Origin of the sequence: Shewanella hanedai (assembly GCF_007197645.1) — a bacterium.
GTDB classification, from domain to species: Bacteria; Pseudomonadota; Gammaproteobacteria; order Enterobacterales; family Shewanellaceae; genus Shewanella; species Shewanella hanedai.
Genome location: NZ_VKGK01000010.1, coordinates 115,344 through 173,014 on the forward strand (window position 1 = coordinate 115,344; position 57,671 = coordinate 173,014).

A 57,671-nucleotide genomic window follows, 5' to 3' on the forward strand; every position below is an offset into this window, starting at 1 on the left:
CTCTCCCTCCCTAAAACATTGATTAACATATAATCTCATGTTCACGTGGACAAACTTAAAACATTAAATTAACATCTTAACAACAAGGAAGTTCAACTACACATTAAATCGAAGAATACTTGACTGTAAATGAGTAGACATACAAGGGAACGTATCGTGAATAATCAAGAGCTAACTTCAGTTATCCCCCCTTATCAAATCTTTAAGAAACTGATTGGTCAAACCATCAATATTGAAGATACTGATGGTAACGCCATTGAGCTCAAAATCGATGAAGTTATCTCAGGCTCCGCCCACAGTGAAAACTACGAAAGCTTTACCACCCGTCTAAAAGATTCCTTACCCAACAGGATACCGCAGGGTTGCTATACTTTCAGCCATCCAACCATTGGCAAGCAATGGCTTTTTTGCTCTGCGACATCATCAACCCAATATGAAATTGTCATTAATAGGGAAGTAGAGACTCAGTGATGAGCTCATTGCTCATAACGGTTTCTGAGCGCCACTCCATTAACAGATATACCTCGTCAGTCACCGTTTTTAATGTAAAGCCTAAACGTTCATATAAGCGTCTAGCGGGATTATTGCGCTCAACGTGTATGGTCACCGATAAACCTGAATCTCTAGCTTGTGCAAACAAGGTTTTAAACAACTCAGTTGCAATGCCTAAACCACGAAACTCTGGTAACAAAGAGATATCAACGATACGGAGCTCTCGACGTTCATCAAGCCAGTAGTCAACAAACAAGCGACCAACAGCTCTGTTTTGAGAATAGATAATATCGAAATATTCAGTGTTGTAATGCTGGCAATAGTAACGGTACTGGGCACTGAACTGCTTAGATAAAAAAGAATTTAATTGCGACTCAGGCCAGTCAGCCGCAGCAAACTCATCTCGGCGAATACGGGTATAGAGACGTAATAAAAAGGGCAAGTCGACTTCACTATGATGTTTGAGAACCAGTGAAGAGAGTTGTAAATCGCTCATGTTAGGACATTTTATGCAGTAAATGATGAGTACCAAACATACGCAAAGGAATGAAAAAAACAAGCTTAGGAGAGTAACAATGTCAGAACCTTTTATCGGTGAAATCAAAATGGTGGCCTTTAATTATGCCCCTGTAGGTTTTGCAAAATGCGATGGAGCCCTTCTTCCAATTTCACAGAATCAAGCCATGTATGCACTGTTAGGCACTGAGTTTGGTGGTGATGGACGTACCACTTTTGGTTTGCCTGATCTGCGCGGACGTACACCTATGCATCAAGGTCATGGCCCGGGCTTAACCCCTAGAGCAATGGGACAATTTTCAGGTTCAGAAAGCAATACTTTACAGCTTACACAAATGCCTAGTCATACCCATGACGCCGAATTAAAAGCCGTTGCTAGTGAAGGTACCTCAGCAGTACCTGACAACAATATGTATATGGCCAAATCCAGTAACGGTCTTGCGTCGGTCAATAGCTACAGTAACGCAACACCTGACACAACAATTAGCCCCCACCAAACCAGCGCTACAGGTGGACACTCATCAATTAACAATTTACAGCCCTACCAAGTGGTGAACTTTATCATTGCAACGCAAGGGCTATTCCCATCACGTTCATAATGCATCCACTTGTTCAATACGCTGTAATCGGTCGGTACAAATGAATGTGCCGACCTAACACTTAATAATAAAGGACAGAGACATGAAATTCGGCATTTTTCTTTTTATCATAGGCACTCTAGCCATGCCTCTGTCGGCCAGCACCTTAAACTTCGAATCAGGAGTCAGCGGTAATGGCACACAAACGATCACCGCCATAGTAGATGGAATTACTTTTACCGCCGTAAGTAATGATGATACTTGGTTGATTGCCGACAACTCAGGTAATGCAGGCACAACTGCCAACGTCGCCGCAGTAAATTACTCCACCGGTGCTAGCTTAATTACCCTATCTTTTTCCAGCCCTGTCAACTTGACCAGCATACATACCAGTGATATTTCACTCACAATTAATAGTCTTACTTTTACTCCCACTGATGGCAGCGGTAATAGCGCTTTTACAGATAACAATTCCTCTACCCCTTGGGGAGGTAACTCAACAGGAAATACTGTTAGTTTTTCCAGCTGGAGCAACCCTACCAGTTCATTTACCATCAGTGGCAGTACCAGTGCCGGAAATTTAATGGCGCTAATTATGGACAACATTATTTTCACCGTGGCCCCCACCAATAACGCTCCCACCACAGCTAGCTTCAACGGTGACAGCTTTACCTATACTGAAGGTGATGGCGGCCAGATACTCGATCAAGGCACCCAAACCACTGTTAGCGATGCTGATGGCGGCGACTTCGATGCGGGTAATCTCACACTAACGATTACCTCGGGTGAAGATGCTGCTGAAGATATTCTTTCTATTGATACCAGCGGCGCTATCTCATTAGCAGGAACGACAGCGAGCAGCAATGTATCAATTACCGGCCCTGGCGTTATCGGCACCTTAGGCAATAATATTGCTGCGGGTAACAACTTTGTCATTAACTTAAATGCTTCTGCAACACCAGCACACGTGCAAACCTTAGTGCGAGCACTCACCTATGAGAACAGCGATACAGACAACCCCACTACAGGTGCTCGCAATGTGCGCTTAACCATTAATGATGGCGATGGCGGCACCTCAAGCAACGCTGATATAACCGTTACAGTAGCCGCAACGAACGACAACCCTAATTTGACCAACCTGGCAAGCGATAACCTTAATTACAGTGAGGGTGCTGGGCAGCAAAATATCGACATAGGCGCCAATGCGACTGTTACCGATGTGGATTCAATTAACTTCGACACCGGTAATTTAACCGTCACAATCCCCACCAATAAAGATGCTAGCGAAGATATTCTCGGTTTCGATAATACCGTCACAACAACAGGTCTTGCTAGCGCGAGTATCACTATCAGCGCGACAAATATTGGCACACTCACCAATGCTATTTCTGAAGCAAACGATCTCATCATCACCTTCAATGCCAATGCGACACCAAGCTTAGCACAAGCACTTATTCGGGCTATTACCTATCAAAATAGTGACAATGTAGCGCCAACTGAATCAACCCGAACCGTTCGATTCGCGCTCACAGATGGCGATGGCGGTAGCAGTGGAAATATTGATACTACTGTGGTCGTTAGCGCCGTTAACGACCTGCCTGTTGGCAGCAATAATACTCTCACTCCCAATGAAGGTGGCGTACTCACTATTACCACCTCAGACTTTGGTTACAGTGACGTCGAAGGTAACGCACTAAGCTACATCACCATAACCGCTGCACCTGTCAACGGCAGCTTATGGATAGATGTTGATAGCAGTGGCACCATCAATAATGCTGAATCGGCGCTCACTTCCAACGATACCGTCACTAAAGCAAACTTAGATGCTAACGTATTAAAGTACAGCCCTAGTGGGTCAACAAGTGCTAGTTTTACTTTTACCGTCAATGATGGCGTTGCTGACTCAGCAAGCAATTACACCATCACACTCACCGTTAATGCCCAGCCGACCGTCACCATCAATCAAGCCAGCGGCCAGAGTGATCCCACCAATAATGCCACTGTAGTCTTCGATGTCTTGTTTAATGAATCAATCACTGGTTTTGATGTATCAGACATCAGTTTAACGGGTGATGTGACCGCAAGTGTGACGTCTGTTTCAGCCTCCTCTGGCACCAGTTTTACTGTTTCAACCAATATCAGTGCTAATGAAGGCGATATTATTGCCCAAGTGCTAGCCGGTGGCGTGACCGACGCGTCCAGTGCTACTAACCAAGCCAGTACTAGCACCGACAATACAATAAAATACGATATCAGTGCGCCAACAAGCCCAAGTAGCTTAGATCTTATCATCGGTTCAGATTCAGGCAGCAGTGATAGCGATAATCTGACTTCTGATGCAACACCGGAGATCTCAGGCTCTGGAGAAACTGGGGCAACCATTACGTTATTCAGTGATGCAGATAACAGCGGCACCCTCAATGGCAGTGAAACCTCAGTCACAACAAGCGTTAGTACTGGCACATGGTCGGTGTCAATGCCGATGATAGCCAGTACAAGCCACGGGTTAAAAGCATTTCAAACCGATCCTGCAGGTAACGCCTCACCTGTGAGTACCACTCTCACCATAGAGATAGATACCAATGCTCCCAGCGGACATAGTGTGGTGATTGATCAAGACCCGGTAAATAGCAGCAATCAAGATTCGGTCAGCTTTACCTTTACTGGAGGCGAGATAAGCAGTAATTTTTCATACACATTAAGCAGCTCTGGCGGCGGAACACCTTTGATCGGCACAGGTACGCTATCAACAGCAACCGATACCATAAACAATATTGATGTCAGCAGCTTAACAGATGGAACATTAACCTTTAGCACGATTTTAACCGATACAGCAGGTAACAGTGCAACGGCAGTAAATGATACCAGTGTTAAAGACAGCACTGCGCCAAACGGACACAGTGTCAGCATAGATCAAGCGCTTATTTTAGCATCTAACGATGATGCATTGAGTTTCACCTTTTCAAGTGCTGAAACAGGAGCAAGTTTCGCTTACACTGTGAGTTCCAGTGGTGGAGGCACCATTAATGGCACAGGCACTTTATCCTCGGTCAACGACACCGTCTCTAACGTCGATGTCACCTCACTCGGTGACGGAACTTTAACGCTATCAGTGATTGTAACCGACATTAACAGCAACCCAGCAACTGCTGTGGTTGATACTGTAAGCAAGGATGCCTTAGGCCCTGTTGTACAATCAGTAACCTTAAATACCGGCAATGTAAAAGCTGGCGACATCATCACAGTAACAGTTCAGTTTGACGATACGCTTGTACTTTCTGGATCGAACTCCACTGCCACGCTTACCATTGGAGGCACCACCCGAACCGCGGTTTATACCAGTGGACACAATGCATCCAGCTTAGTCTTTAGTTATACGGTTGTGAACGGCGATAACGACAGTGATGGCGTCACAGTGACATCTGCTCAGGGCAATTCTGATACAGCTAAAGATGCAAATGGCAACGATGCCGACTTTAGCTTTACCGCCTTTACTGAAGCAAGTTTACTCGTCGACACACAAGCTCCGGTATCAGCAACACCGCTTCAGACTTCGCAAGCAGTCAATGCCGACACACTAACCTTATCTCAAGCTGATTATCCTGAAGATGCAATCACGGTAACCGCTCTTTCCGATGCTGACGGTAATGGCATTGCTGACAGCAATACTCCTTTAACAAGCAGTACATCGAGCTCTGGATCATGGTCTCTAAGCGTTAACCTTTCTCAAGATTCGGATAACTACTTTATCTTGCGCACCAGTGATTTAGCTGGAAACACAACGGATACTGCCATAGGGAATTACCTTGAAGACTCTATCTCCCCGGATAATGTCATCATCCAGACGCCAATTACTCATGTATATCAGTCCACCAATGCCATCACGATTCAAGGTAGCCAAAGTGAAAATGGGATATCGGTCGGTATCTATGAAGATATTGATAATAACGGCGTTGCCGACAACAATACTGCCATCTCATCAACCACTGTTGCAGCAAACAGCTGGAGCATCAGCCTCACTTTAGCCGATAACACAAACACTAATTATGTGGTTATCGCTAAAGATGATGCAGGAAACAGCGCCCAGGCTGTGGACCTTGTGACTCTGACTCACGACAATATCAACCCTGTCGCAGACATCACTAAAATAACAAGTGTAGATACCACGCCAACCCTAAATGGAACAATCTCTGATACGGGTGGTTTAGCGAGTCTTTCTTTTACTCTTGAAGATAGTAATAACACGATATTTGGGCCTTTCGATGCCGACAGTTTTAGTGATATTAATAGCGGTAACTGGCTTGATAATGAACTAGCAAGCACATTAACCGATGGCAGCTATGACGCACATCTAACTCCCATCGACTTGGCTGGTAATACGCAGAGCATAACAATATCAGATGCAGTCACTATCGATACACTTGCCCCCACTGGATACAATGTTGAAATTGAGCAGAACAGAATCGATGCTGGCAATGAATCCGCCCTTAGCTTTATCATCACAGGTGGTAATAACGGTGAGAGTTTTACCTACCAGATAAGTGATGGCAGCAACTCAGTAACCGGAAGCGGCAGTATTAGTAGCGATCCGCAGACCGTGAGCGGTGTTAATGTCAGTAGCCTAAATGAAGGCACACTCACCCTAACCCTTTCATTAACGGATGTAGCAGGAAATCAAGGAGCTGATGCCACTGATAGCCTAAGTAAAACTTATAATCTTGCTCCGGTTATCTCTCAAGGCAGTCTAATCACCATCACCATGAGTGAAGATGCTAACCCTACTCCATTTAGCCTCAACTTAAGCGCATCAGATCCTGATGCCGACTCGCTAAACTGGCAAATATCATCAACAACAAGCCAGGGCGTCGCTTCAATTCTGGAAACAGGAAATAATGCCAGTGTTAGCTACGTCCCGACTGCGGATTTCAATGGTAATGACAACCTAACAGTTCAAGTCAGCGACGGAATATTAACGTCTTCAATTACAGTTAATATCATCATCACAGCGATTAACGATACTCCAAATATTTCTGGCTCCCCTTCCAATACAATCGAGGAAGATACTCAATTTAATTTTACGCCTGCGGCTAGTGATATAGATAGCACTCTGCTTACCTTCAATATTAGCGGGCGACCTTCATGGGCAAGTTTTAATCCATCTACAGGTACTTTAAGCGGTACTCCAACTAATGAAGATGTCGGTAACTTTGATGGCATCATTATCAGTGTAAGGGACGATCTAGGAGCAACAAGCAACCTACCAACTTTTAGTATTACAGTGACCAACGTCAATGATGCGCCAGTTATCAGTGGCACACCAGCAAGCTCAGTCGATGAAGATAGCCTTTATAGCTTCACGCCAACGCTACTTGATGCCGACAGCAATGACACTCATAGCTTTTCGGTCAGTAACAAACCGAACTGGGCAAGCTTTAACGGCAGCAACGGGACACTGTCTGGTACTCCTGCCAATGAAGATGTTGGCATAAGCAGTAATATCGTTATCAGTGTTACCGACAGTGCCATCGCATCAGCAAGCTTGCCGGCCTTTAGCATAGAAGTGAGTAATATTAATGATATTCCCACTCTCAACAGTACCCAGTTAGAGGCATTAGAGGACACTGAATTACTGTTTAATCTGGACGCCAATGATGATGACGGCGACGCGTTAACCATTAGTCTGATTAACCAGCCTCAACAAGGCACCCTCGACACGAGTGGCTCACAGTGGGTTTATAAAGCCAATGAAAACTTTCACGGTGATGACAACTTCACAGTCACTATTAACGATGAACAAACCAGCTCAGATCCCATAGAAGTGAACATCAAAATACTGCCTGTAAACGATGCGCCCAACGCACAGAATGATACCTTTGAACTCGACTATACCCCGAGCGGAGAATACCGATTATCGGTATTGGCAAACGACCAAGATGTCGATGAAGATACGTTATCTCTCGTCAGTGCAGAATCGAGCTTAGGGACAGTAGAAATAGATAATGAAGCACTATTACTTACCTTAAGCTCAGGTGTCACGGGCGATATACACTTAAGCTACTTCATCGTTGATCCTGATGGCGAAAACAGCCAAGCTGAAGTGAACCTTCAAATAACCCCTAATGATGAGGCACTTCCCACACTCACCGTTCCCGAAGCTGTGAGTGTCCAAGCTGAAGGCTTATTCACCCGAGTTGATTTAGGTGTCGCTAAAGCATTTGACAGCAAAGGCGAGCCTCTGCCTGTCAGTCTTAAATATGGACAACCTTTATTTCAGCCAGGTCGTCATACTGTCTACTGGGAAACCACTGACAGTAAAGGCAATACTAAAGTGGCAAGTCAGCAAGTCGATGTTTACCCCTTAGTTAACTTCCATAAGGATCAATTGGTTGTAGAAGGTACATCAGCATCAGTCACCCTCTCTTTGAATGGTGACTCACCACTGTACCCCGTTGTCATCGACTTTGTCCTTGAAGGGGATGCACAAGCAGATGAAGACTATCGTCTGGTAAGCCAGCAAGCAGTCATCACATCAGGACGGGAAATCACTCTAGAAATAGAGATCCTTGAAGATGGGATTGATGAACCCGATGAGAAGTTAGAGCTGGTTCTCGATGAGGCCGTCAATAGCGGTTATAAACCCAGTCATCTTCTGCATATCGTCAACCGTAATATTGCGCCAGAGATATCACTGGAGGTCACTCAAAGTGGTGAACAGAGCGTCATGCTCTCTAAAGATGGTGGAGAGATAAGTATTACTGCAAAATATTCGGATATTAACCAGGATGACCAGCTTAGTATCAGCTGGGCATTTAACGATATTCAAATCCAAGATTTAGACCCGTCAACCGACGTAATACGTTTCGATCCTACCGAGGTTGAACTCGGCTCTTACCAAATCAAAGTAGAAGTATCTGACGGGCTATTAACGACTCAGATTCAGGGCAACCTAAACCTAGTGTCAAGCTTACCCACACTCGATAGCTCTGACAGTGACGGCGACATGATCCCAGATAACATTGAAGGGTTCGGTGACGATGATCTCGATGGTGTTGCTAACTTCATGGATGCACTACCAAGTTGCAATGTTCAGCCTGAAAATGAAAACGATCAAGTTCAATACCTTATTGAAGGAGAAGCTGGAGTATGTATTAAGGTAGGCAGTATCGCCACTGGCGGGGAGCAAAATACCCTACTCCTTGATAAAAGCGATGCATTACCAGTAGACAGTGAATTTCGTTTTACCAGTGGCGTATTTGATTTTGTCGCCAGTGGACTGCCTGTTCAAGGCAATCAATACCGAATTGTTCTACCTTTAACTATGTCGATCCCCGCTAATGCCGTTTATCGCAAATACAGTCAAGCACAAGGTTGGTACGATTTTGTTGAGGATGATTCAAACCATATCCACAGTGCAATTGGAGAATCAGGTTACTGCCCATCCCCAGGGGAAAGCAGTTGGCAAACAGGATTAATTGAAGGCGCTTGGTGCATACAACTCACTATCGTCGACGGGGGGTCTAATGATGACGATGGTGAAGCTAACTTCCACATCACTGATCCAGGTGGTGTCGCCATCACCAATACCAGTAATCGAGCACCTTATGCTGAAGATGACTCTATTGAGCTTATCGAGTCCAGCTTATTACTGTTAGACCCAACATTAAACGACAGCGATCCTGAAGGTGATGATATTCAGTTACAAAGTGTTCAAGGCCGATTAGGAACAGCTAGCATTAACAATGAAGGGCAGCTTCAATATCAAGCAGCAACAGGTTATTTAGGGGAGGACCAAGTGCTTTATACCATTACTGATGGAGAAGGTAATAGTGCAACGGCCACCGTTCACATTTCGGTGAAAGCAAACAAAGCGCCTGTTGTACAAAACGACCGCGCATCAACCAATGATAGAACCGCTATTCTTGTCGATGTGTTGTCCAATGACAGTGACGAGCAAACATTGACGCTTACTTATGTCAATGCAGAGTTTGGGCTGGCCAGTATTACCTCCGACAATCAGGTTCAATACACACCACAATTAGGCTATGAAGGAGAAGATCTGGTGATCTATCGTATTAAAGACCAACTCGGTTCAGAAGTCGAAGGTACACTCACAGTGACAGTTGATGCCTACCAAAAAATTGAAGTGAACAATGACAGTAGTGGCGGTTCAATGGGCTGGATAAGTGGGGCTCTTCTACTGCTATTGGGGATAATAAGGAAAAAAAATAGCCTAGTCACTTTGCTAACAACAAGCCTACTGTATTGCACTACAGTCCATGCACAATGGAGTATCGATGTCCAAAGCGGCTATAGCCAAACATCGAGCGACATTGACATATCACAACTTGAAGACCTCGGCTTGCAGGTCAGTCAATTCGCAAACGATAACAGTGATAGGAGTTGGGGACTAGGAATAGGATATGAAGTTGTTCCAAACTGGCAAATCAACTTAGGCTATCAAGATCTGGGCAACTATGGGTTTAGCCTTGATGGCATGGCATTGAATCCAACCCCCTCTGTTGAGTTAGCCTCCACATTGGGACCTCGTTCGGCAAGTGGAATCGATCTTGGGCTCACTTATCACTGGGAGTTAAGCGATTCATTAGGTTTAAAGTTGGGAGGCGGGGTATGGTACTGGCGAAGTGATTTTACCAGCATCATAAATCAAGTGCAGGTAAACCGTGATGAAAACGGCGGTGACTGGTTTAGTGATCTGTCTCTTTACTGGAGAATTAGCCCCCAATGGCAGATAGATCTGGGATGGCAGCACTTCATTATTGATAAAGATGATATCAACAACGGCTTTGCACGTATCAATTTTATGTTCTAGCCACTATCAATTCCATTCATCGTTTTCAGAAACGACCATAATCATCCTAAAGGCACTTAACGATAGTGCCTTTTTCATTTCTAAAATCACTGACTGTCTCCGAATAACAAATGGGCGTTAACTTGCCTATCGAGGTTATTTACTCATCAAAACGAACGGTTCAAAGCACTCATCAACCCAGATTTATAAAGAATAACTGCTAATTTTTAATCAAAAGTTAAACAAAATCACCTCACATCAAGGTAATTTCAATTTATTCCATCGATACAACCACCCCCTTATTTTTACCTGCTGCGTCCTAAATAGGAGTGAAAGTGATAGATATCCTTTAGCTTTTTTATAAACATCAGTTTAAAACGAACTCGAAAGCCTCTTGATTACTGGCTTTATCAAAAAAATAACTATTGCTACCTCTGGTCTAATCAGTTAACAATAATGAAACAAGGTTACTTTTCATACAAGATTGATGTAAGTCAACAAGAGAGTAGCCACCAACAAGACAAATCTGGGGAACTTCATGAAAACATGGCTCACTGTTATTTCACTCCTTTTAATTAGCTTATTTTACCCTGCTCAATCCGACGCTGCGGCGACTAAATACCCTGTTGTACTGGTTCATGGCTTTATGGGCTTTGATGATGCATTAGGGATAGATTACTTTTACGGTATTCCTCAAGCTTTAAGAAGCCAAGGTGTACAGGTTTTTGTCGCGAGAGTATCACCTATTAACTCTTCTGAAGTCAGAGGAGAACAACTCAGACTTTATGTGCAATCTGTACTAGCATATACTGGCGCTCAAAAAGTTAACTTAATTGGCCACAGCCATGGTGGACCAACAGCTCGTTATGTTGCCAGTGTCAGCCCTGAGATGGTTGCGACTGTCACCTCTGTTGGCGGCGTAAATTGGGGCAGCAGCTTCGCAGATTTTCTTAGAGGCGCAATCCCAGTCAACTCTTGGGTAGAGTGGTCAGTTAATATTGCATTTAATACCCTATCTCGAATCGTCACCGGCGTATCTGGTGGTGGCAGATTTCCAGCAGACACGCTAGCTTCGACAGAGTCACTCACTACTCAAGGCTCTATCAGGTTCAATCAAAAGTACCCTGAAGGTATACCGAGCCAATACTGTGGTTACGGTTCTGCAAGAGCGAGCAATGGAGTCAATTACTACTCGTGGTCTGGCACTAGTCAGCGCACCAATTTTTGGGACGTGAGTGATGCCGCATTAAGTGTCACCAGTTGGGTATTTAGCGAGCCTAATGATGGTCTGGTTTCACGCTGTAGTTCACACTTAGGAAAAGTGATACGCGACAACTATAATATGAATCACTTGGATGAGATAAATCAATTATTTGGTTTAGTCAGCTGGCGCGAAACTAATCCAAAAACCTTATACAAAGCACATATTAACCGCCTTGCAAACCGTGGGTTTTAATGCCAAATAAAAACAGCAATAACAGCCCCCTCTCTGCAGCACGTATTTTGCTTTTAAGCTCAATATTGGCCTTAGTGGTGGGGGGGCTTATCTATTTCAATGCTCAACATGGCTCCTCCGAAGACGATACTCAATACAGCGGAAACGAGATTCCTCAAACTCAACAGTTAGTTGCTGTAGATATAACAACTCCCGTCGCGACAGGATTTTCACAGCTCATTGTGAATCAACAGCTGAGATGGGATTTTGATGATCTCATTTTGACTCATCAAGAAACCGGTCAAACGATAACCTCCCTGCTACTCACGCTGTCGAAGCAACGTAATTTAGCCCCTGATGCCCATCATTATTTAATCGATCTCTTTAATCGATATCGAGACTACAAAATAGCCTTGATTGAAGTAAAAAAGATGGGGCCAAACATGCTTAATGAAATCGATATTGAAGATACACTCGCGTTTATAGAGCAAGCTCATCAAAGCCAATTTGATTACTTCACTCAAATTGAGATAGATGCGTTTTTTAGTGACGAGAACACCTACGATATTCAGGCTATTGAGAGAATGGCTATCCTACAAGATAGTTCACTTTCTAGTGAACAAAAACAGATGTTAATAGCTCATCAAATAAGCCAAATGGATACCGAAGAGAGAGAGGTTTATGAACCCAGTCTGCAAGTGTTTAATATTGTCGATAATCTTGAAGGTAAGAGCAGCCAGCTCAACGAATTCACACCAGAGGTGATTGAACGAATTGAACAGCTAAAAAAGGATGAGCAACGCTGGAAAACAAAAGTAACCGATTTTCTGGCTTTTCAAGTTCAAAGTCACAATGAACAAGCCGATGATGATTTCGCACAAAAAGCGGTAGAGACCTATCGAAATCAACACTTTAAAGCCAATGAACTTAAACGGCTTCAAGTGTACATTAACAATCCAAAACTGTTAAATACTGACTAGTCGATTCAGTTCAGAACAAAGAACAAACATATACTCTCTGTTCTGAACTGACTTTGATAAGACTAAATAGCAGGAATTGCCATCATCATAGTCGCGATAAAACTATCAAACCCTTGCTGACGCTCGGCTCCATCTTTTTCGAAATCAGTAAAACCTTGACCCAATGCACGCCAAACGGGTTGTGGGAGTTTGGGATTAAACAATGCCACCAGCACAGACCCTTTCTCGTACTTATCCATGTCGACACCTAGCGTAGATAAGCCCGGTACCAAGCCTGCTTTATTTAGGATCTCACTGTCACTCATATCAGATCCCAATGCCAAACCAAACCCCACGAGAAAAGCTGGAGAATCTTGATTTGACACTAGTCGATACCCCTTAGCTTCCATCACCTTTTGCAGGGAGATCTGCATGTTTTTAGTCACGGTATCACTATCAACACGCTCATCAGCAATCACTTTAGCCAAAGTAGGATGCCAAACAAAATTTCGAGTCTGGTCTGATAAAAAACTAAGGTCACCGGTAGCCACCATCGTCGTACGCTGTGGATTCTGTTCAATAACTTCTGTGACAGTGCAAGCACTTAATGTAGAGATGAGTAGTAAAGCGCAAATTCTTTTTATCATATGATTACTTTTAGCTTCCATGTTGTTATCAATCAATACTCAAACGACTTCAATATATCTTAATTGAAACAAGATTAACCTAAGCTGACTCATTAGTCATTCATCCAAATCCCTTAAAAACAAAATATACATTCCACTAATGTTCCTATTAGAATGCGACTCTGTTTGTTGATTTTGGAATTTAATGGAACTCATTTTAGCTATCGCCCTTTTTGCCTTCTCATCGGGAATAACACCAGGGCCAAACAATGTCATGTTAATGACATCAGGGGTTAACTTTGGCGTCAGAAAAAGCCTGCCTCACCTATTCGGGATCTGTATCGGCTTTCCTTGTATGGTATTAGCTATCGGACTAGGACTGAGCGCGTTATTTCAAACTTACCCACATTTGCATACTGTCATAAAATACATTGGCATTGCCTATCTTCTCTACCTCTCGTGGTTAATTGCAACCAGCAGCAGTAAGATGGAAGGGAAACAAAAAAGAGCGCCTTTAAGCTTTATTCAGGCAGCAGCATTTCAATGGGTTAATCCTAAGGGATGGATCATGGCCATTGGCGCTGTTGCCACCTTCACCAATGTTCAGCAACCACTGACGCCACAAGTATTCACCATCACCACGGTATTTTTCTGTGTCGCGTTTCCCTGCGCTATGATCTGGCTAGGTTTTGGTGTCGCATTAAAGCGCTTACTCAAAAATGTGCGACAACAAAAGATCTTCAACATCACGATGGCACTCTTGCTTGTTGCATCCATCATCCCTATGATCGCGCCCTAAGTAAGGAACATTCAGCCTTACCAGTAAAAGCTAAATAGAAAGAGGCAAGCTAGCATGACAGAGCACGACACTGAACTTCAATTAATCGCGGATCATACGCAAAACTGGGTCGAGCGCATGATAATGAAGTACAACATATGCCCCTTTGCACGACGTGAAGTTGAGCGTCGAAGCATTCGCTATGCCGTTATTGATGAATCTAAAATGCACAATGTTCTCGAAGCCTTAATCAAAGAGTGTCAGCATTTAGATGAGAACCCCGAGATTGAAACCACGCTCTTTATTGTTCCACGGGGATTTGAAGGGTTTTATCCCTATTTGGATTTAGTTGATATCGCCAATGATCTTTTGATAGAGCAAGATTATGAAGGCGTCTATCAGCTAGCCAGTTTCCATCCTGATTACTGTTTCGATGGCGAACCGATGGATGACCCTGCAAACTATACTAATCGCTCTCCGTATCCAACATTGCACATTATTCGCGAAGTGAGTATGGAACTAGCCTTGGCTAACTATAACGATCCTGAGTCTATTCCTGAGCGTAATATCGCTTTTGCTCAGAAAAAAGGCAGTGATTTTTTTGCTAAAGTGTTGGCTGGCTGCATGGGAAAAACATAGCACTAATTCAAACACCATTGAAAACCCGTAGCCTATCTTTATATATACCCAAACTACCTGAATTCTGCATTTCCAAGTAGCTTGGGTATAGGCTACGTGTATATAAACTGCAGGACATTTAATGACTGTAGACAAAACCACCATAAAGATATTTTGTAGCCTCCGCCCCCAACACCAACACCTTATCTCCTTTTGAGAGTCGGCCATTGTTGACCAGTTTGGCAAAGCTTACCCATATTGCAGCTGACCCCTGATTACCAAAATATTTGGCGTCATTAATAATACGTTCAGGCTCAACGCCGAGAGCCTCAGCAAGCATAATATCGATATGACCGTTTGCCTGATGAGGTAAAATATAGGCAAAGTCATCTAATTGATAACCTCTGGATAATACTGCTTGCAGACCCAATTCAAATAACTGACTGCCATTGGCACGCACCGCTTCTGTATTATGATGAAAGCGAGTCATCTCTCCCTTACCGACATCCATTGAACCAGAATCAAGATAAAACCCCGGCTCTTTTCCCTCACCGATTTGTCCCAAATAAATATCGGTTAATCGTCCCTCTTCGCCTTGAGCTGGGCCTAATATCACCGCACCAGCACCATCGCCCATCTGCACATAATTCACTAACTGCTCAGTGGTTAAAAATGACTTAGCAATCTCAAAATAGACCGAGCCAGTTTCTGTGCCCACTATGGCAACTGGCGCATCGTCGGTGGCACAAAATGCCGATGCTATCTGCAGTGCATTAGCAAAACCCGTACAGGCTTGTCTGAGCTCTAGGTAAGGCCCTTGAAAACTGAGCCTGTCGGCTAACCAAGCCGCATTGGGAGGCACTTGAGTGTGGGGAGTACACGTGTGACTAATCAGATACTCTAATTCATTGATATCAAGCTTTGCCTGAGTTAACACCTGATTAAGCACTTCAACGCCCAAATCGATACTCGTAGGAGAAGGCTGACTCCTTGCCTGTGACAGGTCCCGAACGAGATGACGACTTTCAACACCTAAACGCTTTGCAATCGCTCTGGCCTTACGTTTAGCCAATGCGCCACAATGTTCACCCAGCGCGGTTAATAAAATCTCATTTGAAACCCGTTCATTAGGCAATACAAAAGCTGATGACAACAGTGAGAGCTCATTTTTGGCAAATTTTACGCCCATTTATCCTCCAGTTTATTAAAGAGTTGTGTTAACTCAATCCCTAAAGCTTCAAAATGCGCTGACTGGGAGGAGAGTAATGTATAAAGCTTTGGAAGGACCATCTCATGTTCGGCAATAAACATCGTCCTATCTGCACCTAAATATTGAGCGTGGTGCTTAGCCACATATACATGCTTGGCTTCATCTTTTTTAATCAGTCCACATAAGAATGCAAAAGGATGACCTTTTCCAAGTTTTGAATGTTCAAACTCATGCATGATCTGAGTGACACAAGTATCGAGAATAGCGATTCGAACAAAGTGCTCACAGTAAGAGTTAACTCTTCCAAGCTGAAGATAAAAACGCTTGGCTTGCCGCTGTATGTTAATCGTTTGTTCCACAATAGGCAGTTCAGACTGCACCTGCTGCAGGGCAAGATCATGTACCAACTCTTCAGCTTCCACCTCTTTTAAACTGAGTATTGCCGAAGAAGCCTCTTCATCGGATGCACAAAGACGCTGGATTTCATTGTTAAACACCAATTGTGCCGACTGCTCGCCACAAAGAAGCAGTGGGATCAGATGTGCCAGGCTCTCCCTCTCCTCTTCACTGTAGTAAATAGCACTGTTATACCTGTTCGCCATCCAGTTTCTTATCCTTTGACTATTAGCCCCAGAACAATCAAGGATGCTACTCACACTTGGCTCAAGAGGACTGGCAAAACAACGGTTTAACGAAATATCATTCATGCCATCCTCCGATAATTACTTTAAACAGAATTGGCAGTAGCAGGAGATCAAAAATAAATGCGAAAGCGACAATCAGCATAGAGAGAAAGCTAAGTTCAATGATAGGCAAAAAATCCGAAGCTAATCCCAATGAAAAACCAATAAAAAGCAGTAAGCTGGTAAAAGTAACCGCCGGCATTACGCTCAGTAACGTTCGAGGAAGCTCATCTAAACGGTTAGGTCCATTTTCATTCACTTTTAATAAAAGATGAAGCGAATCATCAATAATAATACCCAACATCATCCCCATCACAATCGTGCTGCCTAAACTCAGACCTCCTCCTAACCACTGCCATAAACCAAAAACCCAAATAAGCGGTAATAGGTTCATAGAGAGCGCTAATAACCCCAACTTAAATGAACTTTTAAGCAGGCTTACTATTAGCAATAAAAACAACAAAGCCCCGCCGAATGAGTACAGCATAGTGCGAGCATTAGACAGGCTTAAATGGGCAAAAATAAGGCTTTGGCTCATCCCTTGCCCTATTGATATCTCGCTGACATTCTGACTGTTCCATTCGGCCACTTTTGTCTCAAATGTGATCAACTCAGCTGCCGTCATGGGGATGAGGTCCACTGTCACGACAGAAGCATTTCCCTCTTGATTTATCAAATGCTTTACCGGTGAGTCCATCACTTCAGGATCATGAATTAACAGCGTTAAGCGACTCACTCCAACTCCATAAAGTCGAATCCAGTCGACAATAGAACTTACTTGTAATACTTCCTTCTGCGCCCTTAAAAAACGACTAAATTGATTAACCTTACTCACATACTCTTGCTGAGCAATACCAGCCTCAGTACCAGTGTCAATAACATAATAGAGCTGATTGATGCCGCTAAAATGTTGCTCCATCTTCGACTTTGACTGGCTAAAGAGATTAGATTCAGGAAAGTAGTTCATTGCATCATCGTCAAACTTAAGCCCTGAGACACTGAAAATTGCCCACAAGGAGATCACTGTTCCCAAGCCTAAAATGCTGCTCTTGTAACGCCAACTCAACTGTTGAACACGAGAGAGTAATCTTGTATTCACTTTTAGCGACAGTGCGACTATGTGCGCGCGTTTCGCAAAAGAGACTAATACCGTCAAATTGACCAGAAAATTCACAATAACGGCAAAGGCCACCAACTTACCGAAATCTTGAATCGGGGGAGAAGGGCTCAATGCCAACAGAGCGAACCCCATTGCGGTGGTCACAGTTCCCCAAAAAAGGGGTTTAATATTAGTGCTTAAAGAGTGAACTAACGCCTCAGACTCACACAGCCCCTCATTAATGGCATTGCGCCAACCAAAATAAAGATGCACGGCATAGGCAACACATAAACTGACCACCACGACAGGGATAAATCCGCTGACAGCAGCTAAAGTGAAACTTCCCCACCCTGCCAAACCAAGCGTGAGCGTTAACGTGATGAGTGATGATGCGCCAATCCCGAATAACCACATACGCTCTCTAATCACGAGCAAAAGCATCAAACTAAAGATAAGCGCTAACCCCGGTATAAACCATAACAGATCATGTTTTAACACCGTCGCGTATTGCCAATTAAGCGTTAACGATCCTGAATAGTAAGTATGAAATTCATTGTTCGAATCCATTTCAAATTCATCGACATAGCTTTTAAGATCCGAAAGCGTGCTTAGCAGCGCTTTAGCTCCATGAATGGCTTCAGGTTTAAAGGTCAACGACAGCAGAACAGCTCGGGAGTCAGATGAGATAAACTCCATCTGTTTAGGTTTACTCTTATAGGAAAGTGTTGAAGCAGACGCAAGCTCACGCTGACCATATCCATGTACCTTTTCTACTGTCGGTAACGCCAGTAATCCCGACTTAAATCGAGAGAGTTGGACATCTTCTTGAGGAAACGTTTCCCCATTCTTGGCCTCCAACAAAAATACAAGTTCATCTTGCCTAAAGAACTCTCTCTGAAAATGTTTAAACGCGTTATAGAGAGGATCATCTTTTGCAAAATATGCACTGTAATCGGCATCTAAAGCTAACTTGCTGAATCCCAAGGAGGCGATTAGAGACAAGGAAAGCCACAATATCACGCTTATCACTTCAATTTTTCGCGTAACCAACATTGAAACCAACAAGTTACTTCCTCTCAATTAAAGCCAAAATTTAAGCGTTATTAGCTCAATAGACCTCATTAGTGGCAATTTACATTCACAAATATCTAAATAAAGGGTGAAATTAACTAAGTTAGCATTCAAATAACTGCAATGTACACAGCAAAGTAAGCTTACTAGCCACTTAGTTTTTAACTGTAAATTCAATTTAGTACATATTAAATAATACTTCCTACCACAATATTCTTTTATTCAAGTTGGCTTGAATAAAAGCAACTTAGACACTAATTTTAATGGAGAGTATTTATTTATAGGTTCCCCATGAAAACTTTTCAAACTCAATGGCATAATGATGATTGGACTCAAAGTGAGAACATTCCTGAGCTAGACGGTGAGCAAACGCTTATCTTACTGTTTGGTGAAATCGATAAACTCCCTGAAGCCATTGAAAAAATGCGTCATTTAGCTCCTCATGCCAATATCACTGGTTGCTCTACTGCAGGAGAAATCCAAGGTCAGCAAGTACATGAAAATGGCTTAATCGCCACTATTATCGCGTTTGAAAAGACACAAATTAAGCTAATACGCGCAGTGGAGGAAGCTGATACAGATTCGCGTGAGTTAGGGCTATCCTTAGCTAAACAGCTGAATGAAACAGCTGAACTCTGCCATGTTTTCATTCTCAGTGACGGATTAGAGTTTAATGCTAGCCACCTAGTAGAGGGAATGACCCAAGAACTTGGACTAGACATTCAAGTCACCGGTGGGCTGGCAGGCGATAGCCAGAATTTCATTAAGACTCATCTGTTGTTCGAAAATGAAGTCTGTTCATCTGCAGTCGTCGCCATCGGTTTCTATGGTAATCAACTTGAGGTCAGCTGTGGAACGCGAGGCGGGTGGTGTTCATTTGGCATCGAGAGAAGAATCACCAAAGCAGACAATAACACCTTACTTGAACTCGACAATGAAAATGCATTAGCGGTCTACAAAAGCTATCTAGGAGAACTTGCGGAACAGCTTCCTGCCAGCGGGCTTAGATTTCCGCTAGAGATCAGTGAGCCCAATAAAATCACCAAAGTGGTTCGCACTTTGCTCGCCGTGGATGAAGATACAGGTGCTATTACATTTGCTGGGAATATCCCAAATGGCGCCACAGCCCAACTGATGCGATCAAATGTGGAATCACTTATCGACGGCTCCTTAGAAGCAGGTAAAATCTGCCGCCATAATATCTCCCACAATCCTCAAGTCGCAATATTAGTTAGCTGTGTAGGAAGAAAGCTAGTGCTAAAACAACTTGTTGAAGATGAAATTGAGGTACTTAGTGAAGAGTTCGGTGAACAAACCTTACTCTGTGGGTTTTACTCCTATGGTGAAATAGCCCCCTATGACAGACACTGCCTCGCAGAACTGCATAATCAGACCATGACCATCACAGCCTTTGCGGAAATTTAATCTATGCATAGAATGCTAAAGCGGCAACTGAAAAAGGCTTATCCGAATGGATTACCTGACAACGTTGAGTTTAGTCATTTTATCGAGCTCATAGAGCAAGCTTATACCTCAATGAGTGAAGAACTGAGTATCACGGAACGCTCACTGGATTTAAGTTGTGAAGAGTTACAACAGCGCCATGATACCCTAAGTAAGATCCTCGATGCCCTTCCCGATATGAGTATGTGGATAGACCAAGATGGTATGATCCGTGACATTCGGGTTGGCTGCTTTAATCCACCTCTCGTTTCTAAAGAAGATGAACATGCCTCTATTACCTCATTAGAATTTTATAAAAATTCAGTGCCTTTACAACACTTTTTAACCGGCCACGAAAAGGTAGGTAGCAAGCGTGGTGAGCTCGAATTGAGTTGTGAGACTTTCACCTATTATGTAGAAGCAAGATTGACTTCAGTCAGTAAACATCGTTGGTTACTGGTCATTAGGGATATCTCACTAAGACGTAAATTGATTGAGATGCAGACCCAAAGGCTCGATCAGATAAAGCGAACTCAAAAGCAGCTCCAAGGTTTGATCAATGCGGCACCGACGGGCATTTTAATCACGGATGAAAGCACAAAGTTGGTCATGGTCAATAATTATATCTGCCAGAAACTGTCCCTATCCTCCGATGAGTTGTTAGGCCGAAATCCATTAAGCTTTATCGCAAAGAAATACCGACTAGAATATCTATCTGAGATACAAAAACACATTAGTTATGACGATACAGTTTTAGACTCTCGGCTGGATCTGACCATGAGCTTACCCAGTAATGAGACCATGCAAGTGGAGATGGCTTTTAGTACGTTACTGTTTGAAGACAAAAAATTAGTGATCACAGCTATCACCGACATCAGTGAGCGGAAGCGATTGGAAGATCAATTAAGAGTATTGGCCTCTACAGATCCTTTAACTGGTGCTTACAACAGACGTAGCTTTCATGAGCTTAGCCATAAAGCAATGTCGACCTGCTCTCGTGAGCAACAAGCTTTCTCCATATTACTGCTCGATTTAGATTTTTTTAAACGCGTCAATGATAACTATGGCCATAGCGCAGGAGACGAGGTCTTAATCACCACAGTCAAAACCATTAACGATTGCATCCGAGAAGCGGATATTTTGGGCCGTCATGGTGGAGAAGAGTTTGTCATCGCACTGCCAAATACTGATAGCAAGAGAGCAAAAGAAATTGCCAACAGGATCCGCCAGTGCATTGAAGAGATGCGAGTCCATGCAGAAGGCAACATCATAGCCCTCACCGCAAGTATCGGTTTGGTTACTAAAACAGAAAGCTGCGATTTTGAGAAACTAATCAACCAAGCCGACTGTTACCTTTATTTTGCAAAAGATAATGGCCGTAATCAGGTTGTCGATGAACAAACCTACCTCTCACAAAACTAAGCCATTCCTCGAAAATCCAAGACCAAACAAGCTCACAGAATCGTCATTTAAACCGGACTGACAACAAACCATTTGTGTAATGCAGAGCATTAAGTAATGATGAATTATTAGTGCAAGAATGAGCAGGTAAAAGACAAAGATGGCGAGTAAATATTATGTGATTTGGGTGGGACGTAAACCCGGTATCTACACCTCTTGGGATGAAGCGAAACAACAGGTCGATAAATACCCTAAGGCGCAGTACAAATCATTCAAGACGAAAGCTGAAGCACAAGCCGCATTCTCCAAAGGGACCAGTGCAGCCCCAAACAGCAAGAAACCTGCATCCACATATAGCAAGAAACCAGCCTCTCAATCCGCTAAAACTCATGCAGAAACGGTTTCAGACAGTCAGTATGACGTCGAAATATACACTGACGGTGGCTGCGAACCAAACCCAGGTAAAGCAGGCTCTGGTGTCGCCATGTATAAAAATGGGGTTCTAACAGAGCTTTGGTATGGCCTTTACAACAGCTTTGGTACCAATAACTCGGCAGAATTGAATGCACTGCATCAAGCCCTGTTAATTGCGAAGCAAGCTTTAGCCAATAAACAAACTGTCCATATTCGCAGTGATTCTCAATACTCCATAAACTGCATCACTAACTGGGCTTATAGCTGGAAGCAAAAAGGCTGGAAGCGTAAAGTTGCCGGTGATATTAAGAATCTGGAGGTCATTCAAGCCTCACATGCCCTGTATGAAGAGCTAAAAGATGAACTCAAAATATCCCATGTTGCCGCCCATATTGGCATCGAGGGAAATGAGCTTGCTGACAGAATGTCTATCTATGCTATCGATAAGAAAGACACGGCATTTTGCCGTTACCCAGATCCTATCGACTTAGCGTCAATATTAAGCCTAAGAACAGGTTAGGTATTTTCTAATGTAAGGCACTAATAAATGGTTTAGTGTCTTATGTCATTTTTATTTGCTCTTCCTCCCCCTTTATCAACTAAATTTAAAGTGCTAAAGCATAACTATGCCAAACCCACTCTCTATGAGACAATCCGCGCCATGAAAGTATACGCCCATGTCCATAAAGCCCCTATCCGTGTTTTCCGCATCAGCAAGCGACGTTTTTGGTTACGTTTAAAACGTGATCTTCTACTTTTGAAAGAGGCGTTAGCACAGGAGAAATTGGAGACCAAAGAGATGTTGGTCACCTATAAGCGTTACACTAAAAAACAGGCTAACCGGGAAGAACTAAAGGAAGCGAATAAACAATTTGGTGATCTGCTAAAAGGGTTAGGACTAGGGATGTTTGCCATACTGCCTTTTGCCCCTTTGACGATTCCACTGATTGTAAAACTCGGCAAAATTGTCGGTGTTGATGTGCTCCCCAGCTCGTTTAATAACATGGGTGAAAAGCGACAACGTAAAACTGCGCGCTATCCCGATGACGAGAAATAGTGTTTCCCAAAGTTGCTTAACTGCCACTCTTCTCAAGCAAAGGGGATAACCACTTTCACCTGCATTAAAACCTTGTTACCCTAGTGTTTTCTTTCTCAAATAATGATAACTAGCAGCGAGAACTAGCCCCACATGACTGACTTATTGATTTCAGGTGTTTCAGGCACCCCACTTTCTATTCTCCACACTGACTCTTTCGATGCCTGGTTAACCAACCAAGCCCCACAAACCAAAAACTGGCTAGCAACGACACAATTCAATGGGAAAGGGATGAGTCTGATCCCCGACGCTAATGGTGAGCTGTCTCAAGCGATTTTTGTAACAAATGAGCCTGATTCATATTGGGTTTGTGGCGATCTCGTCAACCAACTTCCAGCAGGCCAATATCACATAAAAGCGACAGAGGAACAGATCAAGGTCGCCGCGTTCAGTTGGGGACTTGGTGCTTACAAATTTGACCGCTATAAGAAAAGTGACAAGCAATACCCGACTCTTGTCATCGATAACCAAGAGATTGTTGAACAAGCTAAAAAACTCGTTCGCTCCGTCTCTATGGTGCGTGACTTAGTGAATACACCCGCAGCTGACATGATGCCACAGCATTTAGGTGACACCATGGAAGCACTGGCTGATGAGTTTGGGGCCAAGGTCACTCAAATTGTGGGTGATGAGCTACTTGAGCAAAACTACCCCACGATCCATATGGTCGGGCGGGCGAGTGAAAACCTACCCCGTCTTATCGACCTGACTTGGGGCGATGAATCAGCACCAAAAGTGACCTTGGTTGGTAAAGGTGTTTGTTTCGACTCAGGCGGGCTCGATCTAAAACCTGGCGCTGGCATGCGTTTCATGAAAAAAGACATGGGCGGCGCAGCTCACGTTATCGGTCTTGCTCATCAGATAATGGCAAGTAATCTACCTATCCGCTTACGTGTGCTCGTACCTGCAGTTGAAAATGCGGTTTCTGCCAATGCATTCCGTCCAGGTGATGTGATTAAAACCCGTAAAGGGATCACCGTTGAAATAGACAATACCGATGCAGAAGGTCGACTCGTGCTTTGTGATGCGCTGGCTGAAGCTAACAATGACAAACCAGAACTGGTCATTGACTTTGCCACGCTAACAGGTGCGATGCGCATAGCGTTAGGTACAGAGCTACCAGGGTTTTTCAGTAATGATGATCAAGTTGCGATAGACATGACTCAATCGGGTCTTAATGTTCAAGATCCTATCTGGCGCATGCCACTGCATAAACCTTACATGGAACTAACAGGCAGTGATATTGCTGATTTAGCAAACTGTGGCAAAACCCCTTTTGGCGGCGCCATTACAGCAGCGCTTTACCTTGAAGCCTTTGTCGATAAAGATATCAGCTGGAGTCATTTCGACGTCATGGCTTGGAATAATCGTAAACTGCCAGGTCGTCCTGTGGGTGGGGAAGCATTTGGTATTCGCGCGGTATTTGACTACTTACAGACGCGTTTCGAAAAGTAACCTCAAAAGCCAGATACAAAAAAGCGAGCTAAACAGCTCGCTTTTTTATTATCTAACTGGAGCGCTAACTCCAATTTAGAACCGCTTAAGCATCAACGCCTTTGCTTCTTAGGAACTCATCATAAGTACCTTTGAAATCGTTGATCCCATCAGCAGTGATCTCTAAGATGCGAGTCGCGATAGACGATACGAATGCACGGTCATGACTGACAAACATCAAGGTACCTTCGTACTTCTCAAGCGCGTTGTTCAATGACTCGATTGATTCCATGTCCATATGGTTGGTTGGCTCATCGAGTAGCAAGATGTTCGGCTTTTGCATGATAAGCTTACCGAAAAGCATACGACCCTTCTCACCACCAGAAAGCACTTTAACCGACTTCTTGATGTCATCAGAACCAAACAGCATACGACCTAAATAACCACGAACTGACTGGTCATCATCTTCAGGCTTACGCCATTGGCTCATCCACTCGAACAAGGTCATGTCGTTTTCGAAATCTGACTCATGATCCTGTGCATAATAACCGATCGAAGAATTTTCAGACCATTGAATCGTGCCGCTGTCTTGTGGAATGTCATGCACTAAAGTACGCAGTAAGGTTGTTTTACCCACACCGTTTTGACCCAGTATCGCAATACGCTCACCGACTTCAGCCATCAGGTTGATGTCTTTGAATAACGGAGTGGCATCGAAACCTTTAGTCAAGTTTTCAACCACTAAGGCATTACGGAACAGTTTCTTCTCTTGTTCGAATCGAATGAACGGATTCACACGGCTAGAGGCTTTGATATCATCAAGCTTAATCTTGTCGATAAGCTTAGCACGTGAAGTCGCTTGCTTAGCTTTAGATGCGTTAGCAGAAAAACGTGCAACGAAGCCCTGAAGTTCAGCGATTTGCGCCTTCTTCTTCACGTTATCTGACATCAAGCGCTCACGAGATTGCTGAGCAGCCATCATGTATTCGTCATAGTTACCAGGGAATACACGTAACTCACCGTAATCCAAGTCAGCCATGTGAGTACATACTGAGTTTAAGAAATATCTATCGTGAGAGATAATGATCATGGTGCTGTTACGCTGGTTCAACATCTCTTGTAACCAACGAATCGTATCGATGTCCAAGTTGTTGGTAGGCTCATCGAGAAGCAGCACATCTGGATCAGAAAATAGTGCCTGTGCCAAAAGAACACGTAGCTTAAAGCCCGGTGCAATTTCACCCATTAAGCCAAAATGCTGTTCAACACCGATACCAACACCCATGAGTAATTCACCAGCACGAGATTCGGCGGTATATCCGTCCATCTCAGCAAATTCCATCTCAAGATCGGCAACTTTAATTCCGTCTTCTTCTGTCATTTCAGGCAGAGAGTAGATACGGTCACGTTCCTGCTTCACTTTCCAAAGCTCAGCGTGGCCCATGATAACAGTATCAACAACGTTGAACTCTTCGTAACCAAACTGGTTCTGACTCAGTTTACCTAGACGCTCATTGACGTCTAAAGAAACATTACCACCACTAGGTTCAAGATCGCCGGCAAGTATCTTCATAAAGGTTGACTTACCACAGCCGTTTGCGCCGATAAGACCGTAACGGTTACCGCCGCCAAATTTGACTGAGATATTTTCAAACAGTGGCTTAGCGCCGAACTGCATGGTGATGTTAGCTGTAGTAATCAAGTATAAAATTCCGAATTTAGTTATGCGATACGCGGCTATTTCAAAGGCCGAACCTGGGTAAAGCTTGCGTAAAAACAAGCTCACGATACAAGTATGAATAGCCCACGTTAGATTAGGCAAAATCAAGCGCGAAATTATAGAGGAAGAGGACTAAATTATCAACTAATCTAGCCCTCTTATCCTGCAAGGTTTATTTTCAGCGAATGTTTTACAAAGCCTATCGTTCATTAGCCAAATGCGTTGTTCTAAAGCTGTTCAGAACTCAATTTCACATACCTTAATCGGTTGGCATTGCTTACCACGGTAAGTGAAGACAACGCCATTGCAGCACCTGCAATCACTGGACTTAATAACAAACCAGTAAATGGGAACAGCACGCCAGCCGCAATCGGAATACCTAAGGTGTTATAAATAAAAGCACCGAAAAGATTCTGTTTAATATTGCGCATACTGGCACTAGCCAGAGTAAACGTATCGACTAATACGGACAATCGTCCTGAGAGAAAAGTAAGATCGGCACTCTCTATCGCCACTTCAGTGCCATCGCCCATGGCGATGCCGACATCGGCACTCACTAAGGCAGGGGCATCATTGATGCCGTCCCCAACCATGGCCACGACTTCACCTTCAGCTTGCAGCGCAATGATGTGCTGCTGCTTTTGCTCAGGTAACACCTCTGCTATCACCTCTTTAATCCCAACCTGATCAGCAACCGCTCTGGCTGTATGAAGATTATCGCCACTGAGCAACACCACGCGTTTACCCGACTTAATCAAGGCTGACATAGCCACCTTTGCATCAGCTTTAATCGGATCCGTTATAGCCATAATCATGCTTAACTCACCATTTTGAGCCACATAAACAGGCGTTTTTCCTTGCTCAGCGAGTTCACCCACTTCGACTTCACGCATCGCTAAACCAGTTACGCCCTGACTTTTCATCAATTCACGGTTTCCCACCGCCAACGTAGCACCATCAACGATGCCAACGATCCCTCTTCCTTGAACATTGCTGAAAGATTCAGGTTCAACGAGAGTCAGCTTTCTGATCTTGGCTTCTTCCAATACGGCACTTGCCAATGGATGTTCTGAATGAAGCTCCAAGCTCGCCACTCGAGTAAGCAGTTGCTCAAGCGTTTGATCAGCTTTAGCTCCTTCGACATCACTAGGCGCAGTCAGTAATATATCGGTCACTGAGGGTCGACCTAAGGTGATAGTCCCTGTTTTATCAAGCACGACACAAGTGACCTTGCTGGCCATTTGCAGCGCTTCACCGTTTTTAATCAACACGCCCATCTGTGCAGCTCGTCCCACGGACACCATGATAGACATGGGCGTGGCTAATCCTAACGCACAAGGGCAAGCAATAATGAGCACACTGGTTAACACGATTAACGCGTGTGACAGTTGCGGCGCAGGGCCTAACAAGTACCAAATAACCGCTGCCGTAATAGCAATAAGCACCACTACCGGCACAAAATACGCCGATATTTTATCGGTCAAACGTCCAATAGGCAGTTTAGACGTCTGTGCCTGTTGCACTAAATCAATGATTTTAGCGAGTCGAGTATCACTTAATCCTGCCGTCACTTTATAAATGATACTGCCATTACCGTTCACAGTTCCGGCGCTGAGTCGGTCCCCCGCGACTTTTATCACTGGCAAAGGTTCACCGGTCAACATAGACTCATTGATATTAGAACTTCCCTCTACTACCTCACCATCAAGGGCTACTCGTCCTCCTGGCTTTAAGCGTAATCTGTCACCTAGTTTAATCTCTGCTATCTCAACCTCTTGATCGCCCGTGTCTGTGATTTTAGTGGCAGTGGTTGACTGTAACCCAACCAAGCGTTGTACTGCCTCACTGGTTTTTCCTTTTGCTCTCAGCTCTAACGCATGGCCCAAGTTGATTAACCCTAGAATCATCACACTAGCTTCAAAATAGACATGACGCGCCTCTGGCGGAAAAGCCTCGGGCATCAAGACCACCAGCATAGAATATAACCAAGCAGAGGTCGTACCTAGTACGATCAAGGTATCCATATTGGCGCCACCAACTTTAAGTGCACGCCACATTCCTTTATAAAAATGTCCGCCAGTCGTCACAAGCAATAACAGAGTGATCGCGCCCATTCCCCCCCAAGCCAACTGCTGTGCGGGACTATTCACCATCATCTCACCGCCTAACAATCCCCAGATCATCATAGGAATACCTAGACCTAGACCAAACAGCGATTGGATGATTCGAGTACGATACTCTTTTGCTTCTTCTTCAGCTTTTGTTTGCGCTGCGCGCTTAGCATCATGAATTTGCGAACTCTCGTAACCAACACTCGCAACGGTTTTTATCGCGATCTCGGCTGATATATCTCCCTGCACTAACACCTGTTTATCGGCCAAATTCACTCTTGCCGAGATAGCACTCTTTCCCTGATTTAATGCCGTAAATGCGCCTTCTATTTTTGCGACACAACTCGCACAATTCATCTTGGGAACATATAAAGTGATGCTGTTCATAAGGTTGACTCCAAATCTTCACAAATTCTTGCGTTGGTATACACTGTTCAACCAGCATAAAGCCTCCCCTTATGGGAGAGTCAATGGTATTGTTTGGCGATAAACAGAAAGTGGATAATACATCATGAAAATAGGTGAAGTTGCAAAACTAACGGGCTTATCGGTCAAAAGTATTCGTTACTACCATGACATCAATCTTGTCCATGGAGTGAAAGGAGAAAATGGTTACCGTGAGTACGATACACCTCAGGTCAACTCGCTTAAATTTATTCACCACTGTCGAGAACTGGGATTCTCACTGGATGACTGCCGCTCTCTATTAGATTTAAAGCTAGATAACTTAAGAGATGCTGAAGAGGTTAAAGCCCTAGCAAGGGAGCATCTACAAGAAATCAGTCAAAGAATAATTAAACTGCAGACCTTAGAGACTCAACTGTCACAACTCGTTAAAGATTGTCGTGGAGGTGCTCAACCCGACTGCGCGATTTTAACCGGCTTGAGTTGTAGCACCACGACGAATTAGTATTCTTGGGCAGCCTTTTTTAAGTGCTTAGCATTCTCCAACTTAAGCTTAGGAATATCTCCTGCGGGAGTGAAGCCAAAAACAGAACCATAAAATGACAGTTCAGCTTCCAGTGCCTTGGCCAAATTTTTTGGGTTCCTGAGTTTATAATCCTCACCATCGAAAGAGAGATAAGCGGTGGGTACCCCATTATTTTTAAGCGCAGTAAAGATACGCTTAGATTGCTCATCTGATACCACAGGATCATCGCTGCCCCTAATCAATAATAGCGGCTCTGTCAGTCCTGATAAATGATGAATGGGGGAACGCTCTCTTAGTTCATCTTCATCATTTTCACCAATAAGTTGCTCAACATAATGGGATTCAAATTTATGAAGTTTTTTATTTAGCATCTCAATATCACTGATGCCAGAATAGCTCACCCCCGCTTTAAAGGTGTTGTAAAAAGCTAAGGCTGACAATACCGTTAACCCACCAGCACTGTAACCTCTTATCGCTAATTGAGTGCCATCCACCCAACCTCTGTTGGCCAGATAACCTGCCGATCTTACCGCATCTTCAACATCAGATTGACCCCAGTGTCCATAAATACTGCGGCGATATTCACGACCAAAACCTGAACTACCACGATAATTGAGATCAAACACCGCAAAACCCCGACTGGTCCAATACTGTATATCCCGTCTAAAAGCTAAACTGGCCTTTGATGTCGGCCCACTATGTAACATGACCAATAAGGGAGGACGAGTATCTCTAGGTGCAATAAAATCTGGATTTTTTGGCCCATAAAAATACCCATAAACCAGTTCACCATTACTTGAACCTAAACTAATGCTCTCAGCTCTAGAGATAAAGTTGGGATTAAATGTCGATAACTCAGGTGAATAGATAAGCTCAGTACCGCGACCTTTAACACAATATATCCCCTTTTCAGGGGTTATCTTATCCCCCACAAAATAGATCCCATCTTCACCTGCAATTAACTGAGATATTTCACCAAAATCAACGGCAATGGGCTCAGTCGTGCCAGTATCGAGATAAATACGGATCAAAGACACTTCACCGTTACGCTGATAACTGGCGATAATGGTATTGTCGGACTCAAAGGCGTAATTATGGCTACCGAGCGTCCAATCAGGCACCGCAAACTCTGCATCGATATCTAAGACGTGCTCAATCTTTCCATCCTTACCAACTCGATAAAGATTCCACCAATTATTAAAATCCGCCACAAAGTAGAGGTGTCCACTAGGACTGAACTGTGGCTGAGTGATGGAACCTTCAAGCTCAGTAACAATACGTTTGGGATTATGGAGGCCGCCTTTAGGATCCAACGTACCCAGCCAAAGCTCTGTATTATCCCAAGGCATATTGGGATGCTGCCAAGCAATCCAGGCTAATTGTGAATGATCGGGAGATACTTGAGGAGAAGAATAGAAATCATCACCGGAAATTAATACCTCACCTTCGCCGGCAAAATTCAAATTCAATGCGACTAAACTGGAAATCGCTTCTCCCTCACCACGATGGTCTTCTCTGATACAGATGATCCGAGAACCTTTGGGATAAGCAGCACAATCTGCATGACGGGTATTGGGAGCGGTAAGTGGAACAGGTGCTTGATTTGGGGCAATTCGATAGAGTAGTTGATCATCCTCTTTAGACACAAACAAGCTTTGGCCTATGCCAAGGAAAGGAGAGCCGCCGTATTCATTAACTTTAGATCGCACATCAAACTCGGCCTTAATCATATCAGTAACCTTACGATCACCATCAATGCGCTTTATCCCTACCTTGCCACCAAGATCTGCTTCAGATTGAATGAAATAAATCCCGCCATTTACACTTTGTAATTCACCAAAGTCGTTAGCGAGGGCCGACACATCATTGGCAGCGATAGGCGATGCCCAGCTACCATAAACGGCGATCTGGCGACCGCTTTTCTTGTCGACTTCCTTTTCAGGTGAAGGCTGTCCGCACCCAGTCAAAAGCAATGATATGACCCCACAAATGAGGGAATTCATAAACAAAGGAATTTTCATCACACTCCTCACTCTGTGAACTCAAACGTCATGGCACGATAAGAAATCATCATTTATTCCGATAAAACCGACCTTTAAACCAATCAATGACGGACATCTGTTTATGGGTAGGTAAACCAAAATAAATACATACCCAAGGAGACAATAGACCATACCATGGGATAGCAGATGTACCACGGCCACTCAGCATAAGGTAAAAAAAGCCACCATAGATAACGACAACACCTGACACTCCAACAGATAACAGCATGTACTTCGTTATTTTTTCTAACCACAGCATCGAATTCTTGGATCCTTATACCTATATGAATATGTGATCATTATCACCTAAATTGAGAGTAATACCAATCAGTATAAAGATATTGGGCGGATAACAAAAAACGAGCCTTGGCTCGTTTTATACTTTACAGTCAAAAGCTTTGCGCACCTTTAAATGCGGATACCACCATCAATTTCAAACACACGACCGTTAACATAGTCGTTTTCGATAATAAATTTAACTGTTGATGAGATCTCACTCGGCTGACCCAGTCTGCCAACCGGTACCATCTTCTCCATACGCTCAAGCGCTTCAGGCTTCATGGCTGCAGTCATCTCAGTTTCAATCACACCGGGTGCTACTGCTGCACTGCGAATATTGTAACGAGCTAACTCTTTTGCCCAACCGACAGACATCGCCGCTACGCCGGCTTTTGACGCTGAATAGTTAGTTTGACCAACATTACCTGCTTTGGCTAAACTGGAAATGTTAATTATCACCCCTTCCTGACCTGATTCAATCATGGCTGCCGCTGCTTCACGACCACACAAGAAAGAACCCGTTAGGTTGACATTAATCACCGCTTGAAACTGCTCATATGACATACGTCCAGTGACTTTACCCTCTTTGGCTTTCACTAACATGCCATCGAATAAGATCCCTGCGTTGTTAATCAAGACATTGACCTTACCAAAGTCTTCCATGATGAAGCCAAAACCTGCCATCACATCTTCTTCATCGGTAATATCGAAAGCGTAACCTTGGACTTCAGTTCTATCACCGATATCGGCACAAGCACGCTCAAGCTTCTCTTGATCCACATCGATAAGCGCCAATTTAGCGCCCGAGTCAGCCAAGTCCATCGCCATAGCCAAACCCAGCCCGCCAGCACCACCAGTGATGACAACAACCTTATCTTTTAAATCCATCGAGTTACCCTTTATTTTTAATCTGTTGAGAATTAGTAAACTGTTCAAAAATACTTGAAAAATCTCGTGTCCCATTACCCTGTCTAGCATGGTTCACGTATAAACTGCGTGCTAACGCCCCCATTGGGGTGCTTGAATTTGACACGAGTGCGGCCTCTTGAGAAAGGCCGAGATCTTTGACCATCAAATCCACCATAAATCCGCCTTGATAGTCATTAGACGAGGGTACATTTGGCATCACATCCGGACAGGGATTGTACTTGTCTAATGTCCAGTTGCCGCCACTGCTCACCTTCATGATTTCAGATAACACCTTAGGATCTAGCCCATGGTCGATCCCCATCTGCAACGACTCGCTGGTTGCAACCATCAAGACTGACAGCAGCATATTATTGCATATTTTAGCCACCTGACCTGCACCGGCTGCGCCTGCATGTAAAATATTCGCCCCCATATGACCTAAAATCGGTTTTGCCAGCTCAAAAGCCCCGTTTTCGCCGCCACAAATGAAGGTCAAGGTCCCCGCCGCAGCCCCCGCAGTTCCGCCAGAAACGGGTGCATCAACAAAACTCAACCCCTTTTCGGCTGCTGATTTAGCCACTTGCTGCGCACTTTGGGCATCGATGGTTGAGCAATCTATCAATAAAGTGCCGTCAGCAACGACATCAATCAGCCCTTTGTTGTTATCATCACCAAGGTAAAGCGAACGCACATGCTTACCAGCCGGCAGCATAGTGATCACCACATCTGCCCCAGCTGCTGCGCCACAAGCACTGCTTGATGAAAGCGCGCCTAAGTCTGTCAGAGACTTCATCGCTTGTGGTACAAGATCAAACACCCGTACCGTTAATCCAGCGTTAACCAAATTGGCAGCCATTGGGGCGCCCATATGCCCTAAGCCGATAAATGCAACACTTGTCATCTCATGCTCCTTCATTCTGAATGCGGTTATTTACATAGTTTCTAGAGGGTGATGTTGCTCTTTCCAAGGTGATGTGAGCATCTTCTCAATCAAGTTTTCAGGCACTTCTTCAACGCTTGCATAGCGCCAATGTGGCGTTCTGTCTTTATCAATCAGTAACGCCCTAACGCCTTCAGAAAAATCACCAACGGCGCAGCAATTCACGCTCAGACCAAGCTCAAACTTAAACACATCAACCAAACTTAACTCTGTGCCTAATTTGGCTTGTCGATAAATAAGGTGCCAACTAATAGGACTACCAGATAGAAAAGTCTTCATCGGACGAGCTAACCAGCTCTCACTAAAATCACTTATTTGCACGCGTCTAACAATCTCATTTAACGAGCCTGTCATCAGCTCTGAGATCTCCTCTTGCTGTGATGCTAAGTGAGAGTCTGGCATATCAATCATCACTTTTAACTCTAACTGATCAAGTTCATGTGAGAGCAGTCCATGATTAGCATTAGCATCATCACTCCATGATAGTGTCGCCAAATGATCTAACATCGGCTCCTTATCATCACTATTAAGATAATGGTTACCAATCCCAACAAATCTCGCATCACCGGCGTTCATGTTGTAGGCCGTTAAGCCAAGGAACAAGCCAGTATCGCCAGGCATACGATTTAAAAAATAGCTGCCGCCAACATCAGGATAAAGTCCAATGGTGACCTCAGGCATCGCGATACGAGAATACTCTGTTAAGATCCTATGGCTCGCGCCTGCCATCAAGCCAAGACCGCCCCCCATTACAATGCCATCACCCCATACCATCACGGGTTTACCAAAACTGTGCAGCAGGTAATCGAGACGATACTCGTTTTCAAAAAACTCAACGGCATCCGAGGTTAGCTCGCCAGGTGTCTTGACCGAAGCATGATAGATGGCGCGAACATCACCGCCAGCGCAGAAGGCTTTTTCACCAGCACCATCAAGCATAATCAGTGCGATGTCATTGTCACTCTTCCATGCTGTTAGCTGCGCCGTCATCGCGTGCACCATCTCAAGATTAAGCGAATTAAGCGCCTTCTCAACATTGAGTGTCACCACACCTATCTGTTTACCGGATACCGTACCTAAGGTCTGAAATACAACACTGTTATTGCTCGTAACGGGCTTATCTGTTTGAATCGTCATTGAACATCCATCCTGTTAACAATCAGCTATTTACGCGTTTTTCCACTTAGCACTGCGTTTATCCAGAAAAGCGTTCACTCCTTCGGTTTGATCTTCGGTATCAAATAGATCCACAAACATCTCACGCTCTAGAGGTAAAGCTTTCGATCTTGGCATGATTCGCCCGGCCTGGATAAGTTGCTTACACACAGCAACACTGCTCGGGCTTTGCTTAGCCACTTTTTCTGCCAACGCAATCGCAGCGTCAAGTGACTGACCCGTCTCAACGACCTCTTCAACTAATCCTAAGGTTTCAGCCTTTTCAGCTTTGAGTCGCTCCCCACATAAGATCATCCGTTTTGCCCAACCTTCTCCCACCAACGCTGTCAGGTTTTGTGTTCCTCCAGCGCAAGGTAGCAGGCCAACTGAAGCTTCAGGCAGTGCCATCACAGCTTGCGCTTCTGCAATGCGAATGTCACACGCTAAGGCAACCTCTAAACCACCTCCCATGGCATAACCATTAATTGCTGCTATCGAAACACCGCGAAATTCACTCAGTGCCTCAAATGCTTCACCGAAGCATTTAGCCATTGAAGCCGCAACGGCTTTATCACCGTCGGCAAAAAGCTTAAGGTCTGCACCCGCAGAGAAAAACTTGTCTCCTTCTCCGGTGATCACTAAGGCATAAATATCTTTATTATCATTAAGCTCAAGTACCTTAGTTTTCAGTGCTTGCAAGCTTTCATCTGTCCACGTATTCGCAGGCGGATTACTCATAGTCAGTATTGCGGTGTGGCCTTCAATACGTTCAATTATTCCAGTCATCAATTCGTTCCTTGTAAACTTAATATTGTCTAGAATACTCACTTATCTATTTATTCAAGGTTATCTTTTAACAATCAGAATCTTGAAAAATCCACGAAGTGGTGTAAATAGAGATGCGCAGCAGATCTATTATTAGAGAATCGCTCCCACGTCTTCATTCAATAAGCGGCGGGCGATGATCAAGCGCATGATCTCATTGGTGCCCTCTAAAATCTGGTGCACTCGCACATCACGTACGTGGCGCTCTAACGGGTACTCACGAATATAACCATAACCGCCATGAAGCTGCAGCGCCGCATCACATACCTGAAACCCGACATCGGTCGCAAAACGTTTTGCCATAGCACAATAGGCTGTCGCCTCAGGATCTTGCTCATCAAGTTTAAATGCCGCTAGGCGAACCAACTGCCTTGCAGCCACTAACTCGGTCGCCATATCGGCTAACTTAAACTGCAGTGCTTGAAACGCCGCAATTGGCTTACCAAACTGCTTACGCTCTGTCATATATTGTGTGGCACGTTCAAGGGCGGCTTGAGCGGTTCCGATAGAGCAAGTTGCAATGTTAATGCGGCCACCATCGAGCCCCTTCATGGCAAAAGTAAAACCTTGCCCCTCTTCACCGAGCAAGTTAGCAACGGGCACACGCACCTCTGTAAAGGTGATTTCACGTGTTGGCTGGGCATTCCACCCCATCTTATCTTCCGCCTTACCGTAGGTGACACCTTTTGCATCAGCGGGAACCGCAATGGCAGAGATCCCCTTAGGCCCCTCTTCGCCCGTGCGACACATCACCACCAACAACTCAGTGGCACCAGCACCAGAGATAAACATCTTGGCACCAGAGATAACATACTCATCGCCCTCCCTTACTGCTTTGGTTTTAAGCGAGGCCGCATCACTGCCCGCGCCCGCTTCCGTTAAGCAGTAAGACGCTAGCATCTGCCCTGTTGTTAGGGGCTCTGACCATTCACTTCTCAGCGATTCCGAACCAAAACTGGTGACCATCCAGGTGGCCATGTTATGGATCGTCAACATCGCAGTGGTGGCGGTACAGCCCATGGAAAGCTGCTCAAAAATAATCGATGAATCGAGACGACTCAGCCCCATGCCACCTTCACTTTCTGGCGAATAGAGAGAACAGAAACCTAACTCTCCTGCTCGTTGAATCACCTCTTTGGGAAAATAATGCTCTTCATCCCATTTAGCGGCAAACGGGGCTAACTCTTCGCGGCAAAACTGCTGAGCTAAATCGGCAAACTGACGCTGGTCTTCATTCAGATTAAAATCCATCTGAGATCTCCTTTGACACGATATTGGTCATCTTGTTGAGATTGATGCCCGTTTTTTATTTTGTGTCGAGTGTGAATAAGGTAAGTGTGTTCTATCTATTCAGGCTGTTTAACCGCACGAATCACCTGCACGATTAAACAGACTGTTTACTTGTCTTTAAAAGCTTATTTCAAGTCTATGGTCATATTAGGTGCTGCGTGCTCAACATCGGATATTTGAGATTCAAACCAGCGAGCTGTAATGGTCTTGGTTTCCGTATAGAAACGCACTGCTTGCTTACCATAGGCATGTTGATCGCCATAGAAGCTGCCTTTCCAACCAGTAAAGGAGAAAAATGGCAACGGCACAGGAATAGGCACATTGATCCCCACCTGACCCACTTCGATTTCATGTTGATACTTACGCGCAACGGCGCCACTGGCTGTGAAAATAGAAGTTCCATTTCCGTATGGGCTGTTATTGACCACTTCAATCGCTTCTTCCAAGGTGTCGGCTTCCATACAACAAAGCACAGGTCCGAAAATCTCCTCTTTATAGATGCTCATCTCAGTTGTGACCTTGGTGAACATGGTCGGTCCAACCCAGTTGCCAGACTCATAGCCCGCTACGGTAAAGCCTGAGCCATCGAGTACGCACTCAGCGCCTTCCGCTTTTCCTTGCTCAATGAGTGACAAAACACGTGCTTTCGCTGCTGGGCTAATTACAGGGCCATAGCCTGCCTCTTTGTCATCCCAAAGGCCTGGTTTAACCTTAGCTATCGCGTCTCTAAGCTCTGGGATCCACTCTTTAGCCGCACCGACAAAAATCGCCACCGACAACGCCATACAACGTTGACCCGCCGCGCCAACAGAAGCACCAACCAAGTTATTAATCACTTGCTGCTTATTAGAATCAGGCATGATGACACAGTGATTTTTAGCACCGGCAAACGCCTGCACTCGCTTTAAGTTATCGGTACCGGTTTTATAAATATATTGACCAACACCAACAGAGCCGACAAAAGAGATCGCTTTGATATCTTTATGGTTAAGCAACACATCCACAGCAACCTTGTCACCGTGGACAAGCTGAAGTACGCCTTTAGGTGCACCGGCTTCTTCAAACAGTTCCACCAGACGTTGTGGCGTCATAGGATCTTGCTCTGAAGGCTTAAGTACAAAGGTGTTACCGCAGGCAATTGACAACGGGAACATCCACAATGGGATCATCGCAGGAAAATTAAACGGGGTGATCCCCGCACACACGCCAAGGGGCTGTGTGTAACTGTAGGTATCGATGCTGCGAGCTACGTTTTCAACGGTTTCACCCATCATCAAGGTCGCAATATTACAAGCGTGTTCAGCGACTTCAATACCGCGCCACACATCGCCTTTTGCATCATCAAACGTCTTGCCTGTCTCTTGCGCCAGAATCGTTGCAAGCTCATCATGGTGCGCCTTAAGCAGATGTTGATACTTAAACATCACACGGGCACGTTCAGATACAGGCACCTCTTTCCAACTTTTAAACGCCTGCTTAGCACTGGCTACCGCGGTTTCAACCTCTGAAACTGTTGCGGCATTGACCACAGCAATGGCTTGGTTATTCGCCGGATTGGTCACCGAAATTTTCTGCTGTCCCTGGCCTTCAATAAACTGACCATCGATATAGTGCTTCACCTGAGTTGTCATATTGCTTCCCATTAAACTTGTAGGTACTGAAGTTAAGATACAATTTAAATCTCTATCGCCATTGCAGTTGCTTCACCACCACCGATACACAGTGACGCCACACCACGCTTTAGACCACGCGCATGAAGTGCATGAATTAACGTCACCAATAAACGGGCGCCTGAACACCCTATCGGATGACCAATGGCGCACGCACCACCGTTAACATTTACTTTATCCGCATCAAGAGAAAGCTCAGAAATAGCCAACATGGTCACCATGGCAAAGGCTTCATTGATCTCAAACAGATCGACGTCATCCTTACTCCAGTTCACTTTTTCAAACAGCTTTTTCATCGCGCCAACCGGCGCGGTAGTGAACATTTCAGGCTCCTGAGCGTGAGTCGTATGGCCTTTAATCGTGGCTAAAATAGGCAAACCAAGTACGTTAGCCTGCTGAGCCGTCATTAACATCAGGGCTGCTGCACCGTCAGAGATAGAACTAGAGTTCGCCGCTGTAATGGTGCCATCTTTAGTAAAGGCTGGACGCAGTGTTGGGATCTTATCCGGACGTGCATTACCAGGTTGCTCATCAATCTCAACCAGCGTATCGCCTCGACGACTTTCAACCGTCACGGGTGATATCTCATTATCAAATGCACCAGTTTCAATCGCCTTATTGGCTTTTTCAAGCGAGCTCAAAGAGAAAGCATCCATCTGTTCGCGGGTCAGTTTAAAATCATCTGCTGTCTTTTGAGCGAATGTGCCCATCGCGCCACCAGTGTAGGCATCTTCAAGCCCATCGAGGAACATATGGTCCATCACTTTTCCGTGACCCATCCGCATTCCGCCGCGTGCTTTATCTAATAAATAAGGTGCCTGACTCATGCTCTCCATTCCACCCGCGATAACGATGTCAGCGCTGCCAGCTTTAATCAGATCATGGGCTAACATGACGGTTTTCATGCCTGAGCCACAAACTTTATTCACTGTCGTCGCACCAACAGAAAGAGGCAAACCTGCGCCTAATGTCGCTTGACGAGCTGGCGCCTGACCCACACCCGCCGGAAGTACACAACCCATCAATACTTCGTCTACTGCATCGGCAGAAACACCAGTTTGTGCCATCAAACCTTTAATGGCAGTTGCAGCTAATTTAGGAGAGGGAACAGTCGACAAGGCGCCCTGAAAGCCTCCCATAGGCGTTCTTTTAGCGGCTACAATCACGATCTCTTGGCTTAATTGCTCTGTACTCATTTTCCACTCCGTCTTTGTTATCTTATTTCAGCAAAACCTTGGTTTTCGCTTAAAATATTAAGTTGTCATATCACTTAAGTATTAACATACCATCACCATGACGTTTACGCTAACGTAAAGCAAGCGACATTACGCAAACATCTACCAAAGTATTAGCCTACAGTTGTCACTCAAAATTTACAGCGTTAGAGAAGTAAATAGATGAAAAAAGCGCCTAGATAGGCGCTTTGAAGTGTTATTGAATCATTTTTATTGCGGCATGACTGTTTAACGATAAATTTTAATCGCGCCAACCGTGCTGTCATAGCTCCGGTTAATGGCTCGTATTTTTAGCCCGTAACTTGTCACATTTCGACCTGTATCATGGATGTCACTGTCGATATACGTTTACAGTCATAGAGTGCTGTATTTACAACTGACTTGGTGGTTATCGGCTTTTTGATGTCCCTAACCATAGCGACTAGCTTTCGCTAATACCGATCATATCATCGAGATTGTATGGCGTTAGCTGATAAACGTAGTAGTTAAGCCAATTACTGACCAGCAAACTACCGTGACCGTGCCAGCGCGCGACCGCCTCACACTCAGGGTTATCATCTCTAAAGTAATTCAGTGGTACATCAGGCTCAAGGCCTTGCTCGAGATCTCGGAAATACTCATCTTTGAGCGTCATCTTTTGATATTCTGGATGACCCATTACAAACAAGTTACGATTATTGGTGCTCAATACCATATAGGCACCAGCGGTATCGGATTGGGTGAGAACTTCGAGTGACGGGTGCGCTTTTAGCTCATCCACATCCATCTCAGCAAAACGTGAGTGAGGGGCAAGAAATTCATCATCAAAACCTCTTAGCAGAGGAAAGTGTTGACTGGTACGGCTATGAACAAACACGCCTGAACGCTTCTTGTTTAATAATTTTCTGTTTAAACCGTATAAGTGGAATAGAGCCGCATGGGCAGCCCAACACAAAAATAGCACCGAGGTGACATGTTGCTGTGACCAATCGATAATATCGCGAATGTTGTCCCAGTAACTGACATCTTCAAATTCAACCTGCCCTAACGGGGCACCTGTGATAATCAAGCCATCATAATTTTTTTGTCGTACAGCCTCAAAATCACGATAGAAGTTATTCATGTGGTCGATAGAAGTATGCTTTGACTCCTTATCGTGGATCCTGAGCAGATCCACATCCACTTGCAGCGGCGTATTTCCCAACAGTCTGAGTAACTGGGTTTCCGTTTCAATTTTATTCGGCATCAAATTCAAGATAAGCACTTTCATTGGGCGAATATCTTGATTAGCCGCCCGAGTTTCGGACATAACGAAAATATTTTCAGATTCTAAAATCTCTGCTGCTGGCAGATCATCGGGAATTTTAACCGGCATACCGCGCCTCTTCCTTGTAAATGAATTAACTCTTAACGAATTAACCCCATCAATCTAAGTTCAAGGCGCGTTTTAACATTGAAGCGTTAATTAACGACCGACCTTCTGAACCAAAACCGACATAGGCTCACTCGACTCTAAATCTATCTTGTATGCTTGCGTGTTGATAAACATCAATTGGCCATTCAGGCTAATGCGAGCACCAACGGCATACGTGTGCCCTTTTTCAAATTGATCACGATTAATGATAAATTGAAACGGTGCAGGCGTAGTAACATCGCCTCTCTCTATTTCAGCAATCACGACCGCAGGGGCATCCATTAAAGACACGTCTTTGACCTGCACTGTCAACATCGCTTCTGGTGGCAGAGCCATGCGCTCTTTAAACCAAACCTCTCCTTGGATCTCAACTCCAGCATTTGGGGTTGCACAACCAGATAACACGCCAACCGAAATAAGCCCAACTGCCATCATTAAAGGTGAAACTGACTTTAACCACTTTTTCATACATTATTACTCCCAATCATACATCAAGATGTCTAGATGTCTATATGTCTACGTTTTAAAATTCAATATAAATGTTAGCTTGATCTATAAAGCTATTTAACTTGCGTAGTTTACTCCGCACTTACTGCGCTTGCACCTTGTCCTTATTAAGATATCTCCCTATCATAAGCTACCCTTTACAAGTCGAATAGCCTAATGACACAAGCCACAGCCATTATCGTGGGTGCCAACTCACTTCTGAGTCGTGAGATAGCAAAACAACTCTCAGAACAAGGTGTTGAACTTGCACTGCTTGCACAAGATCCTGACTCACTCAAGAACTTCTGTGACAGTTTGCCAAACCCGGTACACCTGTTTCCGTTAAATATTTCAGAGCCTTCCGCAATCATCTCAACCATTGAAAGCGTGTGGCAATCCATCGGCGGTGCTCACCTAGTCTTGGTTAATACTGGACAGAACAGCTATAACTCAGCGCTTCCATGGTTACCAGAACAAGATATCATCACGGTTAATGTCCAAGGCTTTGCTGCTATCTGCAATACCAGCTTTCGCTTGTTCAAAGAGCAAGGTTATGGCCAACTTGCTGCCATCAACTCCATCGCAGGTCTACGCGGCGGTCCAAGCGTGGCCTACCACGCTTCTAAAGCGTTCGCGAGCAACTACCTTGACGGCCTGAGTATGCATGCTCAACGATTAAAGCTGCCAATCACCATCACAGATCTGCAGTTAGGTTTACTTGATAAAGCTGCCATGCAGAAAAGCAGAATATGGTTGTCACCGCCAAGTGAGGTTGCCCGTCAAATTATTAAAGCGATGAAAGCAGGTAAACGCCGAGTTTACGTCACCAAGCGTTGGCGTCTGGTGGCTTGGTTAACGAAACTATTGCCGGAATTTGTTTATAACACACGTCACTGGCGCACTAAGGCTGAACGTCTGGCTGCAAAAGCTGAAGGGAAGAAGTAGCGACGAGTTTCGAAAAGACTAAAACTAAAAAGGAGCCTTCGGCTCCTTTTTAGTTAACGAATTACTATTAACACTTCAATTTAGAAAATATAACCAATGCTCACCATATAAACCCATGGGTCAATATCAGTTTCAACTTTTACGGCATCAGCGCCTAAGTTAAAGTTAACGTCTGTGCTTATCTGTGCATACCAAACTGACGCATTCACTAGCCAGTTTTTATTCACTTGATAATCAATCCCCACCTGAGCCGCAACCCCCCAAGAATTCGAAAGGCTCAGATCTGAAAGACCTGCATCTTTAGCACCTTGATTAAATTCATTATCGAAGAAGTTGGTGAAGTTAACACCCGCACCAATATAGGGACGAAGCTTAGAGTCAGATGAGCCAAAGTAGTACTGAGCAACTAAGGTGGGTGGTAACTGCTTAGTCTCTGCTATCTTTCCGAGCGCACCTAATGAGATATCGTGACTAAAAGGCGTAGCCGCTAATAGTTCAATACCAATGTTATCAGTCAACATATAACCAAAATTCAACCCAAGCTGCGTATTATTGCTTACTTCAAACTCAGCGATATTAGCAACAACAGGGCTAGACTCGTTTGGTGCAACCATAACCGCACCTGCACGTACAATAATATCACCGGCTTGATGAGCAGATACTGAGGCGGTAAAACCAGCAGAAAGAAGGACAGCAGCGACTAAACCAGACACGATATTTTTTTTCATCATACAACTCCATCAACACAACATGAAATGTCGTTATTATTATCAAATCCCTTACATTTGCACGCATCCTGCCAGATTTTTAGTGGTAATTTATTGATCCACATCAAGTTAAGTGGTAGACACCCAATTAGATATAGCGTTAATCGATCTTGATCATGAAAATAAAACACATATTGATATTGCAGCTTTAAAAGATGTGAGCAGTGCACACTTCGATCATTAATCAACCTGCCAAGTGGGATCTCATCAGTAACAGGTTGCCAACCTTAATCTTGTCCAATATTTCAAAGCAGTCAACGGAACTAGCTTTATATGGTTGTTATCGACCGTACATCATCCAGCGAACTTTGGTATTTTTTAAATTTAGAATAAGCTGTTAAGTATTAGACAAAAGTACATGAAATTAATCGGAGTAAACTAGAGATAAGAAGACGTGTCAGCGCCCCCCCTTAATAAGCGATCGAAAATAATATCAAGCATTCTTATATTTAACTATTTATTGGTTAAAGCAATAATTTACTGTAGAGGTGAATTGCTTACTTGCAATATATCAATAGTATATTATTACATATAATAAATATATAATTAATGACTATTAATCATATATCCAACAGCAAGAATTAATTAAATTAAGTAGATAATACGCTATTCACTTTGCACTCATAATTAAATATAAACACCCCATAAAAACCCATCAGCCAATAATTATAACCCACAAGCACAGTAAATCATCAGATCAATAAAATATAAGGACGTTATTTTAAAAAATTAACAAATAAATTAAATCAATCTGGTAACAAGTTTTATTGCAAAGAGATAACTTATAAAGGAGGCGCTAATTATGAATAAGCTCAATAAGCACCTCCTTATCAATCATGAAAAAGCAAAGCCTAAATAATGAGATACTCAAATAAGCATATCCGTTACCAGGTTCACCTCTAAAAACTCCAAAATAAACCAACGACCTAATTCTTCACATTCATTAATGGACAAAAACAACCATAACGACAAAGCAACCCAAAATGACCCACCGTAAAAATAGAACTATTGCAATTAAAAACAAAGGCTTAATATTTTTTAAACGTCTATTTTTAATTAAAAAACACGCACCTCCTTCACAGAAATAATGATAGGAAATTTAGCTAGCCCTAGCTATTAAACAATAAATCATGATTTTTAAAATTGTAATCATCTCAATAATTTGATCAATGAAGCATTTTAATGAATATATTTAATTTATATTCTCCGACCTTAAAACAATACTTAAAATAAAGCCAACTAGAGCTGAGTTTAATAAAGTCACTAACCCGTGGCTAATAATAAGGAACGCGAAACGCTATGACTGTCACCACCTATCAACCCGGTGAGATCCAGGGGCTGATTGAGATACAGGCATCTAAATGTAAAGGTTGTGATGCTTGCCTTAAATTTTGCCCTACTAATGCTATTGAAGGCGCCTCAGGGGCGGTACATTCAATTAACAAAGAAAAATGCTTGAGTTGTGGCCAGTGTTTAATCAACTGCCCTTTTGGGGCGATTACTGAAACGCATTCAGCCCTTAAAACCGTGATTGAAAAGCTCGCGAATAAAGACGTTAAAGTCGTAGGGATTATCGCACCCGCAGTGCGTGTTGCTATAGGAGAAGAGTTTGGTTTAAGTGCTGGTGAGTTAGTAACGGGTAAGTTATACGGTGCAATGAATCAAGCTGGTTTCAAGATTTTTGATTGTAATTTTGCTGCAGACCTTACCATTATGGAGGAAGGCAGTGAGTTCATTCATCGCTTACATGCAAACGTGCAGGAAAAATCTAATGCAGGAGCGTTACCTCAATTCACTTCTTGCTGTCCAGGCTGGGTGCGTTATCTTGAAACAAACTACCCAAGCTTACTCCCACATCTTTCCACAGCTAAATCCCCTCAGCAAATGGCGGGCACCGTAGCCAAAACCTACGGCGCAAAAGTTTATAACATGCAACCAGAAAACATTTTCACTGTTGCTGTAATGCCCTGTACCTCCAAAAAGCTAGAAGCATCTCGTCCAGAGTTCAATTCAGCCTGGAAATACCATCAAGATCAAGGGGCTAATGTACCTAGCTATCAAGATGTTGATGCCGTACTAACCACACGAGAAATGGCGCAATTACTTCATCTGCTTGATATCGATCTAGCAAATACAGCTGAATTTGAAGGCGATAGCTTATTCTCTGAATACACTGGCGCAGGCACTATTTTCGGCACAACTGGTGGCGTAATGGAAGCTGCACTTCGTACGGCGCACAAAGTGTTAACCGGGGAGGAAATGGCCAAACTTGAATTTGAACCTGTACGAGGTTTAGCAGGTGTAAAAGCGGCATCGGTAACCTTATTTGATAAAGAACTATCTCAGAATGTCACCCTTAATGTCGCTGTTGTCCATGATATGGGTAATAACGTCGAACCTATATTACGTGATGTCATGGCAGGTATCTCACCATACCATTTCATTGAAGTAATGAACTGCGCTGGTGGTTGTGTCAACGGCGGCGGTCAGCCTATTGACGGGAATGGATCATCTTGGATTGGCAATATCTAAAATAAGGAACATCACCATGAATAACAAAAAGCATGTTTTTGCTGAAGATAGCTTTTTTATCTCTCGTCGTAAGTTTATGGCAATCGGCAGTGCTTTTATCGCTGTAATAGCGATTCCTGTTGGCTGGTTTGGCAATAAAATAATCAAACGAAACGACTACATCAAAGCCCGTAGTGCAGGTTTATATAAAGACGATACCATCGCTAAGTTGCGTGTAAGCCATGCTAATCCAGCGGTTGAAAAATACTATAAAGAGTTTGGTGGTCAACCTCTAGGGCATATGTCCCATGAGCTTCTGCACACCAATTTTGTAGATCGCACCAAGCTGAACTCTTAAGGGAAATATGACAATGCATCATAACCAGCATGACATTAGACCTATTCAAAAACACCCACTAAACGTAAGAGTGTTTCACTATATTTTATTACTGAGCTTTTTACCCTTAGCAGTTACAGGGCTTCTACTTTTCTTCAAGCCCTTATCTCAAAGTGGTATGCAACTAACCTACGACATTCACATTATTGCTGGTGTTGTTATGGGGTTAGATGCACTCGCTTTCACTTTGATGGCTTTTGATCGCGTAGTGCTATTTATCGCACGCGTCTTTAGTTTATCTGAGCGCGATGTGAAATGGTTCATGGTTTTAGGCGGTTATCCACAGAAATTTTTATTGGGTAAAAAAGTACCTGTACCACCAATGAACAAGTACAACTCAGGTCAAAAACTATTTGGCGTCTGCGTGCTCATCGGCGGCACTCTATTAATACTATCAGGGTTAGTCATATGGTTAGCACCACATGTCGCACCACGCGATCTAGTATGGATACTGGGCCAAATCCATTTAGTTTCAGGCTTAATTCTAACGGCATTCTTACCCGTGCATTTATTTCTAGCCGTCTATCGATTTGATGACTTCAAAGCAATGATGGTCCACGGTAATGTGCCTTATCACGATGCCGCTGAATACACGCCGTTATGGGTTGAGCAAGAAATCGTTCCTGTGACAGCAAATCAACAACGCAATAAGTAAGCAGATTCCATCTACCTTTCAATGAAAATTCAGCAGCTGCTCTTTGGTAACTGCTGTTTTTGATTACCATACCAACTAGAGTTTTATCTATTATGACCACACAAGAACATTCTATTTCCATTGCTAGCTACGATGCTAAAAAGAGCTTTATCGATGAACAGGCTATTTGGGCTGCAATTAACAATGCTGCCAGCCCTTCTGCAGAACAAGTGCGTCAAGTCTTAGATAAAGCCCGGCAATGCCAAGGTCTTAGCATTGAAGAAACAGCTTTGTTATTACAGAACCAAAATAAACAATTAGATGACGAATTATTTACAGTGGCCAGAGAGATCAAAAATACCATTTACGGTAATCGTATCGTATTGTTTGCACCACTTTACGTCTCTAATCATTGTGCCAATAGCTGTAGCTATTGCGGCTTTAACGCTGATAATCATGCACTGAAGCGTAAGACATTGAAGCAAGAAGAAATTCGAAAAGAAGTGTCTATTTTAGAAGCCATGGGACATAAACGGATTCTAGCCGTATATGGCGAACACCCTCGTAATAATGTTAATGCGATTGTTGATAGCATCCGTACCATGTATAGCGTTAAAGATGACAAAGGTGGTGAAATCCGCCGAATTAACGTGAATTGTGCACCAATGAGTGTGAGTGATTTCAAAATTCTAAAAACTGCAGAAATTGGAACTTACCAGTGTTTCCAGGAAACATATCACCAAGCTACATACGAAAGTGTTCACCTAAAAGGTAAGAAAAAAGACTATCTATATCGTCTTTATGCAATGCACAGAGCAATGGAAGCCAACATTGATGATGTTGGTATTGGTGCCTTATTCGGCTTATATGATCACCGTTTTGAGTTACTAGCGATGTTAACTCATGTCGCCCAGTTAGAAACAATTTGTGGCATAGGACCCCATACCATTTCATTCCCTCGGATAGAACCCGCTCATGGATCCGAACTCAGTGAAAAACCACCCTATGAAGTCGATGACGCATGCTTTAAGCGCTTAGTCGCTATTACTCGTTTAGCAGTCCCCTATACAGGCCTAATCATGAGTACCCGTGAAAGTGCAGGCTTAAGAAAAGAATTATTAGAACTTGGTGTATCACAGATCAGTGCAGGTAGCCGTACGGCACCTGGTGGCTACCAAGATGAGTCGCAAGAACAGTTTGATGCTGAGCAATTTAGCCTTGGCGATCACCGTTCAATGGATGAGATTATTTACGAACTCGTTACAGAGTCGAATGCTATCCCATCCTTTTGTACCGGCTGTTACCGTAAAGGCCGCACTGGTGATCATTTTATCGGTTTGGCCAAAAAACAATTTATCGGTAAATTTTGCCAACCCAATGCACTGATAACTTTTAAAGAATACTTAAATGATTATGCAGGGCCTAAAACCCAAGCAGTAGGTACCGCATTAATTGAACGGGAGTTAACAGCAATGAGCCCTGCTAGAGAACGTAATGTCCGTAATTGTTTAGCTAAAACCGAAGCTGGTGAGCGAGATATCTACCTTTAATCTAGCCTCTAAGCTGATTAACTTAATACTTTACTAAAGATAAGTGACTCAATGTCAATTAATGCGATACGCCCTTCGGCAGGCCTGGATACCCAGGCACTAATAACGGCAATAAAAAGTGCAAATACACTCGTTTTGCATGCTGCAGTTTATAGCAATTTTATCCATTCTGAAGTTGGAAAATTTATCCGTACGAAGTTGGTTGATGGTAGTTTGCAACATCTCGAGATTATCGAATTACAACCCAACAGACATTGGCGAGACGAGTTTATCTCAATCTTACGACCTCAAATGACTAGAAAATCAGTGCTTTCCATGTTCTCAAACTCTAACCGATGGAGTAAAAGTCTCGCCTTTGAGTTTCCACAGCAAGTGAACCAAGTTTTCACTCAAACTCTACCATTACAACCTATTTTAATTATTGGTGACACATTATTTGTCGGTCAATACGCTCATAGCAGTTTAACCTCAGCTCAAGGAATGTGGATACAGATTGAGTGTTTGTCACTAGGGCTTAAATCCGGAGATCTGCAAACTTGGTATCAGCACGGCCTACCATCAGATCTATCTGGAGATTGGCCGTTAGCTATAAGTCGTTATGTGGAGGAATGTCGTCAATCTAAGCTATTGAGTATACATAAAACCCGTTCGATGACTCCAATCATTAAAGAAGAACATCAATGATTTGTACTAGTCACTCATTCCAGCCCGTTGATTTTAGCGAGAAACAGATTATTGAACTACTCAACGGAACACAAGATCCTTGGTTATTTGACCAAGCCAAACTAGTTAGCCAGCAAGTCTTCAATAATCAAGTATTCATTCGCGGTATTGTTGAGTTTTCAAATAATTGCCGCCATAACTGTCACTATTGTGGGCTTCGCAGTAGCAATCGAAAAGTTGAACGTTATCGACTTTCAACCACCGAAATTCTTGATGCTGTCGATGAAGTAGCACTATTAGGTATAGAGACAGTCGTGCTGCAATCTGGAGATGATTGGCAATATCGAGCAGAGACCATCGCTGAACTTATTCGCACGATTAAAGACCGTCACAATTTGGCCATCACATTATCGCTAGGTGATCGTAAACACCAAGAGCTCAAACTTTGGCGCGAAGCTGGGGCTGATCGATACTTACTAAAAATGGAAACCTTTAATAGACGACTATTTAGACAATGTAGGCCTAATGCCAACTTTGATGAACGATTAACGCGCCTGTCGTACATTCAATCTCTAGGTTATCAAACTGGATCCGGAGTTATTACCGACTTACCGGGAATGAGCGATGAAATTCTTGCTAATGATATCTTAAAACTTTCTAGTATGGGACTCGACATGTTGGCATGTGGCCCTTTTGTAGCACATAGCCAAACACCTTTTGCTCAACATTCAAATGGAAGCGTACTCAAAAGCCATAGAGTCAGCGCTATTTTACGACTATTGAATCCTGGCGCACATATTCCAGCAACAAGCTCATTAGATGTTATTGAGCCTGGTGCAAGAGAACTTGCCTTAATACGAGGCTGCAACGTAGTCATGCCCTCTTTTACACCAGCCCATGTCTATGCCCGCTACAACATATATCCGGGTAAAAACTCTGCAACATGTCAAATGCAACAACGCATAGCTTTAATATTCAAAAAAATCCAACACCATGGCTTAAAACCCAATCCTAGTCGTGGTGACTCAAAAAGGAATCAATATGTGCCAAGGTGTTAACCCTGAAACCAACCAAGAGCAAATCGCTCCTAGAGGAATGCGGTATCAAATTGCGATAGTTGGACGACGTAACGTAGGAAAATCATCGTTACTTAATATGCTAGTTGGCCAACACGTTGCTATCGTTTCTGATATTAAAGGGACAACTACCGATGCAGTTGCTAAAGCTTACGAGTTACTCCCTCTTGGGCCTGTGACATTTTTTGATACAGCTGGTATTGATGACGTCGGGAAACTTGGAGAACAAAGAGTCAAAGCCACAAACCATGTGCTTTACCGTGCTGATATAGCACTATTAATCACTGATGATCAGGGGCTGAATGATGATGAGTTTGCACTGATAGAAAAAATGACGGCATTAAACCTCCCTTTCTTAACGGTGTTTAACAAAGTCGATATCTGTATGCCAAAAGCTGAAGATATCAGCTTTTGTCGACAAAAAAAGCTCCCTTTCATTGCCGTATCAGCAATTAAAGAACTGGGTAGTAAAGAACTCAAGCGGATCGTTACTGAACTGATTCCTGAAAGCCTTAAAATCCCCCCCCCGCTAGCCGCAGATCTATACCGCGAAGGAGAACATATCTTATGTGTGGTTCCCATAGACACTGCAGCTCCTAAAGGACGACTCATCCTACCCCAAGTTCAAGTTTTGAGAGAAGCTTTAGACAATAATTGCATTGCAACCGTAGTAAAAGAATCACAACTAACCCAAGTTTTATCTCTTCTTGCTTCGCCACCTGCTCTAATTATCTCTGATGCACAAGTGATTAAGCAAGTCGATAGTCTAGTTCCCGACACTATAGCCTTAACCACATTTTCGACGCTCTTTGCTCGCTTCAAAGGCGATTTAGCCCCCATGGTTGAAGGAGCAAATGCCTTAGATAGCTTACATGACGGCTGTAAAATCTTAATTTGCGAAGCTTGTAGTCATAATCTTCAAATTGACGATATAGGCCGAGTCAAATTACCCAATTGGATCCGACATTTCAGCGGTAAAGAGATAACCTTTGACGTATTCAGCGGACATGACTTCCCTGAAAATTTAGAGGAATATTCACTGGTCGTACATTGTGGTGCGTGCATGTTCAATCGCACTGAAATGCTAAGAAGGATCCGCGAGTGTCAACGCCGAAATGTTCCAATCACCAACTATGGTATTGCTATTTCCAAGCTTCAAGGCGTGTTACCAAGGATCATTGAACCGTTAATTAAGGCTCTGAGATAAGACAACATTGAGTCTGAAAATACTCACCTTAGTTATTATTTTCACATGGATGTGAAATGAACTAATTGAGAGTATTTTACAAAAAAATACACCAACATATAACTTTAAAGAATCGCTCTCACAGTTAGAAAAAGTAGACTTTTACCTCTCCCAGGCATCCTGTAAGCGATTGTAAAAAAACGTATTAAGTAAGTCACCATACTTTCGTAGTCGATAAAACTTTCTAACTCAGATATTGTAATAAATAGATGATAATTAATAGCGATTAAGATTAGTCAAAGTTTTCAACGTTGCACTGTCAATTTTGCATATCTGTCCAACCAACCTTTCTCCTTCAACCGCTTTTCAAATAAGGCAAGGGATCTATTTCTATTAGGACTTAGTGTTAGATTAAACAATTTCTCAATACCAAAAACGGCATGACAATTGATATTTATTGTTGAGAAATTATCAGTAGAATCTATTAGCGGATCAATACTCACTGCCACTGCAGTCTCCTGCTCAGGCCAATAACCCATGGCATCCAATGAGGACAGATAGGGAGCATCACCATTACGAATGTGCATCCTAGCTTGATTTTTAACTGACCAAGGTAACTCAGGTGCAAGCTCTCTTAGCTCAAGCTCATAGGCTTGGTCTGCAGTCTCTGAAATGTCGTTGGGATTAAAATAGATGACGTCAATATCAGCAAGTGGCCTGTTCAATTCAATTCCGTGAAGTTTGTCCCACACCAGATTCCTAACAAAACCCGCAGCAATAAAGCCTTGAGGAAGGTTAAGGGTTTGAACTAGCTGTAAAGCGCGCATTCTCACTGGATCCTGTCGTATCCAGCCCTTAAGCCGTTCTTCATTAGACATTAAGATATGACTATCACTTTCAACTTGTTTCATCTTGTCTAATACCTGTCGGTATAACATGAAAAAAGGAGTCGAAGCTCCTTATATTTGATATGGGATTTACTTGCCCGGTACGGCCTTCATCATGACCTCGGTGGTGAATTTACCATTGTTGATCACTGGAAATTGGTCATAGGTCTGGAAGATGACCTGCCCCTGATAGCGGATCATCGCCACCACCGCATAATTAGCATTACTTTTTACCGTATCAGCTGGAAGAATAAACTTAAAAGGCACTGGAGCACGTGCAATGTCAAAATTCTTCTGGGCTAATATCACCCCACGTGTGTCTAAATCCACAATCGCAATATTAATTGAACACCCTTGAGGCAGCGCGATTCTCTCTAAGTACCCTGCAGCACCATTAACAATAATAGGCTGGTCTTCTTGTACTGTGACACATGCAGTCAGGAACAGGCAAAGAAGCAGTACTGAACTTTTTATCAATTTAATCATGTTACGTTCCCTTTTACTCATTTCGCTTTATGCTTGTCATTCTTCATTCTGATCAAGCCTTCCTGAGTTGCCGAAGCAAGCAGCTGACCTTGTTGATTAAAGAATTCTCCCTTAACAAAACCTCGACCACCACAGGCATTGGGGCTATCATTGCTATAGAGTATCCAGTCATTCAGATCCAGTGGACGATGGAACCACATTGCGTGATCGATTGTCGCTAAGCGCATTCCTGGCGTTAAAAATGACACGCCATGTGGCTGAGTGGCCGTCACTAAAAAGTTAAAGTCCGATGCATAAGCTAGCAAATATTCATGAACCGAGTGGCCAGTAGGTACGTAACCATTGGCGCGGATCCAAATGTGTTGTTTCGCTTCTCTAGGCTCAGGATGCAATAAACTTTGCGGCTCGACTAATCGCATCTCGATCGGCGCGTCAGCCATAAACTTTTCAAGCATTTTAGACGGGACTTTGTCCCTTAAGGTCATCGCGAGTTCTTGCTGATTCAATAAGCCATCCGGCCCCGGCACATCTGGCATCAAAGATTGATGCTCAAATCCCTCTTCATGTTCCTGAAATGAACAGGTCATGTAGAAAATAGGACACCCTTTCTGAATCGCCTTTACTCGCCTAGCACTGAAACTGCCACCATCACGCATGATTTCAACATCATAGATAATGGGCAACTTATCATCACCAGCTCGTAAAAAATAGGAGTGAAAAGAATGAACTTGCCGTGTCGGGGAAACGGTCTGTTTAGCCGCACTGAGCGCTTGACCCATGACCTGACCGCCAAACACATGACCTAAGCCGATATCCTGACTTTGCCCTCGAAATAAACCAACTTCTATCTGCTCAAGTGAAAGCAACGATAATAGATCATCCAATACCTGACTCATTCGACCTCTTAATTCCTCAAATAATCGACCTAATAGCTTAACTCAGATATCGGGTTTTAGGCTAGGGCTTTGCCAATATGAAGTGACCTTGAATTCCCCAAAGGATAAAGTTTACACGATTACAGTTATTCAATTCTTATATGGTGTTCAGATGCACCACGACGTGCCCAAGCCAGCACTTGATCTTCACCACTATTGTGCAAAATTATCGGCTTGGCATGATGCAGCTGCTCCCAACCTGAAAGTAACGCTTCAGGTTTACAACAATCAGATTGGAAATACATAGGTTTAAACTCGGCAAATTGCCCGTGGCTCACACTGCCCGCTGCAGTAAGTAAATGCTGGCCCGATGGCGCTTCTGTACTACAAAGAAACAACATAGCTGCTGTAATGGATGAGATAGAAAATAGCGGTTTAACCGACGATGCCAACCTGTCTTTTGTCATCGAAGTGAGTGCATGAGGGGTCAAACTGTTAACCTTGATATTATGTTCAGCGCCCTCCATATGCAGACTGTTAACTAATCCTATTAAGGCCATCTTACTGGCACCATAGGAGGTCTCATGCATATCGCCATAAAGCGCACTCACACCGCAGCTCATCATGATCCTGCCGTAACCACGGTGCTTCATCAAACTCCAAACTGCCTTGGTCATATAGAAGCTGCCATTGAGATCCACATCAAGCTGTTCCTGCCACATCTCGACGGTTAAGTGATCAAACGTACAAGAATGATGAACGCCAGCATTATTGACCAAGATATCAATGTGGCCCCATAAAGCGGCAATCTCATTGACCACCCGAGTGACACCGTCACGATCCCGGACATCGAGCTCGAACATAACAGCTGAGGCCCCCAGCTCTTTAATCGTTTTGTAGCATGACGATAGGTTTGCTGTGCTTCCTTTTTGGCTCACTTGGCATTCATCTAGCGAGCAAGCATCAATAAGAGCAACTTTAGCTCCACGCTCAGCTAACGCTAGCGCATAAGCTCGCCCTAACCCTGTCCCTGCTCCAGTAATCACTGCAACTTGATGATCAAAACGCATCGATACTTTTCCTCATTGAATAGTTCAAATGACAACATCACCTCAATCCATACTCTCGGATCATAACAGTGTTCGACACACCGATAACGGGCGTTTTTGTTTTTAGTTAGCACCATTATAAAACCATATCTGATGGGAATTTACTTTGAGCGAGATAACAAAATTGCATATAATTTCAACAAGAAACGTTTTAATTCCTTGTCAAATAACGCCGCATGACTTAGCCCTAATGAATAGGTATAATGTATGGCTATTTGAATGGCGTTACGCCCCTGTTCACTCTTATTAATATATCGATTAATTAAATGAATCCTTGGATATTGGCCATACGGCCTCGCACTTTGCCTGCCGCTATTGGGCCACTTTTAGTGGGTAACATATTGGCACTTCAGCTGGAGCAATTTAGCCTAGTTATCGCCTGTATCTCTATGTTATGTGCGGTGCTATTACAAATAGCCGTTAACTTAGCGAATGATTATTTTGACTTTAAAAGTGGTGTTGATACCGAGGAACGCTTGGGCCCGCTTCGTGTAACCCAAAGTGGGCTCCTGTCACCAACGAAAGTGCGCAATGCCATGATACTTAGTCTGGTGCTTGCATTTTTGGTGGGCTTATTGTTAATTAACCATGGTGGTTGGCCAATAGCCTTACTCGCAGTTGCTGCCATATTTGGCGCGCTAGGTTACAGTGGTGGACCTTATCCCCTTGCTTCTCATGGCTTGGGTGAAGTAGCCGCATTCGTTTTCTTTGGCTTGGTCGCTGTGGTTGGTAGTTACTATCTTCAAGCGGGGGCTGCCAGCACCTCAGCCTGGTTATTAGGCAGCGCGATAGGCTTTCTCAATGCCGCGATTATGTTAGTCAATAATACCCGTGACATGAAAACGGACATTAAAGCAGGTAAAAAGACTCTCGCGATCCGTATTGGGCTAGGACAAGCGAGACTCTTTTATCAAGCGTTTGTCTTTCTCCCTTTCGCCGTGATCATTGCAGGGTTTCTACTTGGGTTCCTTCCTGGTTTACCTGTTTTACTGGCGGGTTTGTCATTAGTGTTTGCGCGTAAACTTAACAATGAATTCAGTCATACCTCTGGTGCCGAGCTCAACCCTTTACTGGGACAAACCGCTAAGCTGACGATGATATTCAGTACACTGTTTAGTATTGGCTGGATTTTCGTTTAAGCTTTGATTGGGTTTGGTTAAACAAACAGAAAAAATATGACCTGTAAAAACTGTAACAGCACGATTTTCCGACAAAAAATAGGCCGTTGTAAAACCTGTATGTGGCAGCTCACCGTGCTGTCGCTTATCAGTTGGCCTCTCTGGTGGTTACTTTATGCCGACAGCCCGAAACAGATCAACTCCATCGCTCTACTGTTTTTTTGCACCGCTTTTACCAGTCTTCTCGCTCTACATTTAATCGTACTAGGCTACCGTACGCTTATTGAATATTTCAACAAGCAACACAAATAGTCACGTGTTATCCATTCTTGGCTGGTTGATGAAACTCAATCACATTACTGTCAGGGTCTCTGATAAAGATAAACATCGCGCCGCTCGGTACTGTAATTGGACCTTCAGTAACAGCAAAGCCTAATTCGGCTAGGTGTTGCTGCACCGCATCAATATCGGTTATCTCAAGTGCGATATGTGTAAAGCCTGTGTGTTTCTCTGGTAAATCCATCAACACATTTTGCACTTCACTCTCTGAACCATTCAGAATAAAGTTAATGTTTATCCCGCATGGATGCTCCATCACGGCAACCGGCTCTGGGCCAATAGGGCCGACAATAAACTCAAACCCCAGCTTTTCATAAAAAGCGCGGGTCACCGCTAAATTGTTCACTCTCAAACCCACATGATTAATCCTGACTATCTCTTTCATTTCGTCCCCTTAGTATTTTCTTATTATTGACTCACGACTTCCATTTCAAAATCTACTTTATCTTGGATATTCATGCCAGCATAAAATACGCTTGCCCCATTTTTCACGGCAAATCATGACGCCATGATAGCAGTCATCAACGGAAGGGATATCATCAAAAGTGAGGTTATCAATGGAGTGACCCAGGAGGATCTGCACGCCTTGAATGGCTTCAGGAGCTCAGTATGGGGGTAGTGAAACCAAACGGTCCATCGCCTAATACGTAGCTAAATCAATCCAAAAATATTGGATTGATTTACATTGACAGCATGGTGAGGACAAGAGAAGCGACTAAGGGCCAGTCGACCCATCAGCACCGTAAAAAGCAGAGTTAACGACCACTTCACCTGTAGTAAACGTGTATTCCATCACCTGAGTTTTCTCGCCACGTTGAATAAAGTACAGATCACGGTAGACACATCGATCAGTCCCATAGGTGTAGGCAATATCGACATCTGAAGTCATCAGGTCTGCATCTACGACATGGGCGATGGTAAAGTCAGTATTGGTGATGCCATGCCATAACTGCTCGCACGCCATAAACGTCTCACCATTGGTACCATTACTGATCCCTGATGTAGAGTAGGGATAACCTTCAGGGCTAGATGCAACATCTCCCGCTCCAAAACTAGACAGTTTATCGATAGCTCCCGTATTCCCCTCAGTTAGCCAACCAGAATGATAGAGCTTGACCGCATTTTCAAACGCTGAGAACTGACCATCCATTGCGGCCTTTCTCGCATCGCCTTGTAAGTTTATAAATTTAGGCAATACAACAACCGCTAAGATCCCCAATATAATAATCACAACCACTAACTCAATTAATGTAAATCCTCTTGCACTAGTTTTCATCATAACTCTCTATATTTATTGGGTTCTTCATGAGTGAAATAGCGCTAAAGCGCAAAATTTGACGTGCAAGTCTACTCTCCTGAGAACAGCGTTAATTTGACCTATGCCTAATAAATGGCAATGAGCTATAGATGCAGGTAAGATCGCCCCTCAAAAATATTAATCGAATAACAGAGTGAGTTAGTCTGAGATGAGTAGAAAAAT

The 57,671-nt window shown here is 43.7% G+C and carries 49 protein-coding genes (1 of these 49 only partly in view); 24 read left to right on the forward strand and 25 right to left on the reverse strand.

Annotated features, from left to right (window positions below):
- Window positions 1-156 precede the first annotated feature (156 nt).
- Window positions 157-471, forward strand: a complete 315-nt coding sequence (locus FN961_RS10280; protein WP_144040092.1) for a DUF6916 family protein — start codon at window positions 157-159, stop codon at window positions 469-471.
- Here FN961_RS10280 and FN961_RS10285 read toward each other — a convergent pair.
- Window positions 446-988, reverse strand: a complete 543-nt coding sequence (locus tag FN961_RS10285) for a GNAT family N-acetyltransferase (protein ID WP_144040093.1) — start codon at window positions 986-988, stop codon at window positions 446-448. The genes FN961_RS10280 and FN961_RS10285 overlap by 26 nt on opposite strands.
- 79 nt (window positions 989-1,067) lie before the next feature.
- On the opposite strand from FN961_RS10285, the gene FN961_RS10290 reads away from it, so the two are divergent.
- From FN961_RS10290 to FN961_RS10305, 4 genes are all read left to right on the forward strand, one after another.
- Window positions 1,068-1,607 (forward strand): phage tail protein, encoded by a 540-nt coding sequence (locus tag FN961_RS10290; RefSeq protein WP_144040094.1) that lies wholly within the window; start codon window positions 1,068-1,070, stop codon window positions 1,605-1,607.
- A gap of 82 nt (window positions 1,608-1,689) precedes the next feature.
- Window positions 1,690-10,416, forward strand: coding sequence for a tandem-95 repeat protein (locus FN961_RS10295; RefSeq protein ID WP_144040095.1), 8,727 nt, complete (start codon window positions 1,690-1,692; stop codon window positions 10,414-10,416).
- Between the two features lie 517 nt (window positions 10,417-10,933).
- Entirely contained in the window at window positions 10,934-11,851 is a 918-nt protein-coding gene (locus FN961_RS10300; protein ID WP_144040096.1) for a lipase family alpha/beta hydrolase, read from the forward strand.
- Entirely contained in the window at window positions 11,851-12,810 is a 960-nt protein-coding gene (locus tag FN961_RS10305) for a lipase chaperone family protein (protein ID WP_144040097.1), read from the forward strand. Before FN961_RS10300 ends, FN961_RS10305 begins: the two co-directional genes overlap by 1 nt.
- Before the next feature lie 62 nt (window positions 12,811-12,872).
- On the opposite strand, the gene FN961_RS10310 is transcribed toward FN961_RS10305, so the two are convergent.
- Window positions 12,873-13,436 (reverse strand): DUF4136 domain-containing protein, encoded by a 564-nt coding sequence (locus FN961_RS10310; RefSeq protein ID WP_144040098.1) that lies wholly within the window; start codon window positions 13,434-13,436, stop codon window positions 12,873-12,875.
- A 184-nt stretch (window positions 13,437-13,620) separates the two neighbouring features.
- On the opposite strand from FN961_RS10310, the gene FN961_RS10315 reads away from it, so the two are divergent.
- Window positions 13,621-14,214, forward strand: coding sequence for a LysE family translocator (locus tag FN961_RS10315; protein ID WP_144040099.1), 594 nt, complete (start codon window positions 13,621-13,623; stop codon window positions 14,212-14,214).
- A 54-nt stretch (window positions 14,215-14,268) separates the two neighbouring features.
- Window positions 14,269-14,832 (forward strand): DUF1415 domain-containing protein, encoded by a 564-nt coding sequence (locus FN961_RS10320; protein ID WP_144040100.1) that lies wholly within the window; start codon window positions 14,269-14,271, stop codon window positions 14,830-14,832.
- A 118-nt stretch (window positions 14,833-14,950) separates the two neighbouring features.
- Here FN961_RS10320 and FN961_RS10325 read toward each other — a convergent pair whose 3' ends face one another.
- From FN961_RS10325 to FN961_RS10335, 3 genes are read right to left on the reverse strand one after another with little or no spacing between them, the layout of a single operon-like run.
- Window positions 14,951-16,000: a 3-oxoacyl-ACP synthase III family protein gene (locus FN961_RS10325; protein ID WP_144040101.1), complete on the reverse strand. Its 1,050-nt coding sequence runs from the start codon at window positions 15,998-16,000 to the stop codon at window positions 14,951-14,953.
- Window positions 15,991-16,728: a hypothetical protein gene (locus tag FN961_RS10330; RefSeq protein WP_144040102.1), complete on the reverse strand. Its 738-nt coding sequence runs from the start codon at window positions 16,726-16,728 to the stop codon at window positions 15,991-15,993. The genes FN961_RS10325 and FN961_RS10330 overlap by 10 nt, the downstream gene beginning before the upstream one ends.
- Window positions 16,721-18,868: an efflux RND transporter permease subunit gene (locus tag FN961_RS10335; RefSeq protein ID WP_144040103.1), complete on the reverse strand. Its 2,148-nt coding sequence runs from the start codon at window positions 18,866-18,868 to the stop codon at window positions 16,721-16,723. Before FN961_RS10335 ends, FN961_RS10330 begins: the two co-directional genes overlap by 8 nt.
- Window positions 18,869-19,165: 297 nt before the next feature.
- On the opposite strand from FN961_RS10335, the gene FN961_RS10340 reads away from it, so the two are divergent.
- The 5 genes from FN961_RS10340 to FN961_RS10360 all read left to right on the forward strand — a co-directional run bounded on the left by FN961_RS10340 (window position 19,166) and on the right by FN961_RS10360 (window position 24,683).
- Window positions 19,166-20,299, forward strand: a complete 1,134-nt coding sequence (locus FN961_RS10340; protein WP_144040104.1) for an FIST signal transduction protein — start codon at window positions 19,166-19,168, stop codon at window positions 20,297-20,299.
- A gap of 3 nt (window positions 20,300-20,302) precedes the next feature.
- Complete coding sequence (locus tag FN961_RS10345) at window positions 20,303-21,739, forward strand: sensor domain-containing diguanylate cyclase (RefSeq protein WP_144040105.1); 1,437 nt, start codon at window positions 20,303-20,305, stop codon at window positions 21,737-21,739.
- A 139-nt stretch (window positions 21,740-21,878) separates the two neighbouring features.
- The gene (locus FN961_RS10350) at window positions 21,879-22,652 is read left to right on the forward strand and encodes a ribonuclease H family protein (protein ID WP_144040106.1); all 774 of its coding nucleotides are present in this window, start codon (window positions 21,879-21,881) and stop codon (window positions 22,650-22,652) included.
- Window positions 22,653-22,793: 141 nt separating this feature from the next.
- Complete coding sequence (locus FN961_RS10355) at window positions 22,794-23,189, forward strand: hypothetical protein (RefSeq protein WP_144040141.1); 396 nt, start codon at window positions 22,794-22,796, stop codon at window positions 23,187-23,189.
- 132 nt (window positions 23,190-23,321) lie between these two features.
- Entirely contained in the window at window positions 23,322-24,683 is a 1,362-nt protein-coding gene (locus FN961_RS10360) for a leucyl aminopeptidase family protein (protein WP_144040107.1), read from the forward strand.
- Window positions 24,684-24,768: 85 nt separating this feature from the next.
- On the opposite strand, the gene FN961_RS10365 is transcribed toward FN961_RS10360, so the two are convergent.
- Complete coding sequence (locus tag FN961_RS10365) at window positions 24,769-26,364, reverse strand: ABC-F family ATPase (protein ID WP_144040108.1); 1,596 nt, start codon at window positions 26,362-26,364, stop codon at window positions 24,769-24,771.
- A 245-nt stretch (window positions 26,365-26,609) separates the two neighbouring features.
- Window positions 26,610-28,880, reverse strand: coding sequence for a heavy metal translocating P-type ATPase (locus FN961_RS10370; protein WP_144040109.1), 2,271 nt, complete (start codon window positions 28,878-28,880; stop codon window positions 26,610-26,612).
- 124 nt (window positions 28,881-29,004) lie between these two features.
- Here FN961_RS10370 and FN961_RS10375 point away from each other — a divergent pair, with 124 nt between their 5' ends.
- A complete protein-coding gene (locus FN961_RS10375) occupies window positions 29,005-29,403 on the forward strand; it encodes a MerR family DNA-binding protein (RefSeq protein WP_144040110.1) in 399 nt (132 codons plus the stop codon).
- Here FN961_RS10375 and FN961_RS10380 read toward each other — a convergent pair.
- The 11 genes from FN961_RS10380 to FN961_RS10430 form a co-directional block, all read right to left on the reverse strand.
- Window positions 29,400-31,445, reverse strand: coding sequence for a S9 family peptidase (locus FN961_RS10380; RefSeq protein ID WP_144040111.1), 2,046 nt, complete (start codon window positions 31,443-31,445; stop codon window positions 29,400-29,402). The genes FN961_RS10375 and FN961_RS10380 overlap by 4 nt on opposite strands.
- A gap of 49 nt (window positions 31,446-31,494) precedes the next feature.
- Window positions 31,495-31,725 carry a hypothetical protein gene (locus FN961_RS10385; protein ID WP_144040112.1) on the reverse strand — a complete coding sequence of 77 codons (231 nt, stop codon included), beginning with the start codon at window positions 31,723-31,725 and terminating at the stop codon, window positions 31,495-31,497.
- A 149-nt stretch (window positions 31,726-31,874) separates the two neighbouring features.
- Complete coding sequence (locus FN961_RS10390) at window positions 31,875-32,633, reverse strand: SDR family oxidoreductase (RefSeq protein ID WP_144040113.1); 759 nt, start codon at window positions 32,631-32,633, stop codon at window positions 31,875-31,877.
- Between the two features lie 4 nt (window positions 32,634-32,637).
- Window positions 32,638-33,555 carry a 3-hydroxyisobutyrate dehydrogenase gene (mmsB, locus tag FN961_RS10395; protein ID WP_144040114.1) on the reverse strand — a complete coding sequence of 306 codons (918 nt, stop codon included), beginning with the start codon at window positions 33,553-33,555 and terminating at the stop codon, window positions 32,638-32,640.
- 30 nt (window positions 33,556-33,585) lie between these two features.
- Window positions 33,586-34,731 (reverse strand): enoyl-CoA hydratase/isomerase family protein, encoded by a 1,146-nt coding sequence (locus FN961_RS10400; protein ID WP_144040115.1) that lies wholly within the window; start codon window positions 34,729-34,731, stop codon window positions 33,586-33,588.
- Between the two features lie 30 nt (window positions 34,732-34,761).
- Window positions 34,762-35,535, reverse strand: a complete 774-nt coding sequence (locus tag FN961_RS10405; protein WP_144040116.1) for an enoyl-CoA hydratase — start codon at window positions 35,533-35,535, stop codon at window positions 34,762-34,764.
- Window positions 35,536-35,667: 132 nt separating this feature from the next.
- On the reverse strand, window positions 35,668-36,825 hold the full coding sequence (locus tag FN961_RS10410; RefSeq protein ID WP_144040117.1) for an acyl-CoA dehydrogenase family protein: 1,158 nt from the start codon (window positions 36,823-36,825) through the stop codon (window positions 35,668-35,670).
- Between the two features lie 164 nt (window positions 36,826-36,989).
- Window positions 36,990-38,495 carry a CoA-acylating methylmalonate-semialdehyde dehydrogenase gene (locus FN961_RS10415; protein WP_144040118.1) on the reverse strand — a complete coding sequence of 502 codons (1,506 nt, stop codon included), beginning with the start codon at window positions 38,493-38,495 and terminating at the stop codon, window positions 36,990-36,992.
- Between the two features lie 44 nt (window positions 38,496-38,539).
- On the reverse strand, window positions 38,540-39,730 hold the full coding sequence (locus FN961_RS10420) for a thiolase family protein (RefSeq protein ID WP_144040119.1): 1,191 nt from the start codon (window positions 39,728-39,730) through the stop codon (window positions 38,540-38,542).
- Window positions 39,731-40,190: 460 nt separating this feature from the next.
- Window positions 40,191-41,123, reverse strand: coding sequence for a homoserine O-acetyltransferase MetA (metA, locus tag FN961_RS10425; protein WP_144040120.1), 933 nt, complete (start codon window positions 41,121-41,123; stop codon window positions 40,191-40,193).
- Between the two features lie 90 nt (window positions 41,124-41,213).
- The gene (locus FN961_RS10430) at window positions 41,214-41,630 is read right to left on the reverse strand and encodes a YbaY family lipoprotein (RefSeq protein WP_144040121.1); all 417 of its coding nucleotides are present in this window, start codon (window positions 41,628-41,630) and stop codon (window positions 41,214-41,216) included.
- 195 nt (window positions 41,631-41,825) lie between these two features.
- On the opposite strand from FN961_RS10430, the gene FN961_RS10435 reads away from it, so the two are divergent.
- On the forward strand, window positions 41,826-42,593 hold the full coding sequence (locus FN961_RS10435; protein WP_144040122.1) for an SDR family NAD(P)-dependent oxidoreductase: 768 nt from the start codon (window positions 41,826-41,828) through the stop codon (window positions 42,591-42,593).
- Between the two features lie 80 nt (window positions 42,594-42,673).
- Here FN961_RS10435 and ompW read toward each other — a convergent pair whose 3' ends face one another.
- Window positions 42,674-43,324, reverse strand: coding sequence for an outer membrane protein OmpW (ompW, locus tag FN961_RS10440; RefSeq protein ID WP_185972770.1), 651 nt, complete (start codon window positions 43,322-43,324; stop codon window positions 42,674-42,676).
- A gap of 1,335 nt (window positions 43,325-44,659) precedes the next feature.
- On the opposite strand from ompW, the gene hydA reads away from it, so the two are divergent.
- From hydA to hydF, 7 genes are all read left to right on the forward strand, one after another.
- Window positions 44,660-45,892, forward strand: a complete 1,233-nt coding sequence (gene hydA, locus FN961_RS10445; RefSeq protein WP_144040123.1) for an iron hydrogenase large subunit HydA — start codon at window positions 44,660-44,662, stop codon at window positions 45,890-45,892.
- 16 nt (window positions 45,893-45,908) lie between these two features.
- Window positions 45,909-46,229, forward strand: coding sequence for an iron hydrogenase small subunit (locus FN961_RS10450; RefSeq protein WP_144040124.1), 321 nt, complete (start codon window positions 45,909-45,911; stop codon window positions 46,227-46,229).
- Window positions 46,230-46,242: 13 nt separating this feature from the next.
- Window positions 46,243-46,923, forward strand: coding sequence for a cytochrome b/b6 domain-containing protein (locus FN961_RS10455; RefSeq protein ID WP_144040125.1), 681 nt, complete (start codon window positions 46,243-46,245; stop codon window positions 46,921-46,923).
- 92 nt (window positions 46,924-47,015) lie between these two features.
- Complete coding sequence (gene hydG, locus FN961_RS10460; RefSeq protein ID WP_229814656.1) at window positions 47,016-48,452, forward strand: [FeFe] hydrogenase H-cluster radical SAM maturase HydG; 1,437 nt, start codon at window positions 47,016-47,018, stop codon at window positions 48,450-48,452.
- Between the two features lie 51 nt (window positions 48,453-48,503).
- Window positions 48,504-49,136, forward strand: coding sequence for a hypothetical protein (locus tag FN961_RS10465; protein ID WP_144040126.1), 633 nt, complete (start codon window positions 48,504-48,506; stop codon window positions 49,134-49,136).
- Window positions 49,133-50,173 carry a [FeFe] hydrogenase H-cluster radical SAM maturase HydE gene (gene hydE, locus FN961_RS10470; protein ID WP_144040127.1) on the forward strand — a complete coding sequence of 347 codons (1,041 nt, stop codon included), beginning with the start codon at window positions 49,133-49,135 and terminating at the stop codon, window positions 50,171-50,173. The genes FN961_RS10465 and hydE overlap by 4 nt, the downstream gene beginning before the upstream one ends.
- Entirely contained in the window at window positions 50,157-51,398 is a 1,242-nt protein-coding gene (hydF, locus tag FN961_RS10475) for a [FeFe] hydrogenase H-cluster maturation GTPase HydF (protein WP_144040128.1), read from the forward strand. The genes hydE and hydF overlap by 17 nt, the downstream gene beginning before the upstream one ends.
- A gap of 284 nt (window positions 51,399-51,682) precedes the next feature.
- Here hydF and FN961_RS10480 read toward each other — a convergent pair whose 3' ends face one another.
- The 4 genes from FN961_RS10480 to FN961_RS10495 form a co-directional block, all read right to left on the reverse strand.
- A complete protein-coding gene (locus tag FN961_RS10480) occupies window positions 51,683-52,288 on the reverse strand; it encodes a nucleotidyltransferase family protein (RefSeq protein WP_221936114.1) in 606 nt (201 codons plus the stop codon).
- 66 nt (window positions 52,289-52,354) lie between these two features.
- Complete coding sequence (locus FN961_RS10485) at window positions 52,355-52,750, reverse strand: YbaY family lipoprotein (protein WP_144040129.1); 396 nt, start codon at window positions 52,748-52,750, stop codon at window positions 52,355-52,357.
- Between the two features lie 17 nt (window positions 52,751-52,767).
- Window positions 52,768-53,646, reverse strand: a complete 879-nt coding sequence (tesB, locus tag FN961_RS10490; protein WP_144040130.1) for an acyl-CoA thioesterase II — start codon at window positions 53,644-53,646, stop codon at window positions 52,768-52,770.
- Window positions 53,647-53,771: 125 nt separating this feature from the next.
- Window positions 53,772-54,695: an SDR family NAD(P)-dependent oxidoreductase gene (locus FN961_RS10495; protein WP_144040131.1), complete on the reverse strand. Its 924-nt coding sequence runs from the start codon at window positions 54,693-54,695 to the stop codon at window positions 53,772-53,774.
- A 305-nt stretch (window positions 54,696-55,000) separates the two neighbouring features.
- Between FN961_RS10495 and FN961_RS10500 the strand changes: the two genes are divergently transcribed.
- Both FN961_RS10500 and FN961_RS10505 read left to right on the forward strand, forming a co-directional pair.
- The gene (locus FN961_RS10500) at window positions 55,001-55,873 is read left to right on the forward strand and encodes a 1,4-dihydroxy-2-naphthoate polyprenyltransferase (protein WP_144040132.1); all 873 of its coding nucleotides are present in this window, start codon (window positions 55,001-55,003) and stop codon (window positions 55,871-55,873) included.
- Between the two features lie 36 nt (window positions 55,874-55,909).
- Window positions 55,910-56,164: a DUF3624 domain-containing protein gene (locus FN961_RS10505; protein WP_144040133.1), complete on the forward strand. Its 255-nt coding sequence runs from the start codon at window positions 55,910-55,912 to the stop codon at window positions 56,162-56,164.
- 7 nt (window positions 56,165-56,171) lie between these two features.
- Here FN961_RS10505 and FN961_RS10510 read toward each other — a convergent pair whose 3' ends face one another.
- Together FN961_RS10510 and FN961_RS10515 are read right to left on the reverse strand one after the other, a co-directional pair.
- Complete coding sequence (locus tag FN961_RS10510; protein WP_144040134.1) at window positions 56,172-56,576, reverse strand: VOC family protein; 405 nt, start codon at window positions 56,574-56,576, stop codon at window positions 56,172-56,174.
- Window positions 56,577-56,906: 330 nt separating this feature from the next.
- On the reverse strand, window positions 56,907-57,470 hold the full coding sequence (locus FN961_RS10515) for a type II secretion system protein (RefSeq protein ID WP_280525053.1): 564 nt from the start codon (window positions 57,468-57,470) through the stop codon (window positions 56,907-56,909).
- A gap of 187 nt (window positions 57,471-57,657) precedes the next feature.
- Here FN961_RS10515 and FN961_RS10520 point away from each other — a divergent pair, with 187 nt between their 5' ends.
- Window positions 57,658-57,671, forward strand: the 5' portion of a protein-coding gene (locus tag FN961_RS10520) for a peptidase U32 family protein (protein WP_144040135.1). 2,263 nt of this gene lie beyond the right edge of the window; only the first 14 of its 2,277 coding nucleotides appear in the window; the start codon lies at window positions 57,658-57,660; its stop codon lies off the right edge, out of view.

Coding starts and splice junctions, on each gene's coding strand:
- FN961_RS10285 (WP_144040093.1), bottom strand. CDS start 988: ATGAGCGATTTACAACTCTCTTCACTGGTTCTCAAACATCATAGTGAA.
- FN961_RS10290 (WP_144040094.1), top strand. CDS start 1,068: ATGTCAGAACCTTTTATCGGTGAAATCAAAATGGTGGCCTTTAATTAT.
- FN961_RS10295 (WP_144040095.1), top strand. CDS start 1,690: ATGAAATTCGGCATTTTTCTTTTTATCATAGGCACTCTAGCCATGCCT.
- FN961_RS10300 (WP_144040096.1), top strand. CDS start 10,934: ATGAAAACATGGCTCACTGTTATTTCACTCCTTTTAATTAGCTTATTT.
- FN961_RS10305 (WP_144040097.1), top strand. CDS start 11,851: ATGCCAAATAAAAACAGCAATAACAGCCCCCTCTCTGCAGCACGTATT.
- FN961_RS10310 (WP_144040098.1), bottom strand. CDS start 13,436: ATGATAAAAAGAATTTGCGCTTTACTACTCATCTCTACATTAAGTGCT.
- FN961_RS10315 (WP_144040099.1), top strand. CDS start 13,621: ATGGAACTCATTTTAGCTATCGCCCTTTTTGCCTTCTCATCGGGAATA.
- FN961_RS10320 (WP_144040100.1), top strand. CDS start 14,269: ATGACAGAGCACGACACTGAACTTCAATTAATCGCGGATCATACGCAA.
- FN961_RS10325 (WP_144040101.1), bottom strand. CDS start 16,000: ATGGGCGTAAAATTTGCCAAAAATGAGCTCTCACTGTTGTCATCAGCT.
- FN961_RS10330 (WP_144040102.1), bottom strand. CDS start 16,728: ATGAATGATATTTCGTTAAACCGTTGTTTTGCCAGTCCTCTTGAGCCA.
- FN961_RS10340 (WP_144040104.1), top strand. CDS start 19,166: ATGAAAACTTTTCAAACTCAATGGCATAATGATGATTGGACTCAAAGT.
- FN961_RS10345 (WP_144040105.1), top strand. CDS start 20,303: ATGCATAGAATGCTAAAGCGGCAACTGAAAAAGGCTTATCCGAATGGA.
- FN961_RS10350 (WP_144040106.1), top strand. CDS start 21,879: ATGGCGAGTAAATATTATGTGATTTGGGTGGGACGTAAACCCGGTATC.
- FN961_RS10355 (WP_144040141.1), top strand. CDS start 22,794: ATGAAAGTATACGCCCATGTCCATAAAGCCCCTATCCGTGTTTTCCGC.
- FN961_RS10360 (WP_144040107.1), top strand. CDS start 23,322: ATGACTGACTTATTGATTTCAGGTGTTTCAGGCACCCCACTTTCTATT.
- FN961_RS10370 (WP_144040109.1), bottom strand. CDS start 28,880: ATGAACAGCATCACTTTATATGTTCCCAAGATGAATTGTGCGAGTTGT.
- FN961_RS10375 (WP_144040110.1), top strand. CDS start 29,005: ATGAAAATAGGTGAAGTTGCAAAACTAACGGGCTTATCGGTCAAAAGT.
- FN961_RS10380 (WP_144040111.1), bottom strand. CDS start 31,445: ATGAAAATTCCTTTGTTTATGAATTCCCTCATTTGTGGGGTCATATCA.
- FN961_RS10385 (WP_144040112.1), bottom strand. CDS start 31,725: ATGCTGTGGTTAGAAAAAATAACGAAGTACATGCTGTTATCTGTTGGA.
- FN961_RS10390 (WP_144040113.1), bottom strand. CDS start 32,633: ATGGATTTAAAAGATAAGGTTGTTGTCATCACTGGTGGTGCTGGCGGG.
- mmsB (WP_144040114.1), bottom strand. CDS start 33,555: ATGACAAGTGTTGCATTTATCGGCTTAGGGCATATGGGCGCCCCAATG.
- FN961_RS10400 (WP_144040115.1), bottom strand. CDS start 34,731: ATGACGATTCAAACAGATAAGCCCGTTACGAGCAATAACAGTGTTGTA.
- FN961_RS10405 (WP_144040116.1), bottom strand. CDS start 35,535: ATGACTGGAATAATTGAACGTATTGAAGGCCACACCGCAATACTGACT.
- FN961_RS10410 (WP_144040117.1), bottom strand. CDS start 36,825: ATGGATTTTAATCTGAATGAAGACCAGCGTCAGTTTGCCGATTTAGCT.
- FN961_RS10415 (WP_144040118.1), bottom strand. CDS start 38,495: ATGACAACTCAGGTGAAGCACTATATCGATGGTCAGTTTATTGAAGGC.
- FN961_RS10420 (WP_144040119.1), bottom strand. CDS start 39,730: ATGAGTACAGAGCAATTAAGCCAAGAGATCGTGATTGTAGCCGCTAAA.
- metA (WP_144040120.1), bottom strand. CDS start 41,123: ATGCCGGTTAAAATTCCCGATGATCTGCCAGCAGCAGAGATTTTAGAA.
- FN961_RS10430 (WP_144040121.1), bottom strand. CDS start 41,630: ATGAAAAAGTGGTTAAAGTCAGTTTCACCTTTAATGATGGCAGTTGGG.
- FN961_RS10435 (WP_144040122.1), top strand. CDS start 41,826: ATGACACAAGCCACAGCCATTATCGTGGGTGCCAACTCACTTCTGAGT.
- ompW (WP_185972770.1), bottom strand. CDS start 43,324: ATGATGAAAAAAAATATCGTGTCTGGTTTAGTCGCTGCTGTCCTTCTT.
- hydA (WP_144040123.1), top strand. CDS start 44,660: ATGACTGTCACCACCTATCAACCCGGTGAGATCCAGGGGCTGATTGAG.
- FN961_RS10450 (WP_144040124.1), top strand. CDS start 45,909: ATGAATAACAAAAAGCATGTTTTTGCTGAAGATAGCTTTTTTATCTCT.
- FN961_RS10455 (WP_144040125.1), top strand. CDS start 46,243: ATGCATCATAACCAGCATGACATTAGACCTATTCAAAAACACCCACTA.
- hydG (WP_229814656.1), top strand. CDS start 47,016: ATGACCACACAAGAACATTCTATTTCCATTGCTAGCTACGATGCTAAA.
- FN961_RS10465 (WP_144040126.1), top strand. CDS start 48,504: ATGTCAATTAATGCGATACGCCCTTCGGCAGGCCTGGATACCCAGGCA.
- hydE (WP_144040127.1), top strand. CDS start 49,133: ATGATTTGTACTAGTCACTCATTCCAGCCCGTTGATTTTAGCGAGAAA.
- hydF (WP_144040128.1), top strand. CDS start 50,157: ATGTGCCAAGGTGTTAACCCTGAAACCAACCAAGAGCAAATCGCTCCT.
- FN961_RS10480 (WP_221936114.1), bottom strand. CDS start 52,288: ATGAAACAAGTTGAAAGTGATAGTCATATCTTAATGTCTAATGAAGAA.
- FN961_RS10485 (WP_144040129.1), bottom strand. CDS start 52,750: ATGATTAAATTGATAAAAAGTTCAGTACTGCTTCTTTGCCTGTTCCTG.
- tesB (WP_144040130.1), bottom strand. CDS start 53,646: ATGAGTCAGGTATTGGATGATCTATTATCGTTGCTTTCACTTGAGCAG.
- FN961_RS10495 (WP_144040131.1), bottom strand. CDS start 54,695: ATGCGTTTTGATCATCAAGTTGCAGTGATTACTGGAGCAGGGACAGGG.
- FN961_RS10500 (WP_144040132.1), top strand. CDS start 55,001: ATGAATCCTTGGATATTGGCCATACGGCCTCGCACTTTGCCTGCCGCT.
- FN961_RS10505 (WP_144040133.1), top strand. CDS start 55,910: ATGACCTGTAAAAACTGTAACAGCACGATTTTCCGACAAAAAATAGGC.
- FN961_RS10510 (WP_144040134.1), bottom strand. CDS start 56,576: ATGAAAGAGATAGTCAGGATTAATCATGTGGGTTTGAGAGTGAACAAT.
- FN961_RS10515 (WP_280525053.1), bottom strand. CDS start 57,470: ATGATGAAAACTAGTGCAAGAGGATTTACATTAATTGAGTTAGTGGTT.